The sequence below is a fragment of the Gordonia sp. NPDC062954 genome, assembly GCF_044543825.1.
Classification (GTDB): domain Bacteria; phylum Actinomycetota; class Actinomycetes; order Mycobacteriales; family Mycobacteriaceae; genus Gordonia; species Gordonia tangerina.
On record NZ_JBITWL010000020.1, the window covers coordinates 1 to 56,277 of the forward strand.

Here is a 56,277-nt window from a genome sequence, read left to right on the forward strand (position 1 = left end):
TCTCCGAATAGTGCTTTCGGGCCATGTCTTGATCATCTCGCTTCCTCCCGCACAGATGCGGGATTCAACGTGTCCAAGATCCGGGGTCAACTCCCCAGTCTCCCACGCTTTCCACAGCTCCTCGAGGCGGATGACGACTTCGTCGTGGCGCCACCACTGCGCGCACCAGCGGGTGTCGCGGTCGAAGCGTCCGGCTTTGATGTGGCTGAGCCAGTTGGTGAACCAGTCGGCGCCGGAGGTGAATCGCCAGTGCGCACGGGGGTCGTCGTCGGGGGTGTCGGTGTCGGGGGTGGTCATCAGAAGGTCCTTTCCCGGGTGGTGGCGGCGAGGGGCGGTGCAGTGGTCAGTGCTGTCTGCTGGGCTGCGCGTTCGGTCGCGCAGGCCTTCTTGGAGGCGTCGATCAGTTCGGCGTAGGGGCCGAGCCAGTAGGAGTTCTTGGTGGTGACGACGGTGCGGTTGCCGGAGGTGGCCAGTACTGCTCGTTCGGCGGGGAGTGCTTTGAGGTCGTCGATACCGAGAATGGGTTCGCTGGACCAGGATTCGCTGGTGCTGGTCGATCCCAGGCCGGAGTTGGAGTGCGAGCGGCTGCGGCGACGGACGTCGCGTTGGCCGATCATGCGGCTCAGGCCCGACAGGTAGGACTCGTTGTTCGATGATCCGGCGTAGATGTAGACGTTTGAGGAGTCCACGAGCATGTCGAGTTTGTCCTTGGACCACACTTTCGCGGCCTGGGCCAGCGATTGCAGCATGGTGACGATGACGATGCCCTGGCTGCCGAAGTGGGAGTACCAGTCGGGTAGTTCGGGCAGCTTGCACACGTTGGCGGCTTCGTCGAGCACTGCCACGACGGGCACCGGCAGGCGTCCACCGTTGCGCCGTGCTTGGGCGACGGAGGCTTTGAAGATGGTGTCGGCCAGGGCGGTGGTCAACGCGGTGGCCGATCCTGCCCCTTCCATCGACAGGGCGTACATGGTGTCGGTGGAGGTGACGAACGCTTGCGGATCGAACTTGGGCAGGTCGTGGCGAATGTCGTTGCTACCGACGGTGTTGTCGCCGTCGAACCGCACACGTTGGGGTGGGAGGACCGATCGGGCGTAGGCGGGCACGGTCATGACGTTGATGAACCGTCGCGCCATGTCGTAGAGGCCGTCTTGCTGGCGGGGGTTGAGGTTGGCGGCGGTGTCGATCTTGGCCGCGGCGTCGTGGTGGCCGTGGCGGGTCAACACCTGGCGGGCGACTTTGAGTTTGGGGTCGGTGAGCCAGCCGTCGACGTGTTTGAGGTCTCCCCCACCGACGGCTGCGGCCAGAATGTGCAGTGCCAGCAGTTCTTTGGCGCCGCCGTCGAAGTAGGCGTCCAGGCGTGATCCTTCGGCGGTTTCGGCGGCGGCGAAGATCGCGGCAAGCTCGCGGGCGTCGGAGAGTTCGTGCACGCACCAGAACGGGTCCCACCACCACTGCTGGCCCTGAGTGCCGGCGATGTGTTGGAGGTCCGAGAGCCAGATGGTGCCGCGGGTGCGTGGTGGTTCGCGCCGTTGGGTGCGATAGGCCCACAGTGCGCGCAGCCCTTGTCGGCTGGTGTCGGCCTTGGCGGCGTGGGTGGTGAGGTCGTTGCGGTCACGGACCCAGCGGGTGGCGTCGTAGATGTCGGGCTTGTTGGAGGTGGCGAACACTGCGCCGGGCGCCTGGCAGATCATCGGGATGGCGTAGCCGGTGGTCTTGCCGCATCGGGGTCCGCCGATGACGAGTCCGACCCACTCCCAGCTCATGTAGAGCGCGGATTTGCCCGATCCGATCAGCGATCCCAGCACCAGCCCGTAGTCGAGGTGCCCGGTGATGGCGTCGCGGCCGCGGAGGCGCTGCGCAGCGTGCTTGGCGTCGCGGGCGGTGATGGCGTGCAGTTCCCGGGGACGAGGAAGAAACTGTGCCACCTGGTCGAACTCACGCAGCACGGCGGTCGCGGCGCGATGACGTCCCACCACGACCGCGATCGCGACGGCGGCGATGACCGTGACCACCAGGAGCACGGTGGAGGCCACCGGCCAGTGGAAGGTGCCCTCGACGGCGGCGGTGGCCGGGTTGATCAGCACCGAGCCGGGCTGGCCGGTGAGCCAGCAGCCCGCCCGCCAGCACACGTAGATGATCGCCAGCAGCGCGAACACGGCGGCGGCGAGGTAGTAGCCGGCCATGGAGTCGTGTTGGCCGCGGTCGCGGCGATGGGTGGTGCTCACAGCTGGGCTCCGGTGTCGAGGGTGACGCTGGCCCCGACCTCGGGGACCGGGGTGGTCTGCCAGTCGCTGTCGCCAGCGGCGATCAACGCGGCTTCGGGGGCGGGTTCGGTGTCGGCGATGAGTTCACTCATCGAGCGGTGCCCGGCCCCGGCTGCGGCGTCGTCGACGTCGATGGCATAGTTCGCGGCCGAGGCCGACACCTGGTCGAGAAGATCGGTGTCGGCGACCTCGCCGAGGTCCTGGTCGCGGTCGCGGCCACCGATGGTGTCGGGGTCGACGCCGGCCTCACGCAGCCGCTCATCCCAGGCGTGCGCCCATTGCTCGGCGCGCTGCGCGGTGGCATTGATCTGAGCTTGCCGGGCGGTGTCACCGTCGCGGGCGGCCTCGGCCGCGGCTTCGCGCGCCAGATCGGCCGCGGCGTGTGCCCCGGCCCAGCGGGCCATCAAATCCGGTGTCAGAGGGTGACGTTCGGCGCTGGTGTCGGCGAAGTGGGGCGGTCGGGCGCCGGTGGCTCGCGCGGTGTTCAGGCGCTGCTGGGCTCGGGTCTGCTGGGAGCGTCGGCGGTGCTGTTGGTTGCGGACCTGGCGCAGTACTTCGTCGGCGTGGCGGCGGGATCGGCGCATGATCGTGCGGATTTCGTCGAAGATGTCGTCGACTTCGCGGCTGGTGTCCTGGGGGACGCTCTGTGGGTCGAGCATGGTGTGCCCTTTCTGTGAGGTGCGGGTTGCTGCTGGGGCGGCCGGTGGGTCAGGTGTCGGCGCGGGGGTAGGTGGCGACCTTCCACTGGCCGTCGACGCGGACGAGATCGGCGGTGACGGTGAACTTCCGGAACGAGGTCACCGTGGCGTCGATGCCGAGCACTGTCTGGATGACGGTGCCGCGCGCGCTGGCCTTGTCCGGTGAGATCAGCACTGCTGAGGCGCCCTCGACGCGGGCGGTGATGACGTCGAGAGATTGCTTCCATGCGCCCCACTGGGCGCTGGGACGCACCGTTGCCGAGCTGTTGGCGGAGTCCAATGCCTGGCCGGTGAGGGTGGCGCGGGTGCGGCGCAGTGCATCGGTGGGTGAGGTGTCGGTGGCGGGTTGCCAGCTGAACATGGTGGTGACGGTGGTGGTGAACACCCCGATCGGCTCAGCGCGATCGGGCAGGCCGGGCGGGCTGCTGTAGTGCTCGCCGTGGTCATGGTCATGTGCGGGTTCGGTGGTGTCGTCGCTGCCGGAGCATCCGGCCAGTGCGGCGATCAGCACGATCGCGAGGACGACCAGGAGGTGGCGGTGGTGGTGGTTCATCGGTTCTTCTCCGGAAGCCCTTGATCGGCGAACTGTTTGGCGTAGGCGATGACTTTCTGGCCGTACGGGCGGGTCTGGGTGTCGTAGTCGCCGCCGGTGGGTGTTCCGCCGGCGTTGAGGACCGCGCCGACTCCGGCGTTGTAGGCGTAGGCGTAGAGAATTTCGCGGCCTTCGGCGGGTTCTTTCACTCGGCCGGAGGCGATTGCGGCGTCGATCTGTTTGGCGTTGGCGCAGGAGAACCGTCCGGCGGCCATGACGGCGTCGCCGATGTCGGTGGCCGAGGCGCGGCCGTTGCCGTCGTCGTCTTTGGCCCAGGACGGGTAGGTGTAGTCCATGAACTGCATCGGCCCCTTCGCTCCTGCCGGGGACACCAGGGAGGCGTTGAACCCGGTCTCTTGCTTGCCGATTCCGCCGAGGAATGCCGAGCTGATCTGCGGGCACAGCAGTCCGGCTTTGCGGAACCACGGCTCGTAGGCCGGTGGGACCCGTCCGGCGGCGAGGTTGTCGACTCCCCCGCCGTGCTGGTCCTCGACCGGGCCGCAGTCGGCGCCCTCGTCAGCGCTGATCCCGCCGGTGACGCCTGGTGCGGTGTAGACCTCATTGCCGCGGGGCATGCCGTGGCCTTCGACGGTGGCGTGGACGTGGTCGAAGTGGTTCTGGGTGGGGTCGCCGCGGTCGTTCATGACGTTGGACTTGCCGACCACCGGGTAGTAGGTCTGGCGCCAGATCGTGTACTCGAGCTTGAAGTGCTTCTTGTTGTCGAGGATGTATTTGTTGACGGCGTTGCCGAGCGCGATCCCTTGCGCGGAGGTGTAGTTGGGGATCATGACGTCGACGGCGCGGCCGGACGGGTGGTCGTTGAAACCGCCGCCGTCGGCACGCCAGCCGCCGATGGTCTGAATCTGCGGGAACTTCGCGGCGATCGCGCGGGCGAGGCGGATGGAGTCGACCTGGAAGTGCGCTTCGGAGCCCTTGGACTTCGGTAGCGGCGGCAACGGGCCCGACGGCCCCGACGGTGCGGGCGGCCCACTGGGTGCGCCCGCGGGCGGGGGCACCGCGGCGGCGTTGAGGAACGTGCCTGCGGGTGCCGGTTTCTTGCCGGTGACCCCGGCGGTCTTGGAAGTGGTCGGCCAGGCGCCCCAGCCCTGGGAACCCAGGACGCGGTTGGCGACCTCCATCTGCTGTTCGCGGGTGGCTTTGTCGGCGGTCGGCGCGTACTGCGCTCCCCCGGCGCCGGTCCAGGTCGACGCCGCGAACTGCAGTCCGCCGTAGTAACCGTTGCCGGTGTTGATCTTCCAGTTGCCGCCTGATTCGTGTTTGGCGACGGCATCCCAGTCGGCGGCGGTGACGACGTCGGAGGCGGGGATCACGCGTGGGGCGGTGAGCACGCGCGGACTGCCCGGTTGGGCGGGCGCGCGTCCGGCCGGGGCGGCGCCGGGTTCGGGGCTGGTGGACACCCACCCGGCTGGATCGACTGAGTGGCCGCCGGTGAAGTCGCGGTGTCCGCCATCCCACACCTCGAAATGCAGGTGCGGGCCGGTGGATTGGCCGTCGTTGCCGAGCTTGGCGATGTGTTGTCCGGCGGTGACTTTCTGACCGGCTTTGACCAGCACACCGTCGGCGAACATGTGCCCGTACACCGTGGACCACACGTGCCCGTTGATGTTGTGGGTGAGCACGATCCAGTGCCCGAACCCCGACGCGGTCCCGGCGGCGGTGACGGTGCCGTCGGCGGCGGCGTAGATCGGCGCGCCGATCGCCCCGGCGAGGTCGATACCTTCGTGCATCGCGCCGTCGCGTGGGCCGTAGCCGGAGGTGATCTGAAAGTCCTTGACTTTCATCGGCTTGACCTTGGCGCCGGGTGAGTGGGAGGCGTCGGCGGGTTGGTCGACACCGCCGGTCAGCGGCAGGCAGGAGTCGTCGTCGCCGGCGACGGAGATGATGAGGGTGCACGAGGCGAAGAACCCCATGACCAGTGCCAGCAGTGGCACCAGCAGTTTGGAGGCGTTGCCCTCACCCACGAGGCAGGTCCCGGTAGTCGGTGGGGTCGCGGTCGAGGTCGCGGACGTGTTCGGTCAGCGCCTTGTTCATCGAGCGCACGACCTCCAGGCGGGTGGCCCATTCGCGGTCTCGGGCGGTGACATCGCGGCCGACCCCGGCCGCCCGGCACCACCGCATGACGCTGTTGGTGCCGGCGCCGATGTTGGCGGCGACGTCGGCGGCCGCGGCGGTCAGCGACAGCGAGGTGCGGGCGAGCAGCTCGGCGACGGCGCGCACTGCCAACCGCCGGACTTCCTCGGGGTGGGCGGTGCGGCGCGGGTTGGGTTCGACCACCCAGTCCTGCACCTGCTCCCAGGCGCTGGGTAGCGGGTCGATTGGGGTGGCTGTGCCCGGGTCGCTGTCGGTGCTCATGCCGCGGCTCCGGACTGGGCGCCGCGGCCGCGGTTGAAGCGCTTGTTGGTGTTGTGCATCTCGGTGGCGCGCTCGGTGGCGGTCAACCGCATCTGCACCGGGATACCGGGCTGCTCACCCTCTTTGATCAGGAACTTGCCCATACCCGGGGGTACGGTGTTGGTTTCGGTGCCGGTGGCGCGGACCCCGTCGGCCCAGTCGGTTTCGTTGATCTCGGAGACGACGGGGTCGTCGATGCCGCGGGGGGTGGTGGCCCACTCGGCGAGGGTGGCGGCTTCTTTCTCGTTGAGGTTGACCTTGCCTTCCATCAGCGAGGCTTCGTCCTCGGGTAGCGGGAAGCACACCTTGACTCGGGCGCGGTCGAGGAAGCCCATGGCGCGCTGGCGATCTTCCATGGAGTCGAACGCCTGGAGGTCTTTGACGGTGTGGGTGGTGAACAGGCTGCCGGTGCCCTGTTCGCGCTGGACGCGGGTGACTTCGTCGACGCGCCAGACGATGCCGTTGCCGACGCCGAGCACCAGCGAGAACTCGTCGCACACCAGGTCGTAGTTGCGGGGTTCTTGCAGGCCGTGATCGGAGAGCAGATGGGAGGCTTCGACGGCGGAGAATCCGTCGGACCAGCACGCCAGGAGTACCGCGGCGCGCAGCTTGCGGGCGTTGGCCGGTAGCCGGGACATGTCCACGCACACCCCGAGGGCGTCGATGTCGATGGGTTCTTTGGTGGGGGCGTTGAAGATCTCGCCGAACTGCCCCGACACCAGCTGGTCGAGCGACTGGCGCAGGTTCTCGGTCAGCAGCAGGTAGCGGTCGACGGCGATCGCGTCATGCGGACGGCGGCCCAGGGCGCCGGAGGCATCGAGGAGGTCCTGGTGGGCGCGACGCACCTCCGGATTGGTGTCGGCGTCGCGGGCGGTGGCGTCGATGAGAGTTTGCGGGACTTGGCGCAGCAGGTTGAGCACATCGCCGGGTAGGGGCGCATTGGTCAGGGTGAACTCGTTGGCCGTGCCGTAGAGCACCCGCAACGCGGTGGTCAGCAGCGTCTCCTCGTGCGGGGCGATCGGGCGGCCGGAGCTGATCTCAAGGAGCCCGGTCGCGGCGGTGACCTGGCGGGCCCGCATTTCGCGTTCGGCGAGTTGGCGTGCGGCGGTGGGCAACCGGGCGATGAGGTTGCCGAAGGTGCCCACGGCGAGGGGGTTCATCGGCGAGTCGAATCCGACGCTGGTGACCTGCGGGGTGACCGGTGTGATGCCGTCCTCGCGGTGCTGAACCCGGCCGTCGCTGTCGTGGAGGACCATCTGGCGCATCATGTTGACGAAGTCGGGGCGGTGATCGCCCATGATGAGCGGGCGGACCCCGGTGGCCAGGTCGTGGCACACAATGCGCCGGTTGAGGGTGCTTTTTCCGAATCCGTTGAGCCCGAACACCATCGCTGAGGGTGCGGTGATCTGTCCGGCCTCGAACCAGCCGATCTGGTCGAACCCGACGGGCTGTCCGGTGTCGAGGTGCGAGCCGACGGGCGCGCCGTCCAGAGGTGCCGAGGCGCCGATGGGGAACGGGTAGAACCCCGGCACGTGCGCGGTGGTGCCGCGCAGCTCGTTGGGGCGGCGCACGTGGGCGACGCGGCCGCCGCCACGCCCGTCGAAGCCGCGGTTGGTGCGGATCAGGGTGGGCACGTCGAACTGGATCGGCCGGGCAATGGCGGCGTCGTGGCGTTCCCGGCGGCGGGTGTCGTTGTCGAGTTTCTGTCGGGCGAGGTAGCCGCTGATCCCACCGCTGCGGGCGGTGTCGAGCAGGTCCTCGCGGGTGTCGTCGTCGTAGAACGTGGTCGGCTTCGTCGAGCGTTCCTTGGTGCTCGGCCGGGTGGCCGAGGCCGCACCAGCATTCAGGCGCAACGTCGACGGCGTGGTGTCGCCGCCGGTGGCGGTGGTGGTGGCGGCCTTGTGGAGGTCAGTGACAGTCATGGTGGGGCGTCTCGCAATCGGTTAGCGGTGGCGGTGGCGCAGGGCTTCGTCGGTGATGTCGCCGTGTTCGGGCAGCAGCACCCCCAGCCCGGTTCCGGCGGCGAACAGTTCGGCGTGGCGGTCGTAGCCGTTGCGCACGCCGAGGCGGGCGAACAGCGGCAACCGGGCTCGTAGGGCGTCCACCGACGGCGTGCGGGGACGCGGCTCGGTGATCGTCAGCGTGGCGCCGAAGCGCTGCAGCACGGGCTCGAACGTGAGCCGAATGGGGTCGTCGGGGTGAATGGTGTCGGCGATGCAGGTCGCCCGCCAGGTGATCGCCAGCCGGGTGCGCGGGGTGGTCGGGTCACGCTCGAGCAGCTGGGCCAGGACCGAACCCATGGCGTGTGGCGGTTCCAGCACGTGCGGGGCGATCACCCAAGTCGCCGACAGCAGGTCGTTGTGGCAGAACACATCCCGCACCCGGTGTGGTGTCGAGTCCGGTGCGATGTCGGCGAACGTGGGCGAGGCGTCATCGGCCAGGCCACCGCGGTAGGCCCGTACCCCGACCGCGGCGACCTGCGCTGCGGTCAGCGGCGTGGTGTCCAGCCCGGCGGCGTGCAGGGACCCGATCAGCGTGTGCAGGCGTCGGCCCACTTCCACTGCCATCTCGTCGGGGGTGGTCTTCATTGCCGAGGTGGCCGCGACGAAGGTGACCGCGAGATAGGTGTCGGTGGCGAGGTCGGCGACGTCGAGGCGGTAGTGGTGCTCTGTGTCCAGCCATTGCCGGTGTGCGGTGTCGGTGCGCGGGAAGGTATCGGCGACGGCGGTGACCGCGACGACATCCCAGGCGTCGGCACCGAAGTCGATGCGGGTGTAGTCGCACAGTTGTTGCCAGTCGCGCAGCGTCGCGCCGGTCGCGGCGAGGATCACCGTGTAGTGGCCGGTGGCGTGTGCCCGGATCAGGCCGTAGTCGTGGCCGCCGGCCGAGCGGTGCTCGGTGATCGACAGGACGGTGTTGATCTGGGGCAGGGATGCCGCCGAGGAGGACAGGCGGGCGCGGGAACGCTGCAGCAGCGAGGTCAGGGCGGGAAGCGTCGGCATCGCAGGGTGGTCCTTTCTGTCCTGGTCAGGCGGCGAGCTTGTCGGAGACGGTGCTCTCTTCGGAGAGCACGACACCGAAACCCAGTCCGGCGCAGAAGGTGACGAGTTGTTCGTCGCGGGTCGGTTCGAGTGGGGTGGCCGCCGAGAGGCCCAGATCGGTGACGAGGGTGTCGATCTTCTGGGTGTCGGCACCGATGGGGCAGGTGGCGGTCACGATCATCGACACCCGGGTCACGCCGGCGCCGCGGGCCTGTTCCTGGCGGGCACCTTCGGCGCTGTCGAGGCGCACGAGTGCGCGTTCGGGCAGTTTGCCGACGTTGGTGCGCACGGCCTGGCGGGCATCGTTGTGGTCCTTGTTGACGATGGTGGTGGCTTGGGCCGGGGTGTAGGGCTGGTAGACGAAGGTGACTCGTTTGCGCGGTACGTCGCTGTGCGGGGACAGCAGATCGGCGAGCACGTTGGAGTCGAACGGCGCCTCGGGTTCGTTGCGCATCGTCCACGACATCGACTGCGCCGCATCGTGAAGCAGGCGGCCGTGCTGGTCTGAGGCTGAGGTCGGTCCGCAGTCTTCCCACCGCAGGCGCATCGGTTCACCGCTCATCAGACCGATTTCGAGGTCGAGCTCGTCGGCCGGGGAGAAGCTGCGGCGGGCGATGGCGCAGATTTCGCGTTCGAGCATCGGCCGTACTCGCAGACCGGCGGCGTGGCAGTAGTCCCGAATCCGTCCGAGGCGGCGCGCCAACTCGTTGCCCATGTCGGTGGCGTCGCGTTTGCGGTGCATGGTGTCGGCGCGCCAGGTCAACCCGATCCGCGCTTCCAGGCGCACTTCGGCGGTCGGTACCGCTTCGGTGGCTTCGATGATGATCTTGCGGGCCAACGCTGGCGCAGTGTCTTTGAGTCGCGACCGCACGATGCTGGAGGCCCGCATCCCTGATTCGGGCAGGGTTTCCATGGTGACCGTGGCGGCCACGAAGTCCGGTGATTGCCCGAGGAAGGTGAGCATGTCGCCGAGGCGGGCAACCCAGCGGTCCCGCACGGGCTGGTCATTCCACTCCCCGCCCTGGGGCCAGGTCCGCAGTACCAGGGTGTAGAAGTTCTTCGACGACAATTTGATCAGACCGAACGGTGCCGATCCGTCGCCGGGTGAGAAGTTGAATGTCTCGGCGGTGGCCAGCGGTCCCGGTGGTGGGGTGCCGTCGGGGATCATGGTGAACGGCCCCGACCGCACCAGGGTCTCACCGGCACGGCGCGACTTCGACACCGCCCGTGCACCCATGCCCAGCTCCCAGGCTGAGCGGCCTCGCAGCGACACGACCAGCGGCACGAACAGCACAGCCAGGGTGAACGGCAGCCCGAAGAACTTGATCACCCCGGGCAGCGGCAGCATCAGCCCGACGACGGCGATGAACAGGAACCCGAGCAGCACCATCGTCGAGAACATGGTGAACCCGAATGCGCCGGAGGACCGGAACGCCGCCGCGGGGCGGTACAGCAGTCGGCGGGTGCCGGCTTTGTCGGTCATGACAACCTCTTTCGACAGTCAGAGAGATGGGTCGGTGGTGGCTAGTGCGCCATGGCGTGTTCGTTCCAGCCCGAACGCATCGGCGGTGGACTGCTCAGGGACGGGTCAGCACTGGTGGTGGCTTCGACTTCGGATTCGACGCTGTCGCTGACGGTTTGCATTGCTGCCCCGGCGAGTCCGCCGGCCGATCCCATCGCGTCGCCCAGCCCGGAGGTGGGACCGCCGCCTCCTCCCCCGCCGCCGGAGCTGGCCTGGCCGCCCTGTCCACCGGAGAGGGCGGGTTGGGCGCCGGGCCCGCCGCCACCGGATGGTGGTGGTGGTGAGGGTGCTGATGCCGTGGAGATACCGCCCGAGGGTCCGCCGCCGCCGCGACCGGCGATCGAGGACATCCCGCCCGCGCTCGCGCCGCCGCTGGCCCCGGCGGTCGCCCCACCCGAGGCGGCCGCGGCCGCGACCTTGCCTGCCGCGACACCGGCACCGATGGCCGCACCCGCTGCTGCGGCACCTGATCCGCCGCCGCCCATGCTTGCCACGGCGGGGGCGATCAGGCGCATGAGCGCGGGTAACACGAACGCGCACAGCATCATCAGCACCATGCCCAGGACCACCTGTTGGGCGTTGTCTTTGGAGGCTCCGGCGCGAAAGGCCACGAAGTAGGTCAGCGCGCCCACGGGTTTGAACAGCAGGAATGCCACCGACCACGCGATAAGTCGCTGGTAGCTCTGCGAGCCGGGTCCGGTGCCGGAGAATGCGGCGGCCACCGGTAGCGCGGCGACGACCAGCAGCAGCATCGCCTCGCGCACCACCAGCAACGCCAACTGCAAGAAGGCTCCGAGGAATCCGACGAGGGCGAAGATGCCGATGGCGGTGGTGCCCAGCGCGGAGTTGGTCAGCAGGTTGAGTTTGAGGAAGTTCTTGATGACGTCGCCGTTGCCGCCGCCGGCGGTCACTGATTCGCTGACCAGCCAGTTGGAGATGCCGTCGGCGATGCGGCCGCCCACGGTCAGTGCCAGCGGGATCGCGGCGGTGGCCATCGCTGAGCGGAAGATCAGTTTGAAGCCCTCTTCGGCGTCATCGGCCAGGGAGCGTTTGCGGTCGATCATCATCCGTAGGCCGAAGAACATCAGCGAGAACGTCAAACCAACGATCTGGATTTGCAGGGTGTGATCATGGACTTCCTGCATGAGGGAGGACTTGTTGTCCAACTGGGGGTTCGGGAGTTTGATCCACCACGCCATCGCCCACGTCAGGACGGTCTGGTAGCCCTCGAGTAGCGAGTTGACGATCTTCTCGAATGTTCCGCCGACCACGCTGCCGGCCACATTGCTCGCGGCGTTGCCCGCGGCGCCGCAGACGGTCCGGCTCAACGGTCCCAGGGCGTCGCACAGCGGGTTCGCTGCGGCCGTGCCCGCACCGGCCCACGAGGACACCGTCGCGGCGATCAGCGCCACCACGACCGCGGCGTGGGTGCGTCGGCCGGTCAGGGCAGCGCGCACACGCCCTCGTCGGCCGGAACGCGCTTCCCGGAGGTGAGAGTCGTTGTGGTGGTTCACCATGGGGTCCACCCATCGCCGGTGGTCGAGATGAGCAGGCGGCTCGGTTCGGTGCCGGGTTCGGGGACCACCCATTTCCACTGACCGTCGCGCCAGACCATGTCGACGCCGACCGAGATGGCGGTGAAGCCGTCGTCGCGGTTGAGAGGTTGGGCGAACTCGACGTGGGCGAAGTCGGTGGAGTAGGTGGTGACGCGGACCGCGACCGGCACATCCCGGATCTGCGCGGGCAACTCAGGGTTTCCGGCATAGATTTGCGCGCCGTTGGTGCGCAGGTTGTCGGCCTCGGGACGTGCGGCCTCGGAGACCACGGCCGCGCGATCGAGTAGAGCGACGTTTTGGTCATCGGGTGCCCAGGTGGCGCGCTGGCCGATCTGCCAGGCGGCCAGTGCCGCGCCCTGCGGGGTGTGGGCAAATCCGGTGGGTACCCCGTCGGTGCTGATCGCGGTCGGACCGTCGGAGGTGGAGAATGGGATGGTCGCGCCGTACACGCGCTGCCACATCAATCCCTTCGGCGGCGGGAGCACAGCCTCAGGGTCATCGGTGTCGGAGGGGTCGGTGGTCTGCGGGAGGACCTGGCCGAGCGGGTTGGTCGGGGTTTCCACCCGGCGGCCGCGGGTGTCGGTGGTGGGCATCCCGAACGCGTCGTCGGGCAGCCGGGTCACCGGGGTTTGCGGCGGCAGCGACGTCGGTGTGTCCGTGGCGGTGACCTGTGGCGGCGGTGCTGACGAATCGCCATCATCGCCGCGGATGGCGACCAGCACGGCCGCGCCGATGACCATGGTCAACACCAGCAGCGACAGCACCAGTGTGGTGCTCTTGTAGCCACCGGACTGGCGCAGTGAGTGCACCGCTGCCAGTCGGCCGAGGTCGTCGTCGCGAGGATCGGGGGTGCTCATGGGGTTACGCTCCTGTCAGTGCGACCATGTCGGTCGGCGTGGCCGAGATCGCATCCACCGGTGAGGCACCCGCCGCGGCGTCGGGCAGCAGCAGCCGCCAGTCACCGAACGCCGGTGCCCACACGACCGTGGTGTGATTGACCGTCATCGAGCGGTCCGGCAGCCGGGTGTAGATGTCGACCGATGCCTTGTCGGGGGTGAACGCGGTCAGTTTCCAGCCCTGCACCTGCGGCGCCTGACCGGCTGGCACGCCGGACGTGGTCGACAGCTGAATGCGGTTGGTGATGAAGTCATCTCGCGCTTGTCCCGGTGCGAGGAGTTCACGCACAACCTGGGGCCACTGGTCATCGAGCGCGACCGAGAGACGCACGATGGCATTGACCGCGGCCAACCCCGCGCCCGGAGGGGTGCGGTCGAACCCTCCCGGGGCGATGACATCGGACATCTCGTGGGGGCCTTCGGCGGCTTGGGGAAGGCGCATCCCGTTGAACTCCACCCACCGCAGATCGGTGGGCGGCGCGGTCAGCGGAATCTGTTGCGGCGTCGACGGCGTGGCCGTGTCGGGCTCTGATCCGCACCCGGCGAGCAGGCCGATCACCGTGCACACCAGGCCGAGGAGGGTGATCGGTGTGGTGATCAGCCGAATACCAGCACGGCCGCCGCGATGTTGCCGGCGATCGCGACCACCCACACCCCGAAGATGATCTTGGTGAACCACTCCCCCGCGGGGATCTGGGAGAACGGATGCTCGCGCACCTTGTCGAAGGCGATCGAGGCGCCCAGAAAGACTAGGTGTAGCAGCGCGAGCATGTTGGCTACGAACACGAACCAGCCGCCGATCAGGGTGATGTTGCTCATCACCTCGGGGGGTAGTTTCGCGTAGGCCACTGTCATGGTGGTGTTCATCGCTGTAGCTTTCGGTCCGCACGGCTCACTGCCCGCCCGCGGCCTGCAGGATCGTGGCGCCCGTCGCGATCACCATCGTCCCGACGATCGCGCCGATCGCGATCTTCACGCCCTTGCTGTCGCCGCGATCGGTGATCTTGTCCCATGCGATGAAGCCGCCGCCGACGACGATCGCCACCGCGCAGGCGAAGTAGGCCAGGAAGGTGGCCCACCCGCCGAAGGTGTTGAGCCGATCAGACAGGCCGGGAATCGGGATGGGGTTGAACGCCACGTAGGTGGTGGTGGCCGAGGCCAGGGTGGACTGGAGCATGATCTCTTCCTTCTCGTGAGGTGTGGAGGGTTGTGCAGTTGTGCCGTTACGGGGTTGTGCTGTTGTCGTTCGACATCACCGCGACCGCGGCGTCTCGCAGGCCCTGGCCGACGGCGGCGATGTCCGGGGCGACGACGGTGCGCGGATCGGACCGCCGCGCGGCCGGCGCGGGATCGGGGCCGGTCGAGGGCAGCTCGTTGAGCGGGGTGTCGACGAGGAAGTCGTGCCAGGAGATGTGCCACACGTTCGCGAAAAGGCCCGACCCGACCAGCAATTCGCGGTCGCGCCGGAGCCGGGCGGTCGGCTTTCCCTTCCGCCCGGCTACCAGCACCAAACCCAGCAACTGCACATGGGCTGGCGCATTGTTCGTCGCGTATTGGCGGGCGGCCAGCGACGCTGCGGCCAGGCCGCGCGCCGATTCTCGCGCAACGAGTACCGCGAACGGTGGCTCGTCGGCCCGCCCGGGCCACAACTGGCCGGAATCGCCGACATGCTCGAGCTGGGCCGCGAGCGTGGATACACCAGCACCGCCGTGGCAGCCCACGGCCGCCACCAGATGCGCCGGTAACCGGGTCGTGCGCCGCCCCAACATCTCCGATGCGCTCGGCGGCAAAATCGACGCACCCCGAATCGCTCCGGCGTTCTGCGCCGCCGACACCGTCTCCACACTCGCGGCCATCGTTGTTATGCCCCCTTCGGCGTGAGCTGCGGGAAGGTGACCTTGAGACCCGGGACGGCCTTCTCGGCGTGCCGGGAGAGGTCGACAGCGGCGTCGGTGACGGTCTTGCGCACCTGATCGGCGGCACCGCCCAGTGCCTTGTAGGGGGCTTCGGCCTGCTCAGCGGTCCAGTTCGCGGTGTAGGTCTGTCCGCCGATGGTGGTCTCGGCGTTGACATCTCCACCGACGCTGACCTGGTAGTGCACCGCAGGTAGACCGGCCTTGGTCGCCTGGTCGGCAGGTAGGTGGAGCTCGAACTGGTTGGCGCCGGGGTTGGGCAGCGGAGCGGGTTGCGGGCGGGGTTGCGGGGCGCGGCGGTTCGGGTCGGGCTGGCCGGGCAGTCCGGGCTGACGCGGGTTCGCGCCCGGATCTCCGGCACCGAGTGCGTGCGCGAGGAGTCCGCCGGCCGTTCCACCGGCCACACCGCCGACGATCGCCGCGGGGATACCCAGGGCGGCGGCACCGATCGCCGCACCGGCTGCGGCGCCGATCGCTGCGCCCGTTCCGGTGTGCGCGCCTGGGAAGGGCACCACCATGGTCGACCCGATGACTGCGCCCACGCCGGTACCGATCAGCGCACCACCGACACCGCCGGTCACTGCGGCGGGCACGCCGAGGGCGACCGCACCTGCGGTGCCGCCGAGCGCCACGCCGATGATGGTGGCCGCGGCCTGGCGGGACGCTTCGTCTTCGGGAACGCCGACCGAGATGAGGCCCTGGGCGATCTTCGCTTCGCCATAGGCCGACCACTCGTTGATCGAGACCCGCTGACGGTCGGTCAGCCAGGGAGCATCACGTTTGAGCTGGTCTTCCTCGACGAGGAAGTTGCCCACGCGCAACGTCTTCGGGGGCGGGGCAATCGGGCGGACCGGCGCGACCGGGCGGGGCAAGGTGTAGGCCCGCGGCGGTGCCGGGTTGTAGACGGTGTCGTAGTTGGGCTGGTTGTACGCCTGCGGATCGGCGTAGGGCCGATACGGAGCTTCCCGGGGCGGTGCCGGAATTGCGCCCGGACCGGGGTTGTAGTTGTAGCTTGGCGCAGTCTGCTGCGGAGGTGCGACCGGTGGGGTTGCGTCGTCGCCACCACCGCCGACGCCGCCCTGCTCGAACCCGTCGTCGGTCTCGCCCTGGTCGACACCGCCCTGTTCGTAGGCTGCGGCAGGGCTGTCGACCAGGAGGGTAGCGCCGAAGGAACCGGAAACCATCAGCGCAGCAAGCACTGTCCCGACGAACGGGGTGGCTGGTGGGGTGGTGCGGTGCCGGCGTTGTGCCCGCGACCGCCGGGGCGGGGTGTCGAACCGCGGAGACGTGACCGCTGGTGAGGTGAGGTACATGGGAGGGGGTGACCTTTCTATTTCTTATTTCGTGTGACAGACGCGATGTAGGTGCGTTCGCCGATCTGGGTGGTGGTGATGTTCTGGACATCGGGGTCGGGATCGCGGGTGCCGTCGGGCAGGATCAACGTGACCTCCACGCGGTAGGTATCGGCGCCGGTCTCGTCGATCGACAGGCAATACCGCGCTTGGGGATTGAGCGTGTCGATGCTTGATTGCAGATCGACAGCGCTGCCGATGCCCTCGACATTGGACGAGGCCATCGCCCGCGCGGCCGGCCCCGAACGCCAGTGGAAGTAGGCGTAGTTGAACGCTTTGATCACGTTCGGGCCCGACGTCAGGTCACCCGGGTCGCGGCCGGTGGTGGTGGACCCTTCGGTGGTCGAGGGGCATTCCACTGCATCGGAGAACGGGTCTGGGGTGTCCATGGCGGCGACCGGATCGGTGATGCCGTCGCCTCCCCCGCCGCCAACGACCGCTTTGATCGAGAACACGATCACCAGCACCGCAACGACGATCACGCCCACCGAGGCGCCCACGATCAGCAACCACCGACGTTGCCCCCGTGCCGGAGGCGCCGGAGGTGGCGTACTTCGAGCGACAGTCGGTGTGGGATAGACAGTCTCGACGTAAGGGTCGTCCTCGACATCCTCAAACTCGACGACCTGGGGGTCCTCGTGGGCGGCGTAGCTGTAGTGGTTGTCGTCGAGGGGTTCGACGTCATCGATGGGTGCGGTGATGTCCTGCTCAGCAGGCGTCGGCTCGTCGTTCCACTCGGTGGGCTGGTCCGGGTGAGGTTCGGCGGTGTGCAGCCAGGTCTGCACACTCGGATCGTTCTGCCAACCGGTACTCATCCGAACTTCACCTCGCCCCCGGGGCGGTATGCGCGGGTCCAGCGATCGCACTCGGCGAGGTGCCAGTGCAGAGGGTGTTCATCGCCGAACACACCGCGGCGGGCCGCGGTCAGGGAGAACGGGTCGATGGTGTGCAGCGTGTTGTCGAACACGTCGCGGTAGGTGGCGCCGACCAGCAGTTCTTCCGGCAACGAACCGTTCGAACCAACCACCAGCACAACGCTGTTCGCGTCGAGACGGTAGCCGCGGTCACCGGGCAGTACGCACCGCGCCCGTTCGTCGTACGCTTCTTTGAGCCGCGTGATGCTGTGGCCGTTGCCCATCCCCCATCGAGTCGACGCGCAGCCGTTCTCGTCGGTCAGGATCACCGCTGTGGCCGGGTCGGTGACTGCGGTGACCAGATCGACGGGACTCAACCACACCGGCTCACCTGCCTGCGGGTTGATGGGACGGCCCGGATGTCCGAGGTTGTGAGAGACATGTCCCCCGAGCGGGGGTCGGATTGCACTGTCACTGAACATGTACTCGCTCCTTCCGGAGTGATTCGCTGGGTGCGTGAGTGGAAGAGAATGGGTCTAGCTGGCGGTGGTGGTTCGACCACCACCACAAGCGCGGCACAACCCGCGCCCGCACACGCGGGAAGGGTTGGCCGAGAGGACGATCAGACTCATTGCGAGGCCCCGCTGAGGAACGGCGGCAGCCCGGACGCGCCGCCGGGAGGTGTGGTTTGCGGGACCGATGAGGCCCCCGAGGGAACTGTCTCGGACGGAGCCGATGGTGACGAGGTGCCGAGCTCCCACGGATAAGCCGGTTCCGACGTCGCAGCGCTCGGCGGCAACGACGTCGTGGTCAACGATGGAAGTGTCGACGAACCAGCAGACCCCTCCCCGAACAGCCACGAGAAGTCATCGCCGCCGCTGCCGCTATCGGGCGAGTTCGACGACCCGCCGTCCTTGCCGGCGATGTCGCGTGCGGCCGCCACAATCCAGTCCCCGATCAACTTCGTCGGGGGCTGGCCTGTCGGTGTGGCCGAGACCTCCGAGTACGAGGCGTGTTGCTTGGCCGCATCCCAGTACTTCAACAGCGAGGACACCTTGAACAGGTCGGAGTTCGCTTGGAACTCGGACTTGAACGCGGTAAACGCCTCAGAGACAAGACGTTCCTGGGTTGCCGGTGGGACCAGCGTGACCGCTGCCTGGCCCAGCTTCGCCCCCAGAATGCCGACGATGGCCAACGGATTCGCAGCACCCGCGGTGGCGATCGCAGCGATCGTGCCCGGAGTAGCGACCGTCTGCACAACGGTCTTTACCGCGTTGAACCCGATCGTGCCCACCTTGATCACCGCCGACAGCGCATCCTGCACACTCGGCAACGGCGTACGCGGGTCCGAGGCCACCGCCAACCGCTCCGACAACGTCTGGCGCGGTTGATAACTCAACGATTCGAGGTTGTTCTCCGACGCCTGCACATCTTCATTGACTACCGGTACCGCGGTCTTCACTGCGGTCAGTGCCAGCGCTTCGGCGATCGTCGACAACGACCCGATCGGATCGTCCGGGTTGAGTTCCGACTGGCCGGCGATGTTGGTGACCAACCGCGCCAACGGAGCATTCGCCGGGGCATCGCAAGCGAGATCGCCAGGCGTGCACGCCGACAGATAGCGCCCCGCGATGGCCTGGTACGACGTGTCCTCAACGTCGCCGACAGGGGCGATACCGCCGCCCGGCGCGTTGGTCGTCGACACCGCCACGACCTTGGACACGTTCGCGCCGCTGGTCCCCGGCACCGGGTCAGGAGAGGTCTGCCCCGGCTTACCGGGGAACAACGGCGCACCCTCAGGTCGGCCGGGATCGCCGAGATTGGCTAACAGAGCCAGCTTGTCGGCGCCGATCGCTGCTTTGCCACCGACGATGTCGTTCAAAACGATCCGAGTGACGTGAGCGCCCTGGGAGTAACCGACCAGACCGAACTTCGTGGCCGGACACGCGGCGGCCTTGTCTTTGATCCAGGACAAGGTCTTGGCGACTGCGCCCTGAACGGACTGCTCGTACGGGACCTTTCCGCCAGCCACAGCACCACCGAAGCCAGCGTCATAGGGTACATACGCACGGTCCATATCCCCGCGCGCGGCCGTGATCGCCGGATGGAGTACCTGGGACAGGAACCCCGCGTCCTTGGACGGATCAGCGTCTGGCGACGACTGGCCGGTGCCCTGCACCGCGTACACCATCAGACCCGGGCAACCCCCCGGCTGCGCTGGCGCCGCCGACACGTTCCCGACCCCGACACTGGCCAGGGCGATAACCGCCGTAGCCATCACCGCCAAGGCCGCCCCCCAGGGCGAGCGTCGCGAGTCCTGTCCACCCCTCTGGACAGGATCAATCACCTCTACACTGGTCACCGGGCCGGCCCCCCATCGAAAGACAGGGAGCTGACCCCTCCGGCGACCACACGCGAGCCGTTCGACGGCAAATCAATCGCGCTCGCGTGCAGTCGCCAACCACCGCTCCGGAGAGGGACTGTTCGACGGCAATCTGACCGTCCCTCTCCGGAGCCTGGGACCCGTGCCATCGATCGAAAGTCGACAGCAACACGCCCAGACCAATCTGGCCCACGAGGATCGGGCTCAAGAAGGTTCGTCATGCGAGTCCTTCACTCCAAGGGTTTCCTCGAAGCTGTAGGAGCAGCCCACCCCAGACGACCGTTGTCAGCCCATACCCGCAGGTACACTGCTCAACGCCCGCCTCGATGCCCGCACATACCGCATCGAGCTGGTATTCACCCGGTCCGGACGCCGTTCGAGTCGCCAAACTTTGCAGCGTCCGGGCCGGGGTCAAACTCGTAGTCTGAGACCCTGTGTCTAATTGCTGTGCATGTGTATCTCCAGTGCATAAGCTGCTCTATTGGCGGCTCAACCCTACAAACGGCTTTCATTATCCGAGCGCCAGTCCGAACTATAACCCGATGCTAAACCGAATGTAAACCGACGGTAGCCTTGCACTAGTGACATTTGGGGAGGGGGCTGCCCCGGAACGGGTCCACGGCGCTTAGAGTGCGGGTGTGGCCGATGCTTTGCGCTTTGGGCGCCTCGTGCAGCGGCGCCGGCAGGAACTGGGACTGTCGCAAGCCGACATAAGCCTCGCCGGCGGGCCGAGTGACGCGACTGTGCGACGCCTCGAGCAGGGTTTGATGGCTAAACCGCGGTTCGTCACGTTGACTAAGCTGGACGCTCCGCTGCGGTGGTCCGCGGGAAGCGCCGCTCGCGCTTTCGAGGGAGGAGATCCGAAACCTCTGCGAGATGAGCCCACGACCGATCTGGCCGCGGGCACGAATGACCCGATCTCTTCTCGCCCCACACGTCCCCTGACGCCCTCTGCGTACGGAGTGTTCATTCGAACCGACGCGCTGGCCGAACTGACTCGGAAGGTGCGCGCTGTCGATGACCTGTCGCCTTCGCTCGCCGAGGACCAGCGCGTTGTGGTGTCGAATCTTCGTCATGCGACCGACAGATTGACCCGAGCGTGGATAATCAGGCAGGCAGAAATAGCGCGTCGTGACGGCACTCTCGCTGATCTGATCCTCGTTCTTGATGATCATCTGCGAATGCCGCCGCCGGAAGGCGAGTCCGCCTCAGACAGCGATGACCTCAACTACTTGAGGTGGCTAGCCGGCTACTCGATGTCGATGCCTCAGGTTCGGCGATACGAAACGCGTTTCGCTGAGTTCGTAGCGAGTCAGTCAGAGCAGGTTGACTGACACGGAGTCGGTGCTCTCCTCATGCGTTGCTAGGTTCGGTGGCCCTGCGGGTCGGGTTGGTCTAATACAACCTCCAACCCGACCCGAGAGCACTATCCGGCAAAACCAGTCTTTAGGCCGCGCAGTCTTTGTTCATCGCGTCGCGCCACAAGACGCCATTGGTGGTGGCAAACCGAAGGTACACCGATACTAGACCGAAATGAAGGGTAAACACCCTGCGCGTCCGTCGAACGCGGGCGAATCCGAGGCTCGCCTGCGGCGGTACGGTTTGGCAATCCCTTGCGTGACCGTTGCGTCGTTTCGTTACGTCTACAGACCTTAGACGCTCTTCGTCGACCATCACTATCGAACTGCGGTGATCGCGCGGACCGGTCGCCCCCTACCCCGCGTGACTGCTGCGACGCCGCGGGTTTGGGTGTGCAGCTCGTGCCAGCGAACCGCCGTACCGGCCGGTAGGGATGAACCGTCCGAGGGGTTGGGCGTACCGGCTTACTCTGAATCCACTGATTCAGACTGGAGGTGGGCTTCTAGAGCTGCCCTGCACAGCTGCGAGCGATTCTCGGCACCGACTTCGACAACTAAGCGGTCTATGACAGTCAGGTTGCGACCCAGCATCCGGAACGTCAGGGAAGATCGCTCCTCTTCGGGTCTGGCTTCGATTCGTACGAACAGCCCATCGTCGTGGTGCTGGCGTTTGAGCTTCTCTACTAACGCCGGCAAGCGGTCATGATTGGCGACAATCGCGTCCATCAATGTCCCGGCGATAGTTGTTTCGTTCTGTTTGTTGTGCGCCTTGGTGGCTGTGCAGAGTGGCGTGGGAAGCGAGAGGGTGACTGGCACCAGCATCTCGTCTGGGCGGGTTTCGACGCGTTTCGGGCGTCGGGTACCTCGCGAGATAGGCCGAGTGGACGCTGCCGGTTGCGGTCGATCGTGCGGTAGCGCTGGGCCGTCGGGTACAGCTGGGATCGCCGCTGGTGCTGCGGCAGGAGCAGATGGCCTACGGGGCGGCGGCCCCGGGACGCCGCCGGTCCTCGCGAGACCGGTTACAGGCTTGCGATCGGTGGCCATCAGGCGGGTGCTCCTTCGTGTGTCGGCTCTGCGGAGGAATCTTGCTCGGTCTCGCGTCGGTCGATCTCCTGGAGGATCTCCTGGGCGAGGAGGACGTAGTCTTCAGCGAGAGACGGCGCGGTGCCTGGCACACGGTCGGGCCGTCTGCCTTCCTTGAGGGCCTTCCAGTACGGCTCGGCGTTGTCGACTTGCTCGGCCAGCTCGTGGGCGAGCAAACCCTTCTCCCGTACCTGAACCGAGGTCATGGTGCTATGGCGCACAACGGAATTGAACAGCGGGGCCACTCCTCCTAGCGCTGCGTCTAGCTTGGCTCGCGCCTCTCTACGAATGGCTTTCGCAGCGACCTCGATGCCGAAAAGCACGGCGCCCAGGACCTCGATGTCGGGGTTTGTTGACCTGGCACTAACCATTTCGTCAGCGAGCTTCTGCAGGCCGTCGATGCTCGAGTCGTCCGGTTTTGTCGGGATGACGATCCAACGTGTCGCAGCCAGTGCCAACCGTAGAAGATGGGGTCGTGTAGGTGGGGTATCGATAATTATAAGGTCATAGTCAGCTGCGATGGGAGTTAACGCATCTGCAAGTTGCCTGTGTGAACCTGGCGAACGCTGAGAACGTCCGATCAGTATCGCTTCCAGATCGTCGAGTCTGCTCCCACCCGGAAGTACGTCCAGATTGGGTCGGTAGTTGACCAGACTGGGTCGTAGTGCCTTCTCCTGCATGATCGCGTCAAAGATTTGTTGTCCAGAATCCCCGGACCCATCAATCTCGTAGCCTAGGTCGCGTCCCGCGTTGCCCTGCGGATCGAGCTCAATGAACAGGACGTGCCAGCCGGCGGCAGCGGCCAAACCAGCGACATTTGTCGCCGTGGACGTCTTACCGACGCCACCCTTGCCGTTTGCGATCGTGACAACCCGAGACAGTGCGGGTTGAGATAGGTGTTGCACTGAGTCCTCCAATGGGGTGGTGCGCATGGACCGCAGGAAGGCGGTACCTCCCGGGCGCTTTGGGGTCCGCTATGCGCAGAGGGTAACAGCGCACATCGGTTCGCGCGGTGTACGACACGCTACGGACGACTTTGCGTTCTACCGCGAGGTCTCCCGTGCGCGACGCCGCAGATACTCACTTGAGCTTGGCAATGATCGAGGCGTTAACAACGACGATGTACCTGGTGGGCGGGCGACATCTACGTCCTGCGTTACGTATAGACATAACTGCTTAGACAGAGCTGCCATCACCGCGCAAGGGTATGTGTTCAGTAGTTCGGTGTGTACATCGATCTTCGTGTACCGCATCAGCGGAGCCGGTAAACGGAGAAACAGTTAGACGCACAACGCTTGCAACGTGAAACAAGTTATGGCGGTGCATGCGGACATGAGTGCTCTGTGTCGCATAGGTCGCCTTGCGAGCGCACGCAAGCAGCCCAGTACTTAGCACTTCACAGCAACGTGTACTGAGTGCGACATGGGCTTTCGTAATCGGGTGGGTACGTTCGTTGCTGCAGCGCAGCGTATGGGGGTAAGGACGCTGCGGCCCATCCCGTACATCGGTGCGGCACTTCACGCTGTATGTATGGCGCGCCGAAAAGTGCAAGGTACGTCCAGGTAGACGTAGGAACGTATTTGTCGGCGTGCGGTCTGACTGGTGGCGGCCATTAACGCAGAAGGTCCGAGCAGCAACCAACGAGGGTGCACTTCCTCGGATGTCGTAGTGCGTGTTAGAAGGCCCATTGGGGGGCGTAGGGCGCAGCTCCGTGACCACAGTGTTGTCCCGATTCATCTAGACGGTCTTGTCGACTGCACTGAGCGCGTGGCTGCGCGCCTTGCAGCGTGAAGTAATGCGTGCATTATTACGACCTGAACAGGCTGTTTGTGCGCATGCGGGTCGCCATCGACGCGGTCGGTAGCCACGTTTGCGGGGAACGAAAGTCGGAAACCAGGATCGCGGATGCGATACCCAGGACGAACAAAAGCTTCGTGTCTGCGCCCGAGAGAGTTTCGCGCTCTCGACTAGGCCCTTGAAAGACCAAGGCGCCCGGTGGCATAGCCACGCAGCTCGGCTGTCGACCGAGTGGCTTGTGAACCGACAGCTCAACGAAGCGGTCCCCGCGCAGACTTGCGCGTCTGAGTGACCTGACCCGGTGGGACGGCTTTGACCATCCGCGACACGGGTGCACAAAGTCATAAAGACATGAGACCACAGCGCAGCTCGTCACGACGAGTTTCGTCCCACCAATGATGACTGGGGCTCGCGTCCGCCTTGCTCGATCGCTGGTCTACCTCGCCGCAGCCATCCGCTAACATGTGACAGCGGTCCTCGAAGTCTGTGGATTGGCCGGGCGGACCCCTTTTTGGGTCACGACACCGACATAGGCCCACAACTGAACCGGGCTCACTCAGGATGACCTGATGCTGACCGGGGAACCAGTGCCACAACTACAAGCGGCAGCTCAAGGCGGGCACCTAAACTCCGTGCTCTACGTAGATCACCGAGTCGTTTCACTCCCCCGGGGGCACCGGTGTCGCCCGCCGGCCCCTCGAGTTCGGCCGCTAGGCCCAGTGCCACCAGGCTCTCGGCACTTCGGGAGACTTGCTGAGTGATGGCTGCGGCGGGGTTCCGAGAACTGAGGCGACGTCGTCACCAACCGGATGACAGCCGTATGGGTCGGCCGTATGGGCCGGCGGGAGATGTTCGATTCTGAAGGTGGGCGATCGCGTACCGACGACCCGTTGGGCTGAGGAAGCAAGAATGAACGCTTAGTGCGGCTGACAGGAGTCCTGGCAATCGCGCTGAGACGGCAGACTTACGTAAACGACTCCAGATCGCACCGTGACGAGCTGTCACCCATTTTGGCCCTAGGGGATAGGAAAACTCAATTTCGTCGTTCTGCGGGGAACTGGGAGGCGGTTTCGATTTGCGCAGGTCAACGGTGCGCAAATGCTGTCGTGATCCGGTAACTGTAGTCACGCGCTGGCTCTCGACGCGCACCGCTGGCCGGTGGGGGAGCGGAGAACCGCGGCGGAGTAGATCTTCTGACCCAATCGGCGAACTACTGATGGCCCGCTTGAGGCGCGCCTGTGACTCAGTCGGTGCCGCTTCTACCGACAGGCCGACGGCTTGTCGATGCCTGCCGGTTAGCCCGCTCTATGTTGCTGCTGCGAGGGCTGCGCAGCACGAACTGCGTCCAGCAAGCGAGTGAACTCGCTTGCCAGAACACTCCCGTCTGAAAGCCCCAGGAGCACACCTTCCGCGCGGGCAACGGCTGTGTCTAAGCCAGCGACTGACGAGGGCTCCGGGTTGGACTTGGGTGACGCGGACGAATCGAACGCCGCAAGGTCGCGTTCGAGCATCTGCGCCATCTCGCGATGATGCTGAAGTTGCGCGGAAATTCGTCGAGCGGCGTTCTCGGCGGAGCGCCGGCAGGCATCCGAGCAATAGATTCGAGGCCGACCACGACCCGCGGTCCTACGAAACTCCTTTCGGCACTGCGGGTCAGCGCAGTACGCCGTCACTACCGGAGCTTTGGTCGACCGGTTCTCGATAGCTGCCGGAACTGGCGTGGGTGCGCCAAGGCGCCCACGCCGGCCGTCAGCGGACCGATCCATCCACCCAGTGTGGCATAAATTCGCGCGAAAATACAGCCGCACAACGCAGGTGACCTGCGGAGATGCGAGAACCGCCCTACTCGATGTCCCCTGACCCGCCGTCCAGCACCAACATAAAATCGCGCGGAATTAGCGCTCATACAATTACACCGATGTGATTCGAGCCGACGAGGGGGTGTGATGACTGCAGGACGCGCAGGCAGCACCGGTCCTAGGGTGGCCGCTGCACCGCGGCTCGATCGTCCCTGCGGAAGATCGTGCTCGAGCTTGCGCAGTTCTTCAGCCCAGCACCACGATCGGCCCCTACTCCCGACGACGGTCGATCAACGCCGGTGCCGCGCCTTCGACGCGAACCAGATCTTTCCTACCCTGCGCCACCTTCACGCTGCGCGCCTAGCATCGCCAACCCAGAAGGGAGCCTCCGAACCTTCCGAACGCTGACATCTGAATAACGCGCGAGGTCCAACACAAGGACCCCCCGATTACCAGTCGGAGGGTCCTTGATCTGAAGTTTCGAGACTGAGTTACCAGCTCGGTCTCACGGGCTCTCGCCCATCCCCGAAGGGACTGTCTTGCCGGACAGATCTCAGGGTAGCGTGCGCCCTCTAGGAGTGCCCGCAATCCCTGTGCTCCGCGTGTCGCACAACCACACGCGGGGAATCGACTGCATTCGTCCGCAGCACTCACCCACTAGTGGGTGGACATGCTGAGTGAATGGAGGCAGTGGTCGCCCCGCTCCACAGTGCGTGTCGACGCAACAAATGAACACAGATACCGATCAGCACCATGGCCAGAACGAATGCCACCGGTGCCTATCGCGACGTATCTAGCGGACCGCCATTCCCGGTACACGCTGCTCGCATTCGACCTGGATGCAGGACCGTACGGTCCCGAGGCCGTTGCTGTGGATGCCAACGTACTTACCGGCGTCCTAACCGACTTGGGTGTGAGCCACCTGCAAGTGCAGTCGGGGCCCTCAGGAGGGCGGCACATCTGGGTGCGCGTCATTGACCCAGGGATACCCGCGGAGAAAGTCGCCGACCTTGCTCGTAGGCTGCGCGCGCACCTTCCAACCCTCGACATCTCTCCGCTTACCAACCCCGTGTCGGGCGCAGTTCGGATCCCCGGGTCTGTGCACCGGTCGGGCGGCAACGCGACGCCACTATTGACCGGACGGGAACTGGGCAACGCCGTCAGGGACATGCAGGCTCGGCCGGCGCCACCCGACCTAGCTGAGTGGCTGATAGCGAGGTTCCCAACAACCGCGCGGCAAAACTCCACGCAGCGCACTACGACTATCGGCCTACGTCTGGTCGGGCAGGGGCCTGCCACACGGGTTGATCGCGCGCGAACCGAACTATCCTCAACTACGGCTGAGCGCCTAGCCACGCGGCTCACAGCCGCCGACGATCGCTCGTCACACGCGTGGTCGATCATGCTCGGGATGGCCGCTAGCGGTTGGTGTTGGACTGATGTGCTTCAACATCTGCACAAGCCTGGACTCGTCCGCTTGCGCGAAGACCTCCGCCAGAACGAGGCGCACGCCCTCACGCAATGGCATAAAGCACTGCGTACTGCTGCCGAGACAGCGTGGCCAAGAGCGCAAGGCGACCACACCGTCGACGACCCAGTCCGCACTCACATTGAGGCTGTCTTCGCTGCAGCGAACTCAGATCCCGCAACTTGGGCACGGAAGGGGTGGGCCAGTGCTGAACGGGTCCTGCACAGCCTCCTCGTTGTGTGCGCTCAGGCGCACACAACGACCGTGAACATCGACGTTCGCCGGCTAGCCGAAGCCGCTAACGTTCACGCCGCAACAGCATCGAGGGCACTTCACCGCCTCCAGGCAGAAGGCTGGATCAGACGAGTCGCTGAGGCGCAGGGGACAGAGTCGGCAACCTGGGAGCTCGCACATGTTGCGTTTGACACAGCTGCAACACAAGGGGAAACACGCCCCCCGTTTGCCAGCTCCACCCTGCGACTCCACCATGCCCACCACGACATCTGGGTTTGGCGAGAAGGTCTAGGCGGAATCGCCGAGAGGATCCATGCAGCCTGGCAGGGTGGTCACGTATCCGTGATCGGTCTTGTGAGTGCCACGGGTTACTCCAGCCGGTGCGTCCGTGCGTGGCTTCGCTACTTCCGGGAGCTGAACCTACTGACTCCCTCCAGGGATAGGTGGGACGAAGTAGCCGTCGCATTCGGATCTTACGGCGCAATGGTCCGACGGGCACAGAGCCATCTCGTCGATCGACTGGTTCGCGACTGGTGGGATGAAGAACTTAGCTGGCGAAAGCAAAGAGGGAAGCGAAGGTATCGAGGTCCGGGCAGAGTGGCAACGGATCCGCAAGCGATCGCACTGCCAATCGCAGCGCCCTCGCGGACACGGTATGGGCGGTTCCCGACGCGGCCCAACGGGAAGGTCGACTATCCGTTGGCTCGTTCGTTGGTGCGTAGTCACATGCAGACAAGTAACGCTGCTTAGGTGTCACCGCGATCATCAGGACTCTGCGTGACAGTCCGACATCACGCCACAGCGAAGTTCCCGCGGGGTCTAAAGAGATAGTGCTGGGCCGGATTGGACGCCTGCTCACGCTGGCACACCTCCGTTGGCGGGCCGTTGATGATCGGCCGGGTGTCGGGTGTCGGGCGTCGAAACTCGGGAACCTTTAGGTGACTACACAGCAACTGACGGGTGTAAGGGTCGCCGCAGCGGCCACCTCTCACCCGATTGGAGAACCAACCTATGGCAACAACTTCGACTCGTCTGCTCGCCGGCGCTGTGCTTGCAGCGGGCCTCGCGGGCCTCGGAGCGGGTGTCGCGACCGCGGCGACGGGCCCGTGGGTTTCGGACTTCGGAATCAACCATGTGCATGGTGGTGCCACCGAAAGTCAGGAGCCCTTCACCTTCAAATTCGGTGCGGAGTACGGCGATCCAGTTGGCAACGACGACTTCACTCGTCGTGGCTACGGTGATCCGATCGGTGACGCTGGGCAGTTGAAGGTTTTCCGCCCCTGACATTCGGGGTGGGTTCGGTGCCCGGACCCGCGGTGGCGGGTCCGGGCACCTCTGTCTGCGGGGAGATGACGACGACGTGTGCGATGTCGTCGGTCAGTGTGCTCGTTGGTCGGCGGTCGTCAGGATCAGGTATTGGGCCGAGGCTTGTTGGTGAGCATCGGTTTTGGTGTTGCCGATGACCTGGGCGCCGTATCGCCCGACAGTCAGTGCGCAGCTGTGTGCTTGGCTTGTTGGGTGCTTTTGGCAGGTGGCGGTGGGCAAGCCTGGTGGGTTGTCGGCGCCGGTCCAGCCTCGGGTGCGGTTGGACCCGAGGAAGCTGTCGAGATAGGTGCGCGCGCCCTCGGCGGTGTCCGCGCGGAAGACCGCCGAGTTCTCCACTGCGTTGGCATCCGAGCCGATCTTGGTCAGCACCTCGAAGTCGGTGACGGGGTCGGTGCTGGTGTGGGCGATGCCGCGTGGCCCGTACACCGCTCCGCGGTCAGGGGAGTCGGGGTTCGCCCGCAGGTAGGCCGCGGTGAACGGCAGCGCGTAGATGAGGATGGCGTCGGGGTCGATCAGCGGAGTTTCACCGTCGGGGGTGGGCGTGAACTCGTCGATGTAAATCTTCTGCTGAGTGATCGCGTTGGCCATACGCACCAACGACTCTCCGCTGCGGAACTGCGTCGTGGGGCCGTAGTACCGATCGAAGAACACATACGAGTCGTGAGCGGTGACAGCCAGGATCGCTGTGGACGCACCGAAATCTTGGATGACAGTTCGGGTGCCCGGCGCCCCGTCGAGCGGCACGATGGGCTTGTTGTCGATTTCGGCGACCGCGGCACTCATTTGCTCAGCGGCGGCGGAGGCGTCGGCAGGGTTGCGATATTTCAGGACCGCATGCCGCAGCAGGTGACGAGCAGCCCCGACGTTGGCATCCCCGTTGTCGGCGGTGGTGACAAATCCGGTGATGAACTCCGCGTTGGCCGGAACGTCGGCCGCGCCCGGGACGACCGCGCGCCCGATCCCGGCAGCGTCGTCGAACTCGCCGACAGGCCATTGCCCATGTGTGAGATCGGGATTGACCTCGAACGGCGCCAGCACGAACTGCGCCATCCGGGTCGCCTCGACCCGCTCGGGGTCGGTGACCGCGCGCCCGAACGGGGCTCGCGCCCGGGTGGGGTAGTCACCGGTGTCGAGGGCATCAACCTGCACGGCAGGGTCGGTGAATGTGGCTGAGCTGGGCTGCCCGTCGACCGTGCAGCCGGCCAGCACTGCGGTCACCGCCGCGGCCGCGGCGATGGAGCGACCGAGGTAGCTGCGCGTCATCGTCGCCTCTCGTCCCGTCTACTTGGCGTTCTGGTCGGCCTTGGTGAGGATCAGATATTGAGCCGCGGCTTTCTGGTAGACGTCAGTCTTGTTGGGCGACTGCACTTCTCCGACGTAGCGGCCGACCTGCACCTTGCAGTGATAGATCGTGTACTTGCCGTCAGCGCTGGATTGGGCAGAGCAGTTGGCGGCCGGCAGCCCGGGCGGTGCGTCGATCTTCTGATCGTCGGCTTCGCTCGTAGCGGCCAGCGTGGCGGCCTGCTCCTTGGTGTCGGCACGGTAGACGATGGAACGCTCGATCGCGTTCGCGGTCGAGCCGGCCGCACGCAGGTCGTTGAAGATGCCGGCCGGGTCGGTGGAGAAGTGCGACAAGCCACGCGGCCCGTACACCGCGCGCATGCTCTGCTGTGGTCGGCCGGTGATGCCGTTTTCCATCTCGGTGTCGGTGTAGGGCAGGGCGTAGATGAGGATGCTGTTCTCGTCTATCTTTGGCGGCTGGAATCCTCCGCCGTTGCCGCGGGCGGCGTTCTCCGCAGCCGTGGGGGTGCGCGGGAATTGGTCGATCAGCGCCGACTGCAACGTGATTGCTTTGCGGGCCATCGGCTCGAGCTGGTCGGAGTGGGCGGCCAGGGAGGAGGCGAACTCGTAGATCACGTACACCCCGTGCGGGGTGTAGGTCGTGAAGTAGCTCTTGTCGTTGCGGGTGGTCTCGAGGGCGTAGGCACCCTCGACCCCCGGCAGGCTGGTGACCGGGCTGTTCTGCTGGCGGGCGCTGACCTGGGCGAGTTGCTGCGCGGCGGCGCGGGCATCAGCGGCGGTTTCGTAGCGCAGCACCATGTTGTGCAGGCCGCGCGGGTTGTCACGTTCGGTCGGCGCGGTGGTGAACAGGGACGAGAACCCGCCGAGCAGTGCGTCGTTTGCCGGGATCACCGCCGCGTCGGCGTTGATGTGTGGCACCAGGTTGCGGCGGCTGGTGATCGGTGCGTTGGATTTGTCCGGGGCGGTCAGGTCCGGGTCGACCTCGAAGGGCACCACGATGAACTGTGCCATCCGCTGGCTTTCGACCTGCACCAGTTGTGAGTCGTCGGCAACACCGAACGGTGGGCGCGGTTCGGTGGGGTAGGCGCCCGGATCGAGGGCGGCCAGATCGACCGTCGGCTCGGCGCTGCCGGTTGTTGAGGATTCGGGTGCGGGTTCGCCGCCGGTTGAGCATGCGGCCAGCATGCCCGCGGTGACCGCGGCTGCGGCCGCGAGTGGGTACCAACGCTTCATCAGGGTCTCGTTTCTCTCCTGCAGCCCCTGCGGCGGAGGACCAACGACCTCACCCGGGCCACCGCTGCACACTGGTGTTGTTCCAGTGTGTTGCTGCGCGAACCCCGAACGGTTCCCCCGAAACCCGGATCTGCACGATCCTCTTGTTCGGCTGCAGAATAGTGCGCCCGCTGTCGTGCCTGCACAGTCGGGTCTGACATCGGGCGGTCGGTGCCCCATTCGAACGGTCGAAACCACCCGTCTCGACCCCTCAGCTCGTGGGACACGCGCTTTAGGGTCGAGGCGTTCTCGATTCCCGGATGAGGAGCCCCCTCTTGATGCCTATCTCGACTCGTGGTGTGCGCGCGGCGGTGACCGCTCTGGCCGTGGTGGCTGCTGGTGCTGGGCTGCTGGTGGCGCCGGCACCAGCCCAGGCCGCCGAGAACGTCTACGGTGCGATCGCGATCTCCCAGCGCACCGGCAACACCGCCTATGCGATCAACTACGCCACCGCGTCGGCGGCCAAGCGGGCCGCCGAAGCGAAATGCCGGGCGTCGGATTGCCGGTGGGTGGTGCAGATGGCCCGCAACTGCGGTGCGGTCACCCAGCAGCCCCGCACCTTGCGGTGGGGGTGGGCCTACGCCCCGACCCGACGGTCCGCGGAGGTAGCCGCGGCGAATGAGTCCGGGCCGGGGTCCCGCACGATCATCTGGGCCTGCACCGCCGGCGCCTGACACCCACCGTTTTGCGTTGCCCTGCCGCGTCGACCAGCATGCTTTCCATGACCGGTCGGGGGAACGGCGGCACCGCTACGAGACGATGGTCGGCGTGAACGCGCCCGCAGCACCCCAGACGGGGGTTGACGCGGCCGCGGCGGCGGTCGTGGCTGAGGCGGGAAAAGTGCTGCGCGCCTACAAACACGACGCCGTCGCCGACCTCGCCGAGACGAAACTGCACCGCGCGCCGCAGCGCACCGTGGTGGTGGCCGGCGAGGTGCAGCGCGGCAAAAGTTCCCTGGTCAACGCCCTGGTCGGCTACCGCGACCTATGCCCGGTCGGCGTTGATGTCACCTCCTCGGTCGCGGTGTCGGTCACCACCACCGGTGATCTGCCCGTCGCCCATGCCGCCGAGTTGTTCTTTCCCTCCGGTCCGCGCCCGGCCGAGATCGGCGAGCTGACCGACTGGGTGACCACCGGCGGGCGCATGGTGTGTGATCGCAGCGTTGAGGAGCTGCCCACTGCGGCGGCGATCGCACTGCGCGAGGCGGCGGTGGCCGAGATGACGCTTATCGACACCCCCGGTGTCGGCGGCCTGGACCCCGGCTTGGCGAAACTGGCCGCGCACTCCACCCAGCAGGCGTGCGTGCTGGTGCTGGTCTGCGATGCCTCCGCCCCGATCACAGCCCCGGAGATGACCTTCGTCCGCGAGGCCACCGCCGGCGTCGATGCCGTCGTCGTGGCCGTGACCAAAACCGACAAACACCTGGGACGCTGGCGGGCGATCGTCGCCGAGAACCAGCGGCTGATCACCGAGCACCTGGGCCGGGTGGTGCCGGTGATCGGGGTGTCGAGTCTGCTCGCCGTCCTGGCCGCCGAGACCCCCGACCCGCAGGCGCGTCACCGCCTCGAGGCCGACTCCGGGATCGCCACCCTGCGCGCGGCGATCACCGACCGACTCGACGCCGCCGCGGCCGCCCCGCACCTCGATGCGGTCCGCACCTGTCTGGACGGGCTGCGCACCGTGCGCACGACCATCGCCGACGAGCTCGCCGCGCTAAGCGCCGGCGCTCAGGCGTTGCCGGACCTGACCGCCGAACGCGACCGGCTCACCGACCTGCACGCCCAATCCCGCCAATGGGAGCAATATCTCGCCCGGGACCTGACCCTGCTGCGGCAATCAGCGGTCGATGACCTCGAACGCCGCCTCGATGGGGTGCGCGAGAAGTGGACCACCTACATCAACAGCAACGGCATGGCCGTGTTGCGGCGCAGCGAACAGAAGTTCACCGCCGACATGCAGGTCGATCTGCAGATGGCGATGGCCGAAACCCTCGCCGGGTTCCTGCACGAGCTGCACGACACGATCATCACCCCACGCTTCGCCGACGACCCCACGGTGTGGGAACAGATCAGCGACCGCATCGTCGCCTCGATGCAGGACAAGAAGATCGAAACCCACCAGGTCACCAGCAAACGCCAAGGGCTGCTCGACCCCACCCTGTTGACCATGGGTGTGGTCGGGTCCTCCACCCTCGGCGGGCTTGTCGGGCTTTCAGCGCTGATGGGCGTCGGCGCCGTCATCGGCGCGGTGTGGGTCGGAGTGAACTTGAGCTTCCGGGCGATCCGCGCCGGCAAAACCAACCTGCTGGCCTGGCTGCGAGAAACCCTGGCCGCCACCAAGACCGCCACCGGCCGACTCCTCGATAGCGCCGTCGCCCAAGCCCGCCCCGACATCGTCATCCGCTACCGAGATCACCTGCGCGCCACCATCGAACAGCTGCAAACCACCATCACCCACGTCCAGGAGGCCGCAGCCGCCGACGCCGCCACCCGCGAGAAATCCACCCAACGCCTCACCTCGAACCTGGCCATCGTCGACAAACGCATCACCGCCGCCCAAGCACTCCTCGACGGAGACCCGACATGAGCAGCGGGACACCAGTTTCGGTGCACACCACGCTCGACCGTGGGCTGCATCAGCTGGCCGCGCTCGGCGGGGACTGCGTCGACCACGCTAATGCGATCGGCACCATCTTGTGGTCACCGCCGCGCGTCGTGGTCGTCGGCCGGCTCAAAGCGGGCAAATCCACGCTGGTCAATGCGCTGATCGGCGCCCCGGTCGCCGAGACCGCCGCCCTGGAGGCCACCAACGTCGTCACCGTCTACCGCGACGGGTCCCCGTCGCGGGCAGAGGTCCTCGCCCTCGACGGCACCCGCCACCGCGCCGCGCTGCGCCCCGGCGCCGGGATCGAGTTACCGATCCCGTCGGCCGAGGTCGCCTACGTCGACCGGTGGTTGCCCTCGGCGGCGCTGCGCGAACTCACCCTCATCGACACCCCCGGCCTGTCGACGCTGACCGCCGCCAACGACGCCGCCACCCGCCGGGTGATGATCGACGGCTTCGAACAGACCCGCACCGCCTCCATCGATGCCGACGCCGCGGTGTTCCTCTTCGACGCCGCACCCCGCGTCGATGAGATCGAGTTCCTGCACCGGCTGCCGTTCACCCCGTTGACCATGCTCGGGGTGCTCTCGCGCGCCGACTCCTTCGGCGAAGGCGCCTTCGGCCGCCGCGACCCGCTCACCCACGCCGCCGCCCACGCCGCCGCCATGGCCGGCCCACTGGCCGGGATCGTCCACACGATCGTCCCGGTGTCCGGGCTGATGGCGCAAACCAGCCACACCGGCATGCTGACCGAACGCCACGCCGCGCTGCTCGCCCAGCTCCGCGACGTCCCGCCGCTAGAGGTGCTGCGGATCTTCGACTCCGAGGACCCTGCCAGCGGGGGAGTGCCGCCGGCTGACCGGCGTGAATTGCTCGCCCTGCTCGGCGAATACGGTGCTCTCAACGGTCGCCGGGTCGCCGCCGACGGCGCCGCAGCGCTCAGCACTTGGCTGGCCGAACGATCCGGGATCGCCGCCCTGCGCCACGCCCTGACCGCGGCCACCGGACGGTTCGCCGTGCTGCACCGCGCCCACCGCATCCTGGCCCGCCTCGATCAACTGGCCTTCACCCATCCCGCCCGCGACCACATCCGCACCCTGACCGCCGGTCTACGTGCCGACCCGGCCATGGCCGCGGTGACCGTGCTCGAGGACTACCAGCGCATGCTCGACGTCGACCCCGACGCCGCGGTCACCGACGAACTGCGCACCATCCTCACCGCCACCACCCCCGCCGGCCGCGTCGGCCTCGACGGCCACCCACCACCGGCCGCCGTCACCGCCGAAGCCCACCGCCGCCTGGCCGCCGCCCAGCAACGCAGCCTGGCCACCCGGTCGGCGGCCGAGGACGCCGCCCTGGTCACCCTCATCCGCACCTACACCGCTCTGGCCGCCGGCCACTGACACCCCTCCCGCACAGGACGATCCGACACCATGACATCTGCCACCCAGACATCTGCCCCCCACGCCTGGTCGCTGGCGATCGACTTCGGCACCTCAAACTCGGCGGCCGCGCATTCGGGCGCCACCAGCCGCAGCATCGAAGCGCTCGCGCTGACCCACGCCAGCAACCTGATGCCCTCGGCGGTGTTCGTCGACACCGCAGGCACTGTCCTCGTCGGGGGTGCCGCCCTCAACTCCGCCGCGCAGAACCCGGCCGGGTTCATCGCCTCACCCAAACGCCTCATCGGTGCGCAACCGGCCGTCGCAGCCAACGGGCACACCCTGCCGATCTACGCCCTCGTCGCCGCCGTGATGCGCACCATCATCGGCCGCGGGGTCGCCGCACACGCCGGCACCATGCCCGACCGGGTCGTGCTCACCCACCCCGAAGCGTGGGCGCCCCAACAGATCCAGGTCCTCACCGACGCCGCGAGGGCTGCCGGCATCCCGGCCGAGCGGATCACCACGATCTCCGAACCACGCGCCGCGGCCGGGCACTACTCCCGCTCCCACGCCCTGCAACACGGCACCAGGATCGCGGTGTTCGACTTCGGCGGCGGCACCCTCGACATCGCCGTCCTCGAGGTCACCCCCACCAACACCTTCCAGGTCATTGCCGCCCGCGGCGACAACGGTTTGGGCGGCAAGAACTTCGACGCCCTGCTGCAACGCTGGGTCGAGGACCGCCTCGCCGACCGCGACCCCGACCACGCCGCCTGGCTGCGCCGCACCGCCCCCATCGACGCCATCCAGTCCCTGCAGGACTCCATCCAGCAGGCCAAAGAGCTGCTGTCTGAAACGCCGTCGGCCACCATCTCCGTGCCCGGCCCCAGTGAACGCACCACCCTGCAGATCACCCGCGACGAGTTCGACGAACTCATCACCCCCGCCGTCGACGCCGCCGTCCAGCTGACCCGAACCACCCTCGCCGACGCCGGACTGACCCACCCCGACCAGCTCACCGCCCTCTACCTCACCGGCGGGTCCTCCCGCATCCCCCTCATCCAGCAACGCCTCGGCGAACTCGGTCCCGTCGCCACCCTCGACGACCCCAAAACTGTTGTCGCCCAGGGCGCATTGCTCACCGTGTTGGCGGACTCGGCGCCCACACAGCCCCGCGGCATCCCCGAAGCCGCCGACCTCATGCCGACCTGGCACACCCAACCCCGCACCCTGCGCTCACCAGCCCAGCCCACCTCCTCGCGGCGACGCTGGCTGCGCATCGGCGCCGCCGCGGTCGCCGTCATCGCCGCCGCCGCGATCGTGACCACCATCGTCACCACCGCCAGCGGCAGCGACGACGACCCCACCGATGCACCCCAGGCCACCCAAACCTTGGGCACCGACACCACCGCCGCCGGGCCCACCGGGGAAGACGGCGGGCCGATCCTCACCGACCCTGACCAAATCCGCCAGCAACTGCCCGGCGCCCTGCAATCCCAGATCACCGACTGCACCAACGGCAGCTTCACCGACAACGGCGCGCTCAAGCTGGACTGCACCCTCAACGAGAACGGGACCTTCAGTGGCCTCAAGATTGCGGGCGGCCTCTCACCCTCGTTGCGGATCCACATCAACGTCGACGACAACGAAGCCGCCCGCGAGGTTCGTAACCTGCGTAACGGGGTCTACAGCGCCGGTAAGGGCACTGTCGTCGAAGACACCAACCGCCAGGCGGCCGCCGAGATCGCGCCGAGCCTGAGCGACAACGAATACGACATCAGTTACGCCAACACCGGTACCGGAGTGATCCTTTCGGTCGCCGAGCTGTCCTCGGTAGAGAATGCCCGTACCTTCCTCACCCGCTCCGGCCTCATCAACTGAGTGCGCAGAGGTGTCGACGTGATCGGGCAAGCCCACCGTGAAGGACTGGAATGACGAAGTCGATCGAGCGCGCGATCGTCCGTGCGGTCGCCAGTCGGATCGCCCAGCTCGATGACGGGCCGCGCTACGCCTCCTATGCGATCGCCGGACTGGTTCTCGCGGCCTGCGCGCTCCTGCTCCCGGACTACCTCATCGTGGTCGTATTCCCGCTGGGGCTCGTTGCTTTCGGCTTCCTCGTTGCGGCTATCGCTGGTGCTTATCCGGCAGAGAAGATCGCGTTCTGGTCGGGGCTGACCTTCGGCCTGGCGGCCGATTGCATCTGGCTAGGCCTGGTATTCGACGGGGTTCTGTGAGTCTGAAACGGCAGTTACCCACAGGCCCAGTCAAATACGTTCGATTCGAGGTCGTACTGGAGGGTGCCGGTGCCGATGTTCATCCCGGGAAGTTCGAACAGGTCGAGATAGTACGGGGTGAGTCCGTCGGGAATCCACTGGGAGGGAAAGACTGTGCCGCCGAGGTGATTGAACCACTGAAGTCTGTCGGCCCAGTCGTGGGAGTCGCCGTCGCCCCAGGTGCTGAGGTACGGAGTCTCTGTGGTGGCGTCACGTTCGACGGGGGCGATCCCGGCGTTGGGGTCGTTGCGGCGCGGCGTGAGGCGCACGAGCATCGGCGGGTCGTCGTGGTTCCACGCATGGCGGGGCAGTCCGTCGTGGGCATGTTCTCCGGGACGTCGGCGGTCTGCCGGTGGTGAGCCGATCTGAGTGAGTTCATCGGCGGTGAGCCAAATGGCTGCGAAGTAGAGATCAAGGATGTCCGTGAGGAGAATCTGCTGGGGGTGGGGGCGGTGATGGTGCAGGTCGATGATGAACGGATCGGCCGGATCGGGGGTGTCGGGTAGCGGCATGAATGCCTCGCCGGCTCCCTGGAAAAGCGCAATTCCTGGGAGGTCAGGGCCGTGTCGGCGGAAGTGGTCGGGGAGCCACAGGGTGATGATGTGCATCATCGGCATCCCCGTCGTCGGATCGCGCGGCCACTGCTGAGGTGCGATCCCCGGACCGACCGGTCCGATCCGGCCGGCGGGAACCGAATGCTGGGCCGCCCAGCTGGCCGGATCAACCCGCGAGTCTTCGGACGTGTGACCCGGGTAGGCCCACAACCCGCCGTCGCCGTCTTCGAACACCATGTCGTAGACGGTGAACCCACCGTCGGGGTCGCGCTCGAAGACGGGCTCGGTGAGAGTCGTGAACACGTGATCAGCCATCTTGCGCGTGGCCTCCTGGGATCGTCCGTGTATCGGCAGGGGGGTGACGAAGCGACCGATACGCATTGCCGGGTTGTGAGTGTAGGTGTGGGCGCGTGCAGACGATTGGCCGTCTGCACACACCCGGAGCGGGCGATACGCTGCTGGCGTGGATGCGAACGATCGAGGTTCGATGCCGTTGAGCTACCGAAATGTCCAGCCGGACGGTATGGCCGTCGAACCTCGTCCGCAAGTGATAGCCGCTCGTGCCGCCGACATTGTGGCGACCGAGCGAGGCTCGGTCGACGCCGTCGCCGAGGCTACGGCCGAGTTGCCCAGCTACGTCGCCGAAGTGACCAAATGGGACCTGGTGGCCGCCGTGGAGAAGACCGCCGACAGCATTGCGCGGAGCCGCCACCCGCTGCTCGGCGATGTTCTCGGGCCGGGTCCGGTGCCGTGGGCATGCTGGCAGGGCGAGCTCGTCGAGCCGTGGCCGATCCTTGCCGACGCTGCAGCCCATCTCGGTTCGGCGCTGCCGTCACGGCACCGGTATGTCGGGCACTGGTCGGCGACGACCGACTGAACGAGAACTGCGGGTGGACGCCGAACGTCCACCCGCAGTCATCGGTTCAGGCCACCAGGACTGGCGGTCAGGGCCAGGTGAAGTTGCCTGTGCCGCCGATGATGACGTCCTGGCCGTCGATACCGAAGTCGTAGGTCGTCAGTCCGTCGTCGCCGTGCTGCAGTTCGATCGGGGCTGCCGAGGCCAGCCCGCCGCCCATCAGCGACAGTGCACCGGCCGCCGCGACGGCCGCCACGGTGGACCCAATCGTCTTACGCACTCGCGCCTTACCTACTCGCATCTGAGTGTTCCTTTCGTCATGCCAGCTCTTTGGCTGGGCTTCGGTGTTCTGCACGTCTGCGGTCGCAGATCGTGCGAGGCGCACGGGTTGTGCGTCCATAGAATGGGTTGCTCCTGGGGTGGTGGAATGTTCCCGCCGAACAGCAGATTTGGGGCCGATTGGTTTACAGGTAGACGACGCGGCCGTAGACGGCGTTGCCGTCGTTGGCTTTCGGGGTGCTGGTCTTGAGGATGGCGTAGGAGCGGACCGCGACCGGGCCCGCGCACCCGTCGATGCTGATGTGGCCTTCGCGGGTGGTGGTCGACGCGCGTCCGGCGCCGACGGCCTTCTTGTCGAAGGTGACGGTGGTGATCTTGCCCGGTGACATCGTCACCGACAGACTCGGCTGCAGCAGGGCCTGCGGACTGATCGACAGGTTTCCACTGGGTCCGGCCGCGCTGATACCACCACCACCGCTGCCACCGATGCCCAGGCTCGCCCCGACACTGCCGGTCACCGATTCCAGCTGCACCGCGCATCCGATCATGTACCCGGCCTCGAGTTCACCGGTGATCGCTGCTCCGGCCTGCCCGGCCGGCGGCGTCAGCGTGGACACCGCCCGCATCGACATGAACGCTTCCCGCGACGTCGGCACCGAGGACAGCGGCGCGACCTTCTGCACCTTCTCGTGGGTGGAGGCGATCGAGGCCTTCCAGCCGTCGTCGGTGACCCAGCTGCGCTGATGCCCCGGCTGGGCCTCGGCGGTGCCGGCGGCGAACCCGCTCGCGACGGCGCCCATCGACACGGCGGCAACGGCAATGGTCATGGCGGTCTTGTTCATCGGAGTGTCCTCTGGTCCTGGCGCAGCGAATCGCCGCGCCCTGTGCTGGCAGTCCCGCCTCGTTCATCGGGGCGAGAAATGTGCTCTGCGTGAGCAACTGAGGATTGGTTGCCTCGGAGAACCGAGAATGTTCCCGGCAGCACGATGCAGGATCAACGCCGTTAGGCAGGCGGGTGTGTTGTCGGCGTGATCGCCGCCCGTTCGGCCCTAGGGTGGCGGCGGGGCAGCCGCTAGAAGAGCGTGCTGTGGGGGTCGACAGTAACGAGGAGTGGTTGTGGAGCTGGAGCACGTGCAGTACGAACACCGTACGGCTGATTTCATCGCTCTCACTGGCGCATTCGCATCATTCGAGCCAGAGCATTATCAGAGCTGGTACACCGGCCAGCATCGGTTGAGTATCGGCATCCAGGACACCAAGAACTACACGCTCAGCTACGAACCTGGTAAGCCGGGGTTCGACCCGCCGCGGCTTCCCGAGTTGACGTTCCTGATCCCTGATGCGCCGGCCCCGGTGGTCGTCGACCTCATCACTCACGACGCCGAGCCGACCCTGTTGGATGCTGCCGACGGCTGGGTCCATGTCGAGCAAGGTGGCGCCGAATTCGGCTACCTGCCTGTGACGATGCAGCCTCTGGTGTGGTCGTCGCCGAGCGAACACGAGCGCATCAAGCCTCTGGTGCACACGATTTTTGGTCCATGGAACATGGTTCGCGTGTCCTGCCGGGACCGGCGACCCTCCGATCCCGTCGTGCAGGTGCGTGTCGACATCTGGCCGATCCCCGGGCCGGCCGGCCTCGAGGTCATCCGCTACACGCCGACCGGCCGCAACACTCCGGCCGCGTCACACGCCCCGGCCCAGCCCGCCGAGGTGCGAGAGCGCATCGACGCCGCCGTGGCGGCCGACTCTGCGACCTCGGTGTCTGGGCCGCTCGACGCCGACCATCTGACAGGCCTGTCCCTGCTGATCCGCGGTGATTTCAGCGATCCCGAAGGGTGGACGACGGTGGCGAATGCGGCGCTGGCCCCCGATCCTGTCGACGGGTTCTCTGCCGATCTCACCCTGGTCGACGACCCCACCTACGACAACATCACCGTCGACGAGCTGGCGCACGCGATCGGGGAACCGCCGCCGTTCTACGTGTTCCTGTGCGATACCCAGACTCTGTCCCACCCCGACCACCCGATCCTGGCCATCAATCTCGACGGCGAGGACACCTCGAAACGGAGCGTGCGGGTCGTGCCCGCTGCGATGTGGTCGATCGAAAACAACCTCGCCCTGGCCAACATGGACTTCGCCGACTTCGTCGGCGCCGCCGACACCGACGGCATCTTCCGCGGATTCTGACGCCGAGGCCGTCAAGCCCACACACAGCGATGCCCGACCCCTGGGGGTCGGGCATCGCTGTGGTTGACCTCGGGCGGGGGTCAGACGAGGGCGTCGCTGTCGTGACCACCGGGGGTGGTGTCTTCGGGGGCGTCCGGGGTGTCGCTGTAGGTGCCGGTGTCGTCGCTGTAGAGGTCGAGCTCGCCGTCACCGTCGGTGTCCTGGCCGTAGACGTCAGCCTGGCCGTCGAAGTCAGTGTCAAGCGCGACGGCGTCGAACTGCCCGTCGCCGTCGGTGTCGACAGCAACGGCGTCGATGGCCCCATCGGCGTTGGTGTCGACGAGCAGGGTGTCGGGTGCGCCGTCGGCATCGGTGTCGAGGGTCTGGGTGACCAGTTGCCCGTCTTCGTAGGAATCGACCTGGGTGAGGTCGCCGTCGGCATTGAGGTGGGCGACCTCGTCGACGACGCCGTCGCTGTCGAGGTCGCTGGCGATGACGGCGCCGCCGTCGGCGGTCGGTGCCGCGGCGGTGTCGACATGGCCGTCACCATCGGTGTCGGCCTCGACCAGGACGACCTCGCCGGCTTCGTCGTAGTGGACGTCGATGGCGTTGCCGGCGTCGTCGGTGGTGTGTACCACCTGGCCGGCCGGGCCGTCGGCGGCTTCCGGGGCGGGGGCGGGCGCATCGGCGGGGGTGGCGTCGGGGTTGTAGGGCTCGTCGGGGCTGATGATGGGGGCGTCGCTTCTGGGGGTACCGGACATGGTGCGTCCTCTTTCGAACTCGGTCTGTGAGCGTGTCGGGAATCTGTTGCCACCAGGAATGAGGAATGTTCCCGCCCACGATCGCCGCGACCCCGAATCCGCGTCTATCTGGCGAGGAGGATTACATCACAGCTGTCGGGACCTGGTCGGGAACACCGAGGGTGGGCCGTAACATCTCACCTGGTGACCGGGCCGACGGCGACCTTCGTCGGCGACCACCTCACCAGAAACGGAGGTCAACACATGCAGGAGGACGAACCGTCGCCGGTTCTGGCGTCACTCGGCATCGACCCCGCCACCCTCACCACCGACCTCCCGCCGGGAGTGTGGGACAACGCGCTGCAGGCAGCCTTCGACCCGGCCGCCGTCGCCGACCCCGACACCGTCCCCGACATGGACGACACCCCGCCGGCCGACCTCGACGAGGACATCGACCTGGGTGACGACACCCCCGACAGCCCGCCCAGCGAGGCACCGGCTGATCCGCCGATCGCCCACGCCGCCCAAGACGCCGCCGAGGAAGGACAGCTCCCGCCCGCCGACGAGCCCAGTGGGAGTGTCGACCTCGCCGACGCCGGTGTCGAAGACCCGCATCCCAGTGCCCACGACACGCACGACGACATCTGAGAACCGGGTTGGGGGAGTTGATGGACGAAGCACGTCTGCTGCTGCAAGCACGTAACGGCGACCAGCACGCCTTCGCCGAGCTCGTCGGCGCTCACCGCACGCACGTGTGGGCGGTGTGCCTCAACATCTGTTCCAACCCCCACGACGCCGAGGACGCCCTGCAGAACACCCTCGTCGCGGCGTGGCAGAACCTACACAAGTTCCGCGGTGAGTCGAAGTTCAGCACCTGGCTGCACCGGGTGGCCGCGAACAACGCCCTGATGGTCGTGCGGCGCCGCAAAGCCAACACCACCATCACCGACTTCACCGACCCCGACCAGCCGATCCAACTCGTCGACGACACCCACCAGTCAGCATTTGATGATCAGATCGCGCTGCGCGACGCGGTACGCGACGCACTCGCACAGCTACCTGAGGACTTCCGAGAAGCCGTGGTCCTGCGTGAATTCGGCGATCTCACCTACGCCGACATCGCCGCCCACCAGGGCGTCGGTGTTCAGACAGTCAAATCCCGACTCAACCGAGCCCGCACCCAACTCGCCGACCTGCTACGCGACACCACCGCCGCGACAGGCCAATAGCGTCGAACGAGACATCGATCAGCGAGACTGGTCCTCGAGAAGGGCTGACGGTAGATCGGTCAGGCGTGGCGCATTCGGGTTGCGGCGGAACCGCTCCGAGTATCGGGAGTTGGTTGCGACCTGGTGCTGCTGCCGCTCGCGAACCTCGGTGGAGACCAACCCGATGCGCTGTTCGATGCCGTGGCGCTGTTTGTACTCGCGGGCGGTCAGGTCATGGGTTTCCAGATGGGTGCGGGTCAGCGCACGGAAACGCTCACCGCATTCATGGCACGCGATTGTCTCGCCGTCGTCGTCGATGTGGCCCCACCAGCCATGTCCTGACCGGCGAGGAGTCGCCGTGGTGGAAGAATCGACGCCTGAGGGGTCGGCTAGCACGCGCTCGCGTCGCCGCTGGATCGCGTGCGCGGAGCAGCGGTCTTGTTCCACCGCCCACCATTCACAGTCGGCCACAACACATTTACGCGCCTGACCGTTGCGTTCCAACAGGTAAACCAGGGCGGTGGACAGATCGTCTCCGGCCCGGCCGGCGATGGTGTCGACGGCGACCGACAGCGCAGTAGCCACGATGTGCTGTACCCGGTCGGCGGTGAAGCGCCGCTGCCACTGGCCGCCCCAGATGGTGGCCGCCAACAGGTCGTCGGAGACACCCGCGGTGCGGTAGACCCGGTCGAGGACGGCGCGCGCATCGCAGACCACCGTACGCAGGCGGGCGCCGCACGCCGCGATCGCCGCCACGATGGCGTCGCGATCGGGATGGTTAGCAGCAGCGATGGCGATGTCAGCGAAGTAACCGGCGAGGTCATCGACAAGCCGACCACGGCTGTCTTGGCCCAGGTCGCGGATCGCCGCGGCCGGGGTGAACACCGGCAGGCCGTCGACGATGTCGACGTCGTCCCACGACAACGCCGTCGAGCGGCCCAGATATCGGGCGGTCGTGGTCGTACGTCCCCCGTTCTTCGGTGCCTTGGTGATCGCGAGCTGCGGCAGTCCCTGACCGGGCTGGCCGAGGCCATGGATGGCCAAGGCGGTCGTGCCGGTGACCACACAGTCAGGACGGGGCGCCGACAGCCGCTGAGCAGGGGTCGAATCCCGTACGGCCGCTACCCAGGCCAGCTGCGCCGCAGCAAGGGCGCCCTCACCGGGACGGTCGGCTTCGCGCATCACGCCGTTGGCGACCGGAACCACCAGGCCCGCGTCGCGCAGCTTCACGTGATCGCTGCGGGTCACGCCCTGCTGCTGGAGCTGGACGCTGGTGATCAGTCCCCACTGGGCCGTCCGCAGCGCCGCGGTATCGGCCCATTTGCGAGCCAGCAGCGGGGGCAGGGGAGATGACGGTGACGGGGCGTCCAGGCGGATACCGGTGGCCGCGATCGCGGCGTCGATGGCGGCCTGATCGGGGCGGTCGGCCGCAGCCCCGGCGATAGTAGTGAAGTAGTCGGCCAGGTCGTCGCCGAATCGGGCGCCACCGTGCGCGGCGACATCGCGGATCGCCGCGGCCGGGGTGAAGACGGGCAGTCCGTCGAGAACCGCCACGTCATCCCACGACAGTTCCGCCCGGCGAGGAACGATCGCGTAGGTGGCGGTCTGCCGGTGCTGGAAGCGCCCGGTGACAGCCAGTAGCGGCAGCGTCTCGACGGGCGGAGCGGCGAGTCCATGCAGGGCCAGCGCGGTGTACGCGGTGACCACATAGTCTGGCCGCGCGGCCGAGAGCCGTTCCTCCGGAGCCGAACCCGGCGCTGCCGACACCCAGGCCAGCTGGGCTACGGCCAGCAGGTCGTCCGCCGGCGGGCGGGGTTCCCGCATCACACCTCTGGCCACCGACACCAGCAATCCTCTGCGCCGCAGCAGAAGCTGACTCGACCCGTTGACGCCGAGGCGCTGGAGTTGGGCGCTGGTAATCAGGCCCCACTGCTGGGCACGCAACGGTGCAGAATCGGCCCATCTCCGAGCCAACACCGACGACTGCGCAACCACCGGGAAAGGATAGGTCACGCCGAGCCGATGACAGATGTCAACGCCAGCCGTCGAATCAGCAGAACTCGAGGGCAACCAGCTGCCACCGATAGGCGACACGGCCCAGAGTGGATCGGCTGCCCGGCCGCGCGGCGGCACGTATCCGACATGGCTTGCGCTCGACGCGGGCGGCGAATGGCCGCACCTGGCCGTCCGTGGTGACGGAACCGAAGATCTCGGCGCCGCAGGGGTCACACAGCTGTACGTGGAGGCGATGCACCGATGGCCCGATCGAGGACCTCTGGGCCCTACTGGCTGTCGCGGCAACCGTCTTCGCGATATGAAAGGCGTCGTGACGGACCAGTACCGCGATCTGGTCCGCGATCGCCGGGGTCACCGTCTCGCCAAGACGAGACGTTCCTCGCTGGCGGCCGATCACCTCGCACACCAGCTGCATGACGGCAACCGAGAATCGGTGGGCCTCCCATACAGCCGACGACATCGCCAGTGACCGATTATCACTGTGTGCGAGCGGTTCTCGCACTCGGACGGTGCCGCTCGGAGCCGCCGCGCGCACAGAAGCGTGTGGAGACGCCGACCGCCCTCGGGTGTGCGGCGGCAGGGATCTCCCTGTCGAGGATGATCCTCGAATCAATGGCTGCATGCTGATGTGTTGCAGCAACCACCCCGCCTAGTTCCAGCCGGTGGGTTCCGTCTACTGACCCCGGCGGTATGTGACCGACCGGCGCCGCGGCGGTCCGGCGCCTTCCCCTCGCGGGTTCGCCCGGTACAGTCCCGCAGCAAGCAAGCAGATCGTGTGCCTCACGACCAGCCCAGGGGGAGACAGAATATGGCTAGCCGTCAGCGTTTCGTGGTGCCACTCCTGGTGGCATCCTGTGTCGGTCTCGTAATAGCCGGATGTTCGGAATCCGATGCCTCCCAAACCGCGGATACGCGACCGGAGTTGTCCAAGATCGACATCCCCTACGCCGAACTCAGCGCCACTGTCGATGGCCAACCACTCCCAGGCATCGACCCGTCTGAGTTCATGTGTTACCGACAGAGCAATTCCATCAGCATCACCGGACAGGACCCCACCGACGGGCAGCCTGGGCTGAGTGCCGATCTCCAGCCAGGCAATCCACCAAAACTCGTGAGGGTGTCGTTCGGACTCGATGGGGTCCTCTACACCGCCAAGCAGGGCAAGGGTTCAGTCGAAGCTGTCGACCAGGACGGTTCCCGTATCACGGTTCGCGGGACTGCGGAAAGCTGGGATCTCGCCGTACCTATCACCAAGCAATTCGAGCTCTCGGCAACTTGCAACTGACACCGCACAAGCCTTGGGTCGCCCGCTATCGCGGGCAGTGATCGACTCCGCGGGCATCACCGGCTTCCGGCGTGTCAGTGATCAGCTCTAGCACCTGGCAGCGCCGTCCCACCGACGCCGTGGGCCAGGCCTATCCGGCCGATTGGTCGGTCGGTCGGAACATCTCGGCAGCCCAGTTGCATCAGACCCTCCGAACAGCCAGCCGATCCGCGGCGGCTCCGGACGGGTAAGGACTCGCGATGCCAGGATGCGTTCCCGCGTCACCCACGCAGGTAAACATCGACCGCCGATCGACAGGCCCGATGTGACCGCGCTGTCGAAGCGAGAGCGCGTCTACCAGCGCCTCGCCGCCGACCTCGCACACGCCGATCCCTCGCCACACTCGCACGGACACCTCGGCGTAGCCGACACGCGGCGGATGTCCTCTCCCACGCGCGTTCTCGTGGACTGGTTGCGCCATATCGAGGAACGATCTGGGTTCACCGACAGCAGCGAGGTCGATCAACTCCGGATCGATCTCTGCCGGTTGCTGGCCAGCACCGGCGTCCGCGATTGCGGCGCCGCCGAGGCGCTCATCGACCAGTTTCACCTTCAGCCACCAGTGAGCGCTGAAGTCTTGACCGAAGCGGCGCAAGCGCTGCGGGAGTTGGCATCCCGCGATCATCGCGACGAACTATCGAGGCTCGCAGCAGACCGCACACTGGGCGTTTGTCGATCGGGGATCCTTGAGTTCCTGACCGAGCATGGCCAGCAAGAGGATGTGCATCTCGTTGCCGACCAAATCAGCGATCCCAGCGTGCGGGCGACAGCGATAGCCTGCCTCCGACGGTTCCGGCCGACCCCCGTCCATCTCATCGGCACGGTCGAGGCCTACCTCTACGACCCCGACAGCGCTGTCCGCGAGCAAGCATCCCGGACTGTGGCAGTCCTCTACGCCGCGGTGTTCGCGGCTAGCAGCGGCGCAATCTGATCCCGGGCATTCGCCGCGAGGCCCCTGTCGAGCGGTTCGACAGGCCGGACCGTCACGCCCTTTCAGCAGGTCGCGTGATGAACCAGTGCTGGGGCGAAGGTCTGCGGTGTCGGTGCACCGCTGCATCACCGGCGAGGGCCGTCAGGCAGGCAGACGTCACGGGTCAGTCCTGGTCGAAGTCGGTCTCTATCGCCTCGATCATCCGATCCTCGTAGGCCTCCTGGTTGATGAGACGCGCCTCGAAACCCTCTTCGGTGTAGCTGCCCTGGGCGGCCTGCTCCCCGAGGGAGATGATGCGTGCGGTGCGCTCGTCCTCGTCGAGGAGGGATTCAAGCTTCTCGCGCAGACGTCTGAGAGCGCCCTCTTCGGAATCCGCTGTCACAGACCAGTTTTCTCCGCCATACCGGCCCGTCCAGACACCGCTGTCGTCCTCGGTGAGGATGGCACGTTGGGTCACGTGCAACCGTGGTCGCGCATCCACCGATTCACCTCCCAGCCGCGGGAACGGCGGGGGTGCGTACGGTCCCGGACTTCCCTTCCGGTCACACCCCCGCCTACCCGTACAAACTACACGAGCATCGAACACCCATTCGACCCGTTGGGTTAAACTGTGAGCATGTTCGATCGCTGGCCCGACACCCGAACACTACGCGTGGTCGACCCGCCCAGGCCCGTGCTGATCGACATGGCGATCGCTGACCCGTCCTGCGGACGGTCATATGCCGCCGGCGGGGGAGTCTCGCTGCGGGTGCGAGCCTCCGGTGCCCGTATCGAACCGACCATGCCCGCGCTCCTCTTGGCGTGGTTGCAGGTCTCAAATGGATTGTGGCGCGGTATTTGTCAGATGCCGGTCGAAAGCGCCAACCACGTCTCGTCGGCCGTCATCACGATGTGGGTGCCACCCGAGGCGCTGCAACCGCGAGAGGACGCCGCCGAGCGATGACCGAGAACAACGATGCCGGGGCCGGGCCCACGAATCGCGTCGCACCCAAACGCGGCCGCGTCGCGATCGACGAGCTGACGTTGATCGTGCGGCCGCCCGGTAGGGCGGCAGACGTCCGGGTCTACACCGACGATGAGGCGACCGAGGCCCAGGCGTACGCCGACGAGGTCGGCGGACAGGTCGATCGACTCGGAGAAGCCACGAGCTGACTCCGCTGGCGCTGCGCTGCCGCCCTCCCCGGCGGGTCGGTTGCCACAGGGCCATCGTGGTTGCGTTGTGCAGGTGACCGAGTCGACGTCCGAGTAGTCAGGACTGGGTGTCGTGTTCGGGCCAGATCACCTCGTCCGGGGTTTTGTCGGTGCGCAAGCCTTTCCACGAGGGATGTCGCAGCCGGCGGGTGAGCTCGCGGTACTCGATGGTGCCGATCAATACCGGTCGCACCCACCGCACGTTTCTGATCCTGGTGGGCGAGTGCTCGGTGGTGAACGGATGCTCGGGGCGCGCTATCGCCGCCAGTCGTTCAGCGATCTCGCGGCGGTGCCGCTGGGTGAACCCGGTACCGACCTCCCCGAGGTAGACCAACTCACCCGAGGATCGGTAGCCGCCGACCAGCAGCGACCGCACCATCGCCGGGCCGCCGGTCCACCCGCACACGATCACTTCGGCGCTGAGCCGCAGAGGAACCTTGACCCACGCCGGGGACCGCTGCCCCCGCACGTATCTCGACGTTGCTCGCTTGGCGACCACCCCCTCCAGGCCAAACGTCCTCGCGAGCTCGAGCATCGGTTCGGCGGAGCTGTCAGGCCAGTACGGGGTGACCTGCGCCGCGCCGATACTGGTGAGCGAGGTGTCGAGCAGTTCGCGGCGCTCGAAGTAGGGCAGCGGTCCGACGTCGGAGCCGTCGAGCTCCAGGACGTCGAACAGATAGAACGCCGCCGGAACATCGGTGAGCAGCCGCCGGCCCGGCCGCGGGGTGTGCATGCGTCGTTGCAGAAGCGAGAACGACGGCCGCCCGTCGGCGTCGAGAGCCACGATCTCACCGTCGACCACGACGTCGCGGCCGCCACTGGCGTTCATCAGGGCGGCCGTGATCTCGGGGTAGGTCGAGGTGATCGGGCTGAGGTTGCGGCTCAACAGCAACACCTTCCCGCTAGCGACTCGGGCGACACAGCGCTGGCCATCGAACTTCATCTCCCACGACCAGCCCGAACCCGACGGGGGAGGACCCGCAGTTGCGAGCATCGGCGCCATGGAAGCCATACGCTCCACTGTCCTCGCTCACCGACCGGTCGGTGTCTATCCTCAGGCCGTGATCGAACGCGTACGCATCACCGCAGAGACCACAGCGATCAACTACGCAGCCCGATTCGGCTACCCCGGCCGCACCCTCGCCAACTATCTCGACCAGCTCGGCGGATGGGACGGCCACGTCGATGACCCGTTCGGCACCCGGCCGTGGATCTCCCTGCGCGCCTTCGACGGAGCCGACCCCGGCCTGTTCCTCAAACTCATGTTTGCCGTCCCACAGATCCCCGGCGATGACTTCCCACCCGTCTACGGCGACGAGGTGATCCTCGCCGAGTACGACCTCCCCGAGGGCACCGTCATCCCGCGGTGACTGCACACACGCGCTGCTGGTGACGACTGAAGCCGCCGACCCGAGTGGGTCGACGGCCTCAGTGTGTAGATGGACGGTGCCGGTCAGTGCGCCTCTCGGCGAGTGGCCGCACGCAGCGGCGGAAAGGGGTGAGGCCCGGGGCAATGAGCCCGCCACCGTCGCACGAGTCAACGGTGGCCCCACCCGCGGTATTCCGCGCAGCTGGCCGGTCTATTCGGCGAGCTTGGCGACCGCCTGGGCCCAGAGGAAGAACTTGTTGGTGCCCAGGTCACGCACGGTCTTGATGTTGAACGCCGCCTGGAGCTTTTCGGCGTCACCGTCGCTGACGCCTTGCAGCGCCGCGACCGGCGCATCGGCCAGCTCGGCCAGCGACTTGTCTTCGTATGCCTTGTCGAACTTGTCTGCGATTCCAGCCATGACCACTCCTTGAGAGTTCTCGACGACAGGGTTCGCAACACCCCGGGAAGGTGCCGCGCCCGCAGCCTAGACCGCCGTCACGACGTTCCGAAAGGACCGTCGTGACGGCGTGGGGGATGGCGGGGTGTCTATTCGCAGGCGACGCCGTCGCCGTCGCGGTCGAGCTTGCTGCTGTAACCGGGTTGCCCGGCGTAGATCGGGGCCGCGCCCGCGGCGCGGACTGCCGAGCAGTTGGCGTAGTAGACCGACGCCGGCGCCTCAACCGCAGGTGGCGGGGTGTAGGTCGTCGTCGGCGGCGTGTAGGTCGGTTCCGGGATCGGTGTCGCCGTCGAGGTCCGGGTGTTGGGGACCTGGCGGGTCGTCGGTGCCGGCACCGCGGCGCCGCAGCTACCGAGAACGCGGGTGATGGCGTCCTTCTCGGCCTGGGTCACCCACAGCTGGTAGGCAGCTTTGACCTCGACCTGACGGGCGACGTAGGTGCAGCGGTAGGAACGGTTCGGCGGCAGCCAGGTCGCGGCATCACCGTCGCCCTTTTGCTGGTTGGTGGGGCCGTCGGTGGCTTGCAGGTTGCGCGGATCGTTGGCGAAGTCCGCTCGCTGAGCCGCGGAGAGCTGCTGGGCGCCCTTCTGCCATGCATCCGACAACGCGACGACGTGGTCGATCTGCACCGCCGACGAGGTTTGCTGGCCACGCACGAACGAGATGGTGGTGCCGGTGTAGGGGTCGGCGAGTGTTCCGGACTGCACCGCGCAGCCGTTGGAGCCGGGCTTGAGCACGATGTTGGTGAGGTCGCGGCGCAGGATGTCGTTGCGGGTGTCGCAGCCGTTGTGGCCGCTGTCGACGTTCACGCCATCGGTCCAAGCTTGCCCGAACAGATCCCGGTCATACCCGGTCTTGGGTGCGCGACCCTTCACCTCGAGCGTGTCCAGCGTGGCCAGCGCTTTGTTCGCGGCCGGTGCCGCCGACACCGTGACGACCGGCGTCGCGGTGGGCAGCGACACCTCCGACGCCGCGACCGCGGACGTCTTCGTCGCAGGCAGCGTCGAGGTGTCAGCGACACGCTCGGTGGTCACGGTGTCGGTCGTCCCGCACGCTCCCAGCGCCAGGGCCAGCGCAGCCGCGCAGCTGCCGACCAGGACCCGGGATCGAGTCCTGCGAGGTGAAGGGGTGGCCGGCGGCTCTGACGAGGAGACGGCAGGGGGGAGCGGGGGCATAGCCATTGAGCGGGAGAGCCTTTCACACAAGCGGCGATCGGCGCGCAATGGCCGATCGAATGTCAACTACCTATAGCAGCCCACTCGGACATCGTTACCGAACCGGACAATCCCGTCCCACGTTTGCTTCAGTGCCGCCGGCCGTACTCGAACTGACACTGGCCGGGTTTTGAACCCGTTGCCTCAGCCCGGCGGGCTGCTGTGTCGGATCAGGAGCGGCCTCGGATCGTTATGCCCTGATCGCCCACAGCGCCGACGTCTGGCAGCTGCGATATGACGGCCAGTAGGTCATGTTCCCGCGCCGACATCACCCGCCAGTGAATAGCTTCGTTACCGGTGGCGAACACCTGGGGATAGGGGTGCGGCTCGATGACCTCGAACGCGAGGATGTGATAGGCGGCAGCCTCGATATCGGTGACGGGTCCTGCATCCGAAGGGTGGAAGTCGAGGTCGTAGATCACGCCGAACACCTTCGCCGGGTCACTGACCAGGCGTGAACGAAACACCACGCACACACAGTCCCCGACAGCCCACGCGGCCATTACAGCGACGTCGTCGCATGCAGGAGGCTGTGCCGCCTTCGCTGCCACCCGTTCCGCTACTGCCGCAGCAAGGTTCACCGCATCTCCTCATCGCTCCCCAGCGCCGCGACGAACACCAGGTCGGTTGTGGCCTGTCCATCGCCAGTCGTCGAACTCGGCCTCGAGGCGGCCGACCCGGTCGGCTGGCATGGTGCCCCGACGGTAGTCGGCGCGACGGTTGGCCACCCACTGGCCGATCGCGAAGCCGTCGATCACGTCCCGCTGGCTGGGGCTGCTGGTGCCGTGCACGGCCCGATACCGATGCAGGTGCGCGACGCCGGCCTCGAACGCGGCGGCCGATGCCGCGTCCTGGGGGTTCCACTGCCAGTCCGCGAACTCGTTGTCGAACAGCGCGATTCGATCAGCAGTTAGTCGGCCTGTGCGGTAGTCGGCGCGACGGTTCGCCGCCCACTGGCCGATCGGAAACCCGTCGATGACGTCGTGCTGGCGGGGGTTGCTGGTGCCGTGTGCAGCGGCGTAGCGGCGCAGGTGTGCGATCCCGGCCGCGAAGGCGGCATCGAGCACATTCCACCGCCAGTCGGGGAACTCGGTTTCGATGCGGCGGATCCGCTCGGGCGATAGCCGGCCGAGCCGGTAGTCGGTGCGGCGGTTGTCGACCCAGCCGCCGATCGCGAAGCCGTCGATCGTCGCGTGGCGGGGCGGCGAGCTCGAACCGTGCGCGGCGACGTAGCGGTGTAGGTGCGCGATCCCGGCGTCGAACCGCCGCTCGTCCGCACGGCGACGGCCAGCGGTCGGGGAGTCGTGCTCGCTGGGCACGGTGTCACCGCCGGTTGCTCGTGGCGGCGGGTCGTACCGTCCACCGCCAGTCCGGGAACTCGGTTTCGATGCGGCGGATCCGCTCCGCCGACAATCGGCCTTTGCGGTAGTCGGCGCGGCGCGTGGCGACCCAGGTACCGATAGGGAACCCGTCGATCACATCCCGCTGAGGGACTTGGCTGGTGCCGTGGGCGGCAACGTAGCGGCGCAGGTGGGACAGTCCGGTCTCGAATGCGGCCGCGAAGGCTTCGTCCTGCGGCAGCCACTGCCAGTCCGGGAACTCGGACTCCAGACGCGCGATCCGCTCGGCCGACAGTCGGCCTCTGCGGTAGTCGGCGCGCCGGGACGCGACCCAGGTGCCGATCTCGAAACCGTTGACCACATCGCCTTCTCCGGCGTTGCTCGTGCCGTGGACGGCGACATACCTGCGCAGATGGGTCACGCCGACGTCGAACATCGCCTCACGCACATTCCACACCCAGCCGGGGAACTCGGTGTCGAGGCGGCGGATCCGCTCGGGCGACAGCTGGCCCCGCCGGTACTCGGCACGGCGGTTGACGACCCACTGACCGATCGCGAACCCGTCGATCGTCGCGCCGCGGGGAGGTGAGCTGGAACCATGCATGGCGACGTAGCGGTGCAGGTGGGCGATCCCGGTGTCGAAGAGACGGTCGTAGGCACTACCACGGCTGGTCGAGCCAGCCTCATCCTCGCTCGGCGTTGCGGCACAGCCTGTTTCAGGTCGGTCTATGCGGGGGTCCACTTGAGTCCGAGGAGGGTCAGGGCGCGGGCCAGGTGTGGATCCGCGGCGTCGATGGGGCAGTGGTCGACCACGTCGATGTGGGGGCTGATGTCGGGGTCGGCGGCGCGTTCGTAGAGCGCCCACATGCGTAGCTGGTCGCCGTGGCGGGAGTCGAACTCGATCCCGTCGACTGCTGCCTGTCCGTGGTCGGTGAGGGCGTAGAGCCAACGGGAGATGGCTTGGGTGAGGCCGCGGGGCCGGCCGTCCCGCAACGCGGCGGTGTCGAGGTCATCGAGCCCGTAGCGGATCGCGAGCGGCCGAAACACCGTCCGCAGGGTGGCGAGGCTGTCCGGGTCGGCGGGCACCGCGAACCGTCCGGTCAGGGTGCCGTGGCCGAGCATCCGTGCCTCACACCACGATCGCGGGACGCACCCGGGCGGCAGCGTGGGATAGTCCTGCTCGTCTTCCTCGTCGACGACGATGTCGTCGAGCTCGGCGATCAGTTGCGGGCTGGGTCGGGCGAACGCGAGGACTTCGAGATAGCAGGCCAAGGGAGTGCCGGCGCAGTACAGAGTGCGCCACACCCCGTCGGGGTCATCCCAGCGGCCGGCGAAACGGCCGTCGGTGGCGTACTCCCACGGCGTCCACTCCCACGGACTCGGCGCGTACCCGACCCGATAGATGGGCGCGGCGACCTGGATGCTGGTGGTGATCGGACCGTGCGGGGTGCCGACCGTCGACGTGCGGGGTTGGTTCATCCCACCGCGGCGAACTGGCGGGCAGCGTTGAGCACCTGGGGGCCGACGTCGGCGAGCTCGCCGTCGCGCAGCAGCAACGCCGGCGCCCGGTCGTCGAGGACCGGGTTGAGGCCCTGGAACCACGCTTGGGCGACGGCGGGGGTGTCGCGTTCGGTGATCAGGCGGGCGGCGCGGTAGGCGATCCGGAGCCGTTCGACGTCGTCGGGGTTGGCGATGGTGCGGGTGCCCTCGGCCCACTGCCGTACCGCTCGGGTCTCGCTCACCCGCCCCAGGTAGGCCACGAGCTTCGCGCCGAGCAGATCGCGCAACGCAGCCACGAGTTCGGGCTGCGACATACGTGCCGCTTCGGCGTAGGCGGCCAGGTCTGGCCGGGGATGCGCTGCTGTCATGGTGATCACCTCTCGATCCCAGTATAGATCCCACGGTGTGTGACAGCTAGACGCCAGAAGTAATGCTCGCCGCGACCCGTTGGTGGTCGTGGTGAGGACTTCGGGTGGGTGGCCGACCGCTGCCAGCGACAGGCACACTAGGTGACCGTGACCAGCCGATTCGATGAGGGTATCGCCCATCTACATCGGTACGTCGCCGTGCACGGCACCAGCAACCCGCGCCAGCGGGACGTCATCGACGGCTTCCCGATAGGCCGGTGGGTCAACACCCGCCGCACCGACTACCGTCGTGGCGTCTTGCCCGCGGAGCGGATCGCGCAACTCGAATCCGAATTCCCCGACTGGCAATGGAAGACCAATGCCCGGACGACCTTCGCTGCCGGCGTGACCCACCTGCGTCGCTACGTCGCCCTCCACGGCACCAGCAACGCCCGCCGCCACGACGTCATCGACGGATTCCCGATCGGTACCTGGGTCGCCAGCCGCCGCGCCGAATACCGGGCCGGACAAATGCCACCTGGACACGCCCACCAGCTCGAAGCCGAGTTCCCCGACTGGCAGTGGACCCTGCGGGCTCGACCACCGTTCCACGTCGGCCTCGATCACCTGCACCGCTACGCCGCCGCACACGGCACCAGCTCACCGCCCCGCGATGCAACAATCGACGGATTCCCGATCGGCGCCTGGGTGGCCAAACGCCGCACCGAGTACCGACGACACCGACTCTCGTCCGACCGGATCACCCAGCTCGAAACCGAGTTCCCCGACTGGCAGTGGAACCTCCGATCCTCGCCCCGGCCGCCCGTGCCTCACGATCACGGCGCAGAGGGCTCTACGACTGCGTACTAGCCGCGCGGCGGATGGTCTAAGGCTCGAAGTACGTCAAGCAGTATCCAGCCGGTGTCGGCTTCGCGGCGAAGTACTCGACCTGTCCCTCTGTGCATTCCGGAGCCGCGGCCACCTTGGTCTCGACCTTGAAGTAGTTCGTACCGCCAGGGACCAGCGTCACCCTTGAACAGTCGACCTCGTTCACCTTGGTTAACGGATTTGGCACATCCGTTGGCGGTTCGGAGTAGCACAGCCCCTGCCGGTACACCGGGGCAAGGCACAGTACTTCCGCGATGCGCGGGCGGGCGCCGGCGTACGGGCGTTCCTCATACCAGAATGCGGCGTACTCAGTGCCACAACCGTTTCGGGTCTGCACCCGTTCCGCGACTGCATAATGAAACCCTCGGAAGCTGCAGTCGACGGTCTCGACCTCAAGCTCCCCGGCGAGTTCGCCTACCGTCAAACAGTCACCGACCTCCACTTCGGTGGTGTTGGCGACGTTGTTCTCGAAGTCGCTGGGGTCCTCGAGGGCCACGCTCACCGCGATCA

The 56,277-nt window shown here is 66.9% G+C and carries 57 protein-coding genes (1 of these 57 only partly in view); 18 read left to right on the plus strand and 39 right to left on the minus strand.

The window, feature by feature from the left end; all coding sequences use genetic code 11:
• From ACIGKQ_RS17815 to ACIGKQ_RS17905, 19 genes are all read right to left on the minus strand, one after another.
• A partial coding sequence (locus ACIGKQ_RS17815) for a DUF4913 domain-containing protein (RefSeq protein ID WP_396574621.1) occupies positions 1-297 on the minus strand: 297 nt, incomplete at its 3' end.
• Positions 297-2,228: a type IV secretory system conjugative DNA transfer family protein gene (locus tag ACIGKQ_RS17820; protein WP_075862451.1), complete on the minus strand. Its 1,932-nt coding sequence runs from the start codon at positions 2,226-2,228 to the stop codon at positions 297-299. The genes ACIGKQ_RS17820 and ACIGKQ_RS17815, both read right to left, overlap by 1 nt.
• On the minus strand, positions 2,225-2,926 hold the full coding sequence (locus ACIGKQ_RS17825) for a hypothetical protein (RefSeq protein ID WP_075862450.1): 702 nt from the start codon (positions 2,924-2,926) through the stop codon (positions 2,225-2,227). Before ACIGKQ_RS17825 ends, ACIGKQ_RS17820 begins: the two co-directional genes overlap by 4 nt.
• A 49-nt stretch (positions 2,927-2,975) precedes the next feature.
• Positions 2,976-3,518 carry a hypothetical protein gene (locus ACIGKQ_RS17830; protein ID WP_075862449.1) on the minus strand — a complete coding sequence of 181 codons (543 nt, stop codon included), beginning with the start codon at positions 3,516-3,518 and terminating at the stop codon, positions 2,976-2,978.
• A complete protein-coding gene (locus tag ACIGKQ_RS17835; RefSeq protein WP_075862448.1) occupies positions 3,515-5,539 on the minus strand; it encodes a transglycosylase family protein in 2,025 nt (674 codons plus the stop codon). The genes ACIGKQ_RS17830 and ACIGKQ_RS17835 overlap by 4 nt, the downstream gene beginning before the upstream one ends.
• Positions 5,532-5,930, minus strand: coding sequence for a hypothetical protein (locus ACIGKQ_RS17840; protein ID WP_139319388.1), 399 nt, complete (start codon positions 5,928-5,930; stop codon positions 5,532-5,534). Before ACIGKQ_RS17840 ends, ACIGKQ_RS17835 begins: the two co-directional genes overlap by 8 nt.
• Positions 5,927-7,891 carry a hypothetical protein gene (locus tag ACIGKQ_RS17845; protein WP_075862446.1) on the minus strand — a complete coding sequence of 655 codons (1,965 nt, stop codon included), beginning with the start codon at positions 7,889-7,891 and terminating at the stop codon, positions 5,927-5,929. The genes ACIGKQ_RS17840 and ACIGKQ_RS17845 overlap by 4 nt, the downstream gene beginning before the upstream one ends.
• A 21-nt stretch (positions 7,892-7,912) precedes the next feature.
• On the minus strand, positions 7,913-8,971 hold the full coding sequence (locus ACIGKQ_RS17850) for a hypothetical protein (RefSeq protein ID WP_075862445.1): 1,059 nt from the start codon (positions 8,969-8,971) through the stop codon (positions 7,913-7,915).
• A gap of 25 nt (positions 8,972-8,996) precedes the next feature.
• A complete protein-coding gene (locus tag ACIGKQ_RS17855) occupies positions 8,997-10,493 on the minus strand; it encodes an SCO6880 family protein (RefSeq protein ID WP_075862444.1) in 1,497 nt (498 codons plus the stop codon).
• A 41-nt stretch (positions 10,494-10,534) separates the two neighbouring features.
• The gene (locus ACIGKQ_RS17860) at positions 10,535-11,989 is read right to left on the minus strand and encodes a hypothetical protein (protein WP_139319387.1); all 1,455 of its coding nucleotides are present in this window, start codon (positions 11,987-11,989) and stop codon (positions 10,535-10,537) included.
• Positions 11,990-12,042: 53 nt separating this feature from the next.
• Positions 12,043-12,945, minus strand: coding sequence for a hypothetical protein (locus ACIGKQ_RS17865; protein WP_075862442.1), 903 nt, complete (start codon positions 12,943-12,945; stop codon positions 12,043-12,045).
• Positions 12,946-12,949: 4 nt separating this feature from the next.
• The gene (locus tag ACIGKQ_RS17870; RefSeq protein WP_139319386.1) at positions 12,950-13,636 is read right to left on the minus strand and encodes a hypothetical protein; all 687 of its coding nucleotides are present in this window, start codon (positions 13,634-13,636) and stop codon (positions 12,950-12,952) included.
• On the minus strand, positions 13,582-13,851 hold the full coding sequence (locus tag ACIGKQ_RS17875; protein WP_011161191.1) for a hypothetical protein: 270 nt from the start codon (positions 13,849-13,851) through the stop codon (positions 13,582-13,584). Before ACIGKQ_RS17875 ends, ACIGKQ_RS17870 begins: the two co-directional genes overlap by 55 nt.
• 25 nt (positions 13,852-13,876) lie before the next feature.
• The gene (locus ACIGKQ_RS17880; protein WP_075862441.1) at positions 13,877-14,161 is read right to left on the minus strand and encodes a hypothetical protein; all 285 of its coding nucleotides are present in this window, start codon (positions 14,159-14,161) and stop codon (positions 13,877-13,879) included.
• A gap of 46 nt (positions 14,162-14,207) precedes the next feature.
• Positions 14,208-14,840, minus strand: a complete 633-nt coding sequence (locus ACIGKQ_RS17885) for a hypothetical protein (protein ID WP_139319385.1) — start codon at positions 14,838-14,840, stop codon at positions 14,208-14,210.
• A gap of 5 nt (positions 14,841-14,845) precedes the next feature.
• Positions 14,846-16,210: a hypothetical protein gene (locus tag ACIGKQ_RS17890; protein WP_075862438.1), complete on the minus strand. Its 1,365-nt coding sequence runs from the start codon at positions 16,208-16,210 to the stop codon at positions 14,846-14,848.
• A 17-nt stretch (positions 16,211-16,227) separates the two neighbouring features.
• On the minus strand, positions 16,228-17,064 hold the full coding sequence (locus tag ACIGKQ_RS17895; RefSeq protein WP_075862437.1) for a hypothetical protein: 837 nt from the start codon (positions 17,062-17,064) through the stop codon (positions 16,228-16,230).
• Entirely contained in the window at positions 17,061-17,585 is a 525-nt protein-coding gene (locus ACIGKQ_RS17900) for a hypothetical protein (protein ID WP_075862436.1), read from the minus strand. The genes ACIGKQ_RS17895 and ACIGKQ_RS17900 overlap by 4 nt, the downstream gene beginning before the upstream one ends.
• A 146-nt stretch (positions 17,586-17,731) precedes the next feature.
• Positions 17,732-19,282 (minus strand): cutinase family protein, encoded by a 1,551-nt coding sequence (locus ACIGKQ_RS17905; protein WP_258325155.1) that lies wholly within the window; start codon positions 19,280-19,282, stop codon positions 17,732-17,734.
• A gap of 842 nt (positions 19,283-20,124) precedes the next feature.
• Here ACIGKQ_RS17905 and ACIGKQ_RS17910 point away from each other — a divergent pair.
• Positions 20,125-20,820: a helix-turn-helix domain-containing protein gene (locus ACIGKQ_RS17910; RefSeq protein ID WP_231742572.1), complete on the plus strand. Its 696-nt coding sequence runs from the start codon at positions 20,125-20,127 to the stop codon at positions 20,818-20,820.
• 489 nt (positions 20,821-21,309) lie between these two features.
• On the opposite strand, the gene ACIGKQ_RS17915 is transcribed toward ACIGKQ_RS17910, so the two are convergent.
• Together ACIGKQ_RS17915 and ACIGKQ_RS17920 are read right to left on the minus strand one after the other, a co-directional pair.
• The gene (locus ACIGKQ_RS17915) at positions 21,310-21,660 is read right to left on the minus strand and encodes a hypothetical protein (protein ID WP_139114226.1); all 351 of its coding nucleotides are present in this window, start codon (positions 21,658-21,660) and stop codon (positions 21,310-21,312) included.
• Positions 21,661-21,887: 227 nt separating this feature from the next.
• Positions 21,888-22,859 carry a ParA family protein gene (locus ACIGKQ_RS17920; protein WP_058253231.1) on the minus strand — a complete coding sequence of 324 codons (972 nt, stop codon included), beginning with the start codon at positions 22,857-22,859 and terminating at the stop codon, positions 21,888-21,890.
• A 4,075-nt stretch (positions 22,860-26,934) separates the two neighbouring features.
• Here ACIGKQ_RS17920 and ACIGKQ_RS17925 point away from each other — a divergent pair.
• Both ACIGKQ_RS17925 and ACIGKQ_RS17930 read left to right on the plus strand, forming a co-directional pair.
• The gene (locus tag ACIGKQ_RS17925; protein ID WP_368072899.1) at positions 26,935-27,975 is read left to right on the plus strand and encodes a helix-turn-helix domain-containing protein; all 1,041 of its coding nucleotides are present in this window, start codon (positions 26,935-26,937) and stop codon (positions 27,973-27,975) included.
• Positions 27,976-28,236: 261 nt separating this feature from the next.
• Positions 28,237-28,509 carry a hypothetical protein gene (locus ACIGKQ_RS17930; RefSeq protein WP_139114228.1) on the plus strand — a complete coding sequence of 91 codons (273 nt, stop codon included), beginning with the start codon at positions 28,237-28,239 and terminating at the stop codon, positions 28,507-28,509.
• A 93-nt stretch (positions 28,510-28,602) separates the two neighbouring features.
• Here ACIGKQ_RS17930 and ACIGKQ_RS17935 read toward each other — a convergent pair whose 3' ends face one another.
• Together ACIGKQ_RS17935 and ACIGKQ_RS17940 are read right to left on the minus strand one after the other, a co-directional pair.
• The gene (locus ACIGKQ_RS17935) at positions 28,603-29,814 is read right to left on the minus strand and encodes a hypothetical protein (protein ID WP_075862431.1); all 1,212 of its coding nucleotides are present in this window, start codon (positions 29,812-29,814) and stop codon (positions 28,603-28,605) included.
• An 18-nt stretch (positions 29,815-29,832) separates the two neighbouring features.
• Entirely contained in the window at positions 29,833-31,086 is a 1,254-nt protein-coding gene (locus ACIGKQ_RS17940; protein WP_058253235.1) for a hypothetical protein, read from the minus strand.
• Positions 31,087-31,403: 317 nt separating this feature from the next.
• Here ACIGKQ_RS17940 and ACIGKQ_RS17945 point away from each other — a divergent pair, with 317 nt between their 5' ends.
• The 5 genes from ACIGKQ_RS17945 (at position 31,404) to ACIGKQ_RS17965 (ending at position 37,348) form a co-directional block, all read left to right on the plus strand.
• On the plus strand, positions 31,404-31,799 hold the full coding sequence (locus tag ACIGKQ_RS17945; RefSeq protein ID WP_058253236.1) for a DUF4189 domain-containing protein: 396 nt from the start codon (positions 31,404-31,406) through the stop codon (positions 31,797-31,799).
• An 85-nt stretch (positions 31,800-31,884) separates the two neighbouring features.
• Positions 31,885-33,711: a dynamin family protein gene (locus ACIGKQ_RS17950; protein WP_058253237.1), complete on the plus strand. Its 1,827-nt coding sequence runs from the start codon at positions 31,885-31,887 to the stop codon at positions 33,709-33,711.
• Entirely contained in the window at positions 33,708-35,132 is a 1,425-nt protein-coding gene (locus ACIGKQ_RS17955) for a GTPase (protein ID WP_058253238.1), read from the plus strand. Before ACIGKQ_RS17950 ends, ACIGKQ_RS17955 begins: the two co-directional genes overlap by 4 nt.
• 30 nt (positions 35,133-35,162) lie before the next feature.
• Positions 35,163-36,995, plus strand: coding sequence for an Hsp70 family protein (locus ACIGKQ_RS17960; protein WP_058253239.1), 1,833 nt, complete (start codon positions 35,163-35,165; stop codon positions 36,993-36,995).
• Between the two features lie 50 nt (positions 36,996-37,045).
• A complete protein-coding gene (locus ACIGKQ_RS17965) occupies positions 37,046-37,348 on the plus strand; it encodes a hypothetical protein (protein WP_058253240.1) in 303 nt (100 codons plus the stop codon).
• A gap of 14 nt (positions 37,349-37,362) precedes the next feature.
• Here ACIGKQ_RS17965 and ACIGKQ_RS17970 read toward each other — a convergent pair whose 3' ends face one another.
• Positions 37,363-38,256: a hypothetical protein gene (locus ACIGKQ_RS17970; RefSeq protein WP_139114229.1), complete on the minus strand. Its 894-nt coding sequence runs from the start codon at positions 38,254-38,256 to the stop codon at positions 37,363-37,365.
• Between the two features lie 148 nt (positions 38,257-38,404).
• Here ACIGKQ_RS17970 and ACIGKQ_RS17975 point away from each other — a divergent pair, with 148 nt between their 5' ends.
• Positions 38,405-38,818, plus strand: coding sequence for a hypothetical protein (locus tag ACIGKQ_RS17975; RefSeq protein ID WP_139114230.1), 414 nt, complete (start codon positions 38,405-38,407; stop codon positions 38,816-38,818).
• A 67-nt stretch (positions 38,819-38,885) separates the two neighbouring features.
• Here the strand turns inward: ACIGKQ_RS17975 and ACIGKQ_RS17980 are convergent, their stop codons facing one another.
• On the minus strand, positions 38,886-39,197 hold the full coding sequence (locus tag ACIGKQ_RS17980; RefSeq protein WP_396574622.1) for a hypothetical protein: 312 nt from the start codon (positions 39,195-39,197) through the stop codon (positions 38,886-38,888).
• A gap of 64 nt (positions 39,198-39,261) precedes the next feature.
• Positions 39,262-39,918: an MspA family porin gene (locus ACIGKQ_RS17985; RefSeq protein WP_058253243.1), complete on the minus strand. Its 657-nt coding sequence runs from the start codon at positions 39,916-39,918 to the stop codon at positions 39,262-39,264.
• Between the two features lie 274 nt (positions 39,919-40,192).
• On the opposite strand from ACIGKQ_RS17985, the gene ACIGKQ_RS17990 reads away from it, so the two are divergent.
• On the plus strand, positions 40,193-41,263 hold the full coding sequence (locus tag ACIGKQ_RS17990) for a DUF6924 domain-containing protein (protein ID WP_058253244.1): 1,071 nt from the start codon (positions 40,193-40,195) through the stop codon (positions 41,261-41,263).
• Positions 41,264-41,343: 80 nt separating this feature from the next.
• On the opposite strand, the gene ACIGKQ_RS17995 is transcribed toward ACIGKQ_RS17990, so the two are convergent.
• A complete protein-coding gene (locus tag ACIGKQ_RS17995) occupies positions 41,344-42,003 on the minus strand; it encodes a hypothetical protein (RefSeq protein WP_058253245.1) in 660 nt (219 codons plus the stop codon).
• A 183-nt stretch (positions 42,004-42,186) separates the two neighbouring features.
• Here ACIGKQ_RS17995 and ACIGKQ_RS18000 point away from each other — a divergent pair, with 183 nt between their 5' ends.
• Positions 42,187-42,630, plus strand: a complete 444-nt coding sequence (locus tag ACIGKQ_RS18000) for a hypothetical protein (RefSeq protein WP_058253246.1) — start codon at positions 42,187-42,189, stop codon at positions 42,628-42,630.
• A 20-nt stretch (positions 42,631-42,650) separates the two neighbouring features.
• Positions 42,651-43,211 (plus strand): RNA polymerase sigma factor, encoded by a 561-nt coding sequence (locus ACIGKQ_RS18005; protein WP_058253247.1) that lies wholly within the window; start codon positions 42,651-42,653, stop codon positions 43,209-43,211.
• An 18-nt stretch (positions 43,212-43,229) separates the two neighbouring features.
• On the opposite strand, the gene ACIGKQ_RS18010 is transcribed toward ACIGKQ_RS18005, so the two are convergent.
• Together ACIGKQ_RS18010 and ACIGKQ_RS18015 are read right to left on the minus strand one after the other, a co-directional pair.
• Positions 43,230-45,185, minus strand: a complete 1,956-nt coding sequence (locus ACIGKQ_RS18010; protein WP_139114233.1) for a MucR family transcriptional regulator — start codon at positions 45,183-45,185, stop codon at positions 43,230-43,232.
• 55 nt (positions 45,186-45,240) lie between these two features.
• On the minus strand, positions 45,241-45,666 hold the full coding sequence (locus ACIGKQ_RS18015; RefSeq protein ID WP_222844772.1) for an Rv3235 family protein: 426 nt from the start codon (positions 45,664-45,666) through the stop codon (positions 45,241-45,243).
• A 462-nt stretch (positions 45,667-46,128) separates the two neighbouring features.
• Here ACIGKQ_RS18015 and ACIGKQ_RS18020 point away from each other — a divergent pair, with 462 nt between their 5' ends.
• Positions 46,129-46,491: a lipoprotein LpqH gene (locus tag ACIGKQ_RS18020; RefSeq protein WP_058253250.1), complete on the plus strand. Its 363-nt coding sequence runs from the start codon at positions 46,129-46,131 to the stop codon at positions 46,489-46,491.
• 304 nt (positions 46,492-46,795) lie between these two features.
• A complete protein-coding gene (locus ACIGKQ_RS18025) occupies positions 46,796-47,461 on the plus strand; it encodes a hypothetical protein (protein WP_058253251.1) in 666 nt (221 codons plus the stop codon).
• A gap of 163 nt (positions 47,462-47,624) precedes the next feature.
• On the opposite strand, the gene ACIGKQ_RS18030 is transcribed toward ACIGKQ_RS18025, so the two are convergent.
• A complete protein-coding gene (locus ACIGKQ_RS18030; RefSeq protein WP_058253252.1) occupies positions 47,625-47,942 on the minus strand; it encodes a hypothetical protein in 318 nt (105 codons plus the stop codon).
• A 135-nt stretch (positions 47,943-48,077) separates the two neighbouring features.
• Here ACIGKQ_RS18030 and ACIGKQ_RS18035 point away from each other — a divergent pair, with 135 nt between their 5' ends.
• Together ACIGKQ_RS18035 and ACIGKQ_RS18040 are read left to right on the plus strand one after the other, a co-directional pair.
• Positions 48,078-48,404, plus strand: a complete 327-nt coding sequence (locus ACIGKQ_RS18035) for a hypothetical protein (protein ID WP_058253253.1) — start codon at positions 48,078-48,080, stop codon at positions 48,402-48,404.
• Positions 48,401-48,613, plus strand: coding sequence for a hypothetical protein (locus ACIGKQ_RS18040; protein ID WP_058253254.1), 213 nt, complete (start codon positions 48,401-48,403; stop codon positions 48,611-48,613). Before ACIGKQ_RS18035 ends, ACIGKQ_RS18040 begins: the two co-directional genes overlap by 4 nt.
• Before the next feature lie 97 nt (positions 48,614-48,710).
• Here the strand turns inward: ACIGKQ_RS18040 and ligD are convergent, their stop codons facing one another.
• A complete protein-coding gene (ligD, locus tag ACIGKQ_RS18045; RefSeq protein ID WP_075862424.1) occupies positions 48,711-49,664 on the minus strand; it encodes a non-homologous end-joining DNA ligase in 954 nt (317 codons plus the stop codon).
• Positions 49,665-49,713: 49 nt separating this feature from the next.
• Here ligD and ACIGKQ_RS18050 point away from each other — a divergent pair, with 49 nt between their 5' ends.
• On the plus strand, positions 49,714-50,022 hold the full coding sequence (locus ACIGKQ_RS18050) for a hypothetical protein (RefSeq protein WP_075862423.1): 309 nt from the start codon (positions 49,714-49,716) through the stop codon (positions 50,020-50,022).
• A 210-nt stretch (positions 50,023-50,232) separates the two neighbouring features.
• Here ACIGKQ_RS18050 and ACIGKQ_RS18055 read toward each other — a convergent pair whose 3' ends face one another.
• The 7 genes from ACIGKQ_RS18055 to ACIGKQ_RS18085 form a co-directional block, all read right to left on the minus strand.
• Positions 50,233-50,439, minus strand: coding sequence for a hypothetical protein (locus ACIGKQ_RS18055; protein ID WP_044508856.1), 207 nt, complete (start codon positions 50,437-50,439; stop codon positions 50,233-50,235).
• Between the two features lie 128 nt (positions 50,440-50,567).
• Complete coding sequence (locus ACIGKQ_RS18060; RefSeq protein WP_075862422.1) at positions 50,568-51,653, minus strand: DUF1524 domain-containing protein; 1,086 nt, start codon at positions 51,651-51,653, stop codon at positions 50,568-50,570.
• A 209-nt stretch (positions 51,654-51,862) separates the two neighbouring features.
• On the minus strand, positions 51,863-52,114 hold the full coding sequence (locus ACIGKQ_RS18065) for a hypothetical protein (protein ID WP_396574623.1): 252 nt from the start codon (positions 52,112-52,114) through the stop codon (positions 51,863-51,865).
• 168 nt (positions 52,115-52,282) lie between these two features.
• Entirely contained in the window at positions 52,283-53,011 is a 729-nt protein-coding gene (locus tag ACIGKQ_RS18070; protein WP_075862420.1) for a helicase associated domain-containing protein, read from the minus strand.
• Between the two features lie 4 nt (positions 53,012-53,015).
• On the minus strand, positions 53,016-53,774 hold the full coding sequence (locus tag ACIGKQ_RS18075; protein ID WP_075862419.1) for a helicase associated domain-containing protein: 759 nt from the start codon (positions 53,772-53,774) through the stop codon (positions 53,016-53,018).
• Entirely contained in the window at positions 53,759-54,511 is a 753-nt protein-coding gene (locus ACIGKQ_RS18080) for an RES domain-containing protein (protein WP_075862418.1), read from the minus strand. Before ACIGKQ_RS18080 ends, ACIGKQ_RS18075 begins: the two co-directional genes overlap by 16 nt.
• Positions 54,508-54,900 (minus strand): hypothetical protein, encoded by a 393-nt coding sequence (locus tag ACIGKQ_RS18085; protein ID WP_058253264.1) that lies wholly within the window; start codon positions 54,898-54,900, stop codon positions 54,508-54,510. The genes ACIGKQ_RS18080 and ACIGKQ_RS18085 overlap by 4 nt, the downstream gene beginning before the upstream one ends.
• A gap of 147 nt (positions 54,901-55,047) precedes the next feature.
• On the opposite strand from ACIGKQ_RS18085, the gene ACIGKQ_RS18090 reads away from it, so the two are divergent.
• Positions 55,048-55,749: a helicase associated domain-containing protein gene (locus tag ACIGKQ_RS18090; protein ID WP_084813131.1), complete on the plus strand. Its 702-nt coding sequence runs from the start codon at positions 55,048-55,050 to the stop codon at positions 55,747-55,749.
• A 16-nt stretch (positions 55,750-55,765) separates the two neighbouring features.
• Here ACIGKQ_RS18090 and ACIGKQ_RS18095 read toward each other — a convergent pair whose 3' ends face one another.
• A protein-coding gene (locus ACIGKQ_RS18095; protein ID WP_084813121.1) for a hypothetical protein crosses the window boundary here: on the minus strand, positions 55,766-56,277 show its 3' portion. It continues 43 nt past the right edge of the window; the window shows 512 of its 555 coding nt (coding positions 44-555); its start codon lies off the right edge, out of view; its stop codon occupies positions 55,766-55,768.

Excerpts from the sequence above, each read along its gene's own strand:
- ACIGKQ_RS17825 (WP_075862450.1), bottom strand. The coding sequence starts at position 2,926 with ATGCTCGACCCACAGAGCGTCCCCCAGGACACCAGCCGCGAAGTCGAC.
- ACIGKQ_RS17830 (WP_075862449.1), bottom strand. The coding sequence starts at position 3,518 with ATGAACCACCACCACCGCCACCTCCTGGTCGTCCTCGCGATCGTGCTG.
- ACIGKQ_RS17840 (WP_139319388.1), bottom strand. The coding sequence starts at position 5,930 with ATGAGCACCGACAGCGACCCGGGCACAGCCACCCCAATCGACCCGCTA.
- ACIGKQ_RS17845 (WP_075862446.1), bottom strand. The coding sequence starts at position 7,891 with ATGACTGTCACTGACCTCCACAAGGCCGCCACCACCACCGCCACCGGC.
- ACIGKQ_RS17850 (WP_075862445.1), bottom strand. The coding sequence starts at position 8,971 with ATGCCGACGCTTCCCGCCCTGACCTCGCTGCTGCAGCGTTCCCGCGCC.
- ACIGKQ_RS17855 (WP_075862444.1), bottom strand. The coding sequence starts at position 10,493 with ATGACCGACAAAGCCGGCACCCGCCGACTGCTGTACCGCCCCGCGGCG.
- ACIGKQ_RS17865 (WP_075862442.1), bottom strand. The coding sequence starts at position 12,945 with ATGAGCACCCCCGATCCTCGCGACGACGACCTCGGCCGACTGGCAGCG.
- ACIGKQ_RS17875 (WP_011161191.1), bottom strand. The coding sequence starts at position 13,851 with ATGAACACCACCATGACAGTGGCCTACGCGAAACTACCCCCCGAGGTG.
- ACIGKQ_RS17880 (WP_075862441.1), bottom strand. The coding sequence starts at position 14,161 with ATGCTCCAGTCCACCCTGGCCTCGGCCACCACCACCTACGTGGCGTTC.
- ACIGKQ_RS17885 (WP_139319385.1), bottom strand. The coding sequence starts at position 14,840 with ATGGCCGCGAGTGTGGAGACGGTGTCGGCGGCGCAGAACGCCGGAGCG.
- ACIGKQ_RS17890 (WP_075862438.1), bottom strand. The coding sequence starts at position 16,210 with ATGTACCTCACCTCACCAGCGGTCACGTCTCCGCGGTTCGACACCCCG.
- ACIGKQ_RS17895 (WP_075862437.1), bottom strand. The coding sequence starts at position 17,064 with ATGAGTACCGGTTGGCAGAACGATCCGAGTGTGCAGACCTGGCTGCAC.
- ACIGKQ_RS17900 (WP_075862436.1), bottom strand. The coding sequence starts at position 17,585 with ATGTTCAGTGACAGTGCAATCCGACCCCCGCTCGGGGGACATGTCTCT.
- ACIGKQ_RS17920 (WP_058253231.1), bottom strand. The coding sequence starts at position 22,859 with ATGCGCACCACCCCATTGGAGGACTCAGTGCAACACCTATCTCAACCC.
- ACIGKQ_RS17925 (WP_368072899.1), top strand. The coding sequence starts at position 26,935 with ATGGCCGCTAGCGGTTGGTGTTGGACTGATGTGCTTCAACATCTGCAC.
- ACIGKQ_RS17930 (WP_139114228.1), top strand. The coding sequence starts at position 28,237 with ATGGCAACAACTTCGACTCGTCTGCTCGCCGGCGCTGTGCTTGCAGCG.
- ACIGKQ_RS17935 (WP_075862431.1), bottom strand. The coding sequence starts at position 29,814 with ATGACGCGCAGCTACCTCGGTCGCTCCATCGCCGCGGCCGCGGCGGTG.
- ACIGKQ_RS17940 (WP_058253235.1), bottom strand. The coding sequence starts at position 31,086 with ATGAAGCGTTGGTACCCACTCGCGGCCGCAGCCGCGGTCACCGCGGGC.
- ACIGKQ_RS17945 (WP_058253236.1), top strand. The coding sequence starts at position 31,404 with ATGCCTATCTCGACTCGTGGTGTGCGCGCGGCGGTGACCGCTCTGGCC.
- ACIGKQ_RS17950 (WP_058253237.1), top strand. The coding sequence starts at position 31,885 with ATGGTCGGCGTGAACGCGCCCGCAGCACCCCAGACGGGGGTTGACGCG.
- ACIGKQ_RS17955 (WP_058253238.1), top strand. The coding sequence starts at position 33,708 with ATGAGCAGCGGGACACCAGTTTCGGTGCACACCACGCTCGACCGTGGG.
- ACIGKQ_RS17960 (WP_058253239.1), top strand. The coding sequence starts at position 35,163 with ATGACATCTGCCACCCAGACATCTGCCCCCCACGCCTGGTCGCTGGCG.
- ACIGKQ_RS17965 (WP_058253240.1), top strand. The coding sequence starts at position 37,046 with ATGACGAAGTCGATCGAGCGCGCGATCGTCCGTGCGGTCGCCAGTCGG.
- ACIGKQ_RS17970 (WP_139114229.1), bottom strand. The coding sequence starts at position 38,256 with ATGGCTGATCACGTGTTCACGACTCTCACCGAGCCCGTCTTCGAGCGC.
- ACIGKQ_RS17980 (WP_396574622.1), bottom strand. The coding sequence starts at position 39,197 with ATGGACGCACAACCCGTGCGCCTCGCACGATCTGCGACCGCAGACGTG.
- ACIGKQ_RS17985 (WP_058253243.1), bottom strand. The coding sequence starts at position 39,918 with ATGAACAAGACCGCCATGACCATTGCCGTTGCCGCCGTGTCGATGGGC.
- ACIGKQ_RS17995 (WP_058253245.1), bottom strand. The coding sequence starts at position 42,003 with ATGTCCGGTACCCCCAGAAGCGACGCCCCCATCATCAGCCCCGACGAG.
- ACIGKQ_RS18005 (WP_058253247.1), top strand. The coding sequence starts at position 42,651 with ATGGACGAAGCACGTCTGCTGCTGCAAGCACGTAACGGCGACCAGCAC.
- ACIGKQ_RS18015 (WP_222844772.1), bottom strand. The coding sequence starts at position 45,666 with ATGTCGTCGGCTGTATGGGAGGCCCACCGATTCTCGGTTGCCGTCATG.
- ACIGKQ_RS18035 (WP_058253253.1), top strand. The coding sequence starts at position 48,078 with ATGTTCGATCGCTGGCCCGACACCCGAACACTACGCGTGGTCGACCCG.
- ACIGKQ_RS18040 (WP_058253254.1), top strand. The coding sequence starts at position 48,401 with ATGACCGAGAACAACGATGCCGGGGCCGGGCCCACGAATCGCGTCGCA.
- ligD (WP_075862424.1), bottom strand. The coding sequence starts at position 49,664 with ATGGCTTCCATGGCGCCGATGCTCGCAACTGCGGGTCCTCCCCCGTCG.
- ACIGKQ_RS18055 (WP_044508856.1), bottom strand. The coding sequence starts at position 50,439 with ATGGCTGGAATCGCAGACAAGTTCGACAAGGCATACGAAGACAAGTCG.
- ACIGKQ_RS18060 (WP_075862422.1), bottom strand. The coding sequence starts at position 51,653 with ATGCCCCCGCTCCCCCCTGCCGTCTCCTCGTCAGAGCCGCCGGCCACC.
- ACIGKQ_RS18080 (WP_075862418.1), bottom strand. The coding sequence starts at position 54,511 with ATGAACCAACCCCGCACGTCGACGGTCGGCACCCCGCACGGTCCGATC.
- ACIGKQ_RS18085 (WP_058253264.1), bottom strand. The coding sequence starts at position 54,900 with ATGACAGCAGCGCATCCCCGGCCAGACCTGGCCGCCTACGCCGAAGCG.